Origin of the sequence: Virgibacillus salexigens, assembly GCF_014905415.1 — a bacterium.
GTDB lineage: Bacteria > Bacillota > Bacilli > Bacillales > Amphibacillaceae > Virgibacillus > Virgibacillus salexigens.
Genome location: NZ_BNEO01000001.1, coordinates 1 through 57,671, shown reverse-complemented (window position 1 = coordinate 57,671; position 57,671 = coordinate 1). Strand labels below are relative to the sequence as shown.

At 36.9% G+C, this 57,671-nt stretch carries 58 protein-coding genes, 2 riboswitches and 1 other annotated feature (1 of these 61 running past the window's edge); of the genes, 33 read left to right on the top strand and 25 right to left on the bottom strand.

Annotation, left to right across the window (positions count from 1 at the left end; translation table 11 throughout):
* Window positions 1–317 carry the 3' end of a 5' nucleotidase NucF gene (gene nucF, locus JKP73_RS00290; RefSeq protein WP_021288922.1) on the top strand. 463 nt of this gene lie to the left of the window's left edge, so the window shows 317 of its 780 coding nt (coding positions 464–780); the start codon falls outside the window, past its left edge; its stop codon occupies window positions 315–317.
* Window positions 318–376: 59 nt separating this feature from the next.
* On the opposite strand, the gene JKP73_RS00285 is transcribed toward nucF, so the two are convergent.
* Window positions 377–889, bottom strand: coding sequence for a phosphatidylglycerophosphatase A family protein (locus tag JKP73_RS00285; RefSeq protein ID WP_021288921.1), 513 nt, complete (start codon window positions 887–889; stop codon window positions 377–379).
* Between the two features lie 92 nt (window positions 890–981).
* Between JKP73_RS00285 and JKP73_RS00280 the strand changes: the two genes are divergently transcribed.
* Window positions 982–1,950, top strand: coding sequence for a YutH/CotS family kinase-like spore coat protein (locus JKP73_RS00280; protein ID WP_021288920.1), 969 nt, complete (start codon window positions 982–984; stop codon window positions 1,948–1,950).
* A gap of 24 nt (window positions 1,951–1,974) precedes the next feature.
* On the top strand, window positions 1,975–2,940 hold the full coding sequence (locus tag JKP73_RS00275; protein WP_188943370.1) for a 2-hydroxyacid dehydrogenase: 966 nt from the start codon (window positions 1,975–1,977) through the stop codon (window positions 2,938–2,940).
* Between the two features lie 94 nt (window positions 2,941–3,034).
* On the opposite strand, the gene JKP73_RS00270 is transcribed toward JKP73_RS00275, so the two are convergent.
* A complete protein-coding gene (locus JKP73_RS00270) occupies window positions 3,035–3,262 on the bottom strand; it encodes a NifU family protein (protein WP_021288918.1) in 228 nt (75 codons plus the stop codon).
* A 144-nt stretch (window positions 3,263–3,406) separates the two neighbouring features.
* On the opposite strand from JKP73_RS00270, the gene JKP73_RS00265 reads away from it, so the two are divergent.
* From JKP73_RS00265 to JKP73_RS00255, 3 genes are all read left to right on the top strand, one after another.
* A complete protein-coding gene (locus JKP73_RS00265) occupies window positions 3,407–3,733 on the top strand; it encodes a YuzD family protein (protein ID WP_021288917.1) in 327 nt (108 codons plus the stop codon).
* A 19-nt stretch (window positions 3,734–3,752) separates the two neighbouring features.
* Window positions 3,753–4,610, top strand: a complete 858-nt coding sequence (gene dapF / locus JKP73_RS00260) for a diaminopimelate epimerase (RefSeq protein WP_200410791.1) — start codon at window positions 3,753–3,755, stop codon at window positions 4,608–4,610.
* A 76-nt stretch (window positions 4,611–4,686) separates the two neighbouring features.
* Window positions 4,687–5,043, top strand: coding sequence for a HesB/IscA family protein (locus JKP73_RS00255; RefSeq protein ID WP_200410790.1), 357 nt, complete (start codon window positions 4,687–4,689; stop codon window positions 5,041–5,043).
* A gap of 60 nt (window positions 5,044–5,103) precedes the next feature.
* Here JKP73_RS00255 and JKP73_RS00250 read toward each other — a convergent pair whose 3' ends face one another.
* Window positions 5,104–6,090 (bottom strand): NAD(P)/FAD-dependent oxidoreductase, encoded by a 987-nt coding sequence (locus tag JKP73_RS00250; RefSeq protein WP_200410789.1) that lies wholly within the window; start codon window positions 6,088–6,090, stop codon window positions 5,104–5,106.
* Between the two features lie 385 nt (window positions 6,091–6,475).
* On the opposite strand from JKP73_RS00250, the gene JKP73_RS00245 reads away from it, so the two are divergent.
* From JKP73_RS00245 to spsC, 3 genes are all read left to right on the top strand, one after another.
* A complete protein-coding gene (locus JKP73_RS00245; protein WP_021288913.1) occupies window positions 6,476–7,693 on the top strand; it encodes an NAD(P)/FAD-dependent oxidoreductase in 1,218 nt (405 codons plus the stop codon).
* Window positions 7,694–7,881: 188 nt separating this feature from the next.
* A complete protein-coding gene (locus JKP73_RS00240; RefSeq protein ID WP_200410788.1) occupies window positions 7,882–8,193 on the top strand; it encodes a YuiB family protein in 312 nt (103 codons plus the stop codon).
* Window positions 8,194–8,252: 59 nt separating this feature from the next.
* Window positions 8,253–8,951 carry a stationary phase survival protein SpsC gene (spsC, locus tag JKP73_RS00235; protein WP_021288911.1) on the top strand — a complete coding sequence of 233 codons (699 nt, stop codon included), beginning with the start codon at window positions 8,253–8,255 and terminating at the stop codon, window positions 8,949–8,951.
* Window positions 8,952–8,999: 48 nt separating this feature from the next.
* Here spsC and JKP73_RS00230 read toward each other — a convergent pair whose 3' ends face one another.
* The 3 genes from JKP73_RS00230 to deoD form a co-directional block, all read right to left on the bottom strand.
* On the bottom strand, window positions 9,000–9,476 hold the full coding sequence (locus JKP73_RS00230) for a divergent PAP2 family protein (RefSeq protein ID WP_021288910.1): 477 nt from the start codon (window positions 9,474–9,476) through the stop codon (window positions 9,000–9,002).
* A gap of 131 nt (window positions 9,477–9,607) precedes the next feature.
* Complete coding sequence (locus tag JKP73_RS00225; protein ID WP_021288909.1) at window positions 9,608–10,201, bottom strand: biotin transporter BioY; 594 nt, start codon at window positions 10,199–10,201, stop codon at window positions 9,608–9,610.
* A gap of 434 nt (window positions 10,202–10,635) precedes the next feature.
* Window positions 10,636–11,343: a purine-nucleoside phosphorylase gene (deoD, locus tag JKP73_RS00220; RefSeq protein WP_021288908.1), complete on the bottom strand. Its 708-nt coding sequence runs from the start codon at window positions 11,341–11,343 to the stop codon at window positions 10,636–10,638.
* Between the two features lie 265 nt (window positions 11,344–11,608).
* Here deoD and JKP73_RS00215 point away from each other — a divergent pair, with 265 nt between their 5' ends.
* Complete coding sequence (locus tag JKP73_RS00215; RefSeq protein WP_021288907.1) at window positions 11,609–11,872, top strand: phosphocarrier protein HPr; 264 nt, start codon at window positions 11,609–11,611, stop codon at window positions 11,870–11,872.
* Window positions 11,873–11,979: 107 nt separating this feature from the next.
* Window positions 11,980–12,819: an SDR family oxidoreductase gene (locus JKP73_RS00210; protein ID WP_021288906.1), complete on the top strand. Its 840-nt coding sequence runs from the start codon at window positions 11,980–11,982 to the stop codon at window positions 12,817–12,819.
* A 74-nt stretch (window positions 12,820–12,893) separates the two neighbouring features.
* On the opposite strand, the gene kapB is transcribed toward JKP73_RS00210, so the two are convergent.
* Window positions 12,894–13,274 (bottom strand): kinase-associated lipoprotein KapB, encoded by a 381-nt coding sequence (gene kapB, locus JKP73_RS00205; protein ID WP_021288905.1) that lies wholly within the window; start codon window positions 13,272–13,274, stop codon window positions 12,894–12,896.
* 121 nt (window positions 13,275–13,395) lie between these two features.
* On the opposite strand from kapB, the gene JKP73_RS00200 reads away from it, so the two are divergent.
* Both JKP73_RS00200 and JKP73_RS00195 read left to right on the top strand, forming a co-directional pair.
* Window positions 13,396–13,581, top strand: a complete 186-nt coding sequence (locus tag JKP73_RS00200) for a hypothetical protein (protein WP_021288904.1) — start codon at window positions 13,396–13,398, stop codon at window positions 13,579–13,581.
* A gap of 119 nt (window positions 13,582–13,700) precedes the next feature.
* On the top strand, window positions 13,701–14,285 hold the full coding sequence (locus JKP73_RS00195) for a superoxide dismutase family protein (protein ID WP_021288903.1): 585 nt from the start codon (window positions 13,701–13,703) through the stop codon (window positions 14,283–14,285).
* Window positions 14,286–14,311: 26 nt separating this feature from the next.
* Here JKP73_RS00195 and JKP73_RS00190 read toward each other — a convergent pair whose 3' ends face one another.
* Window positions 14,312–15,481 carry a MalY/PatB family protein gene (locus JKP73_RS00190; protein ID WP_160806572.1) on the bottom strand — a complete coding sequence of 390 codons (1,170 nt, stop codon included), beginning with the start codon at window positions 15,479–15,481 and terminating at the stop codon, window positions 14,312–14,314.
* Between the two features lie 196 nt (window positions 15,482–15,677).
* Window positions 15,678–17,024, bottom strand: coding sequence for a glucose-6-phosphate isomerase (locus JKP73_RS00185; RefSeq protein ID WP_160806571.1), 1,347 nt, complete (start codon window positions 17,022–17,024; stop codon window positions 15,678–15,680).
* 167 nt (window positions 17,025–17,191) lie between these two features.
* Between JKP73_RS00185 and JKP73_RS00180 the strand changes: the two genes are divergently transcribed.
* A complete protein-coding gene (locus JKP73_RS00180) occupies window positions 17,192–17,431 on the top strand; it encodes a DUF378 domain-containing protein (RefSeq protein WP_021288900.1) in 240 nt (79 codons plus the stop codon).
* Window positions 17,432–17,476: 45 nt separating this feature from the next.
* On the opposite strand, the gene yugI is transcribed toward JKP73_RS00180, so the two are convergent.
* Entirely contained in the window at window positions 17,477–17,851 is a 375-nt protein-coding gene (gene yugI, locus JKP73_RS00175) for a S1 domain-containing post-transcriptional regulator GSP13 (RefSeq protein WP_021288899.1), read from the bottom strand.
* Window positions 17,852–17,983: 132 nt separating this feature from the next.
* Here yugI and JKP73_RS00170 point away from each other — a divergent pair, with 132 nt between their 5' ends.
* On the top strand, window positions 17,984–18,394 hold the full coding sequence (locus JKP73_RS00170; RefSeq protein WP_160806570.1) for a YugN family protein: 411 nt from the start codon (window positions 17,984–17,986) through the stop codon (window positions 18,392–18,394).
* Here JKP73_RS00170 and JKP73_RS00165 read toward each other — a convergent pair.
* Window positions 18,374–19,378, bottom strand: coding sequence for a potassium channel family protein (locus tag JKP73_RS00165; protein WP_038243169.1), 1,005 nt, complete (start codon window positions 19,376–19,378; stop codon window positions 18,374–18,376). The two genes, JKP73_RS00170 and JKP73_RS00165, sit on opposite strands and share 21 nt — an antisense overlap.
* A 221-nt stretch (window positions 19,379–19,599) precedes the next feature.
* Window positions 19,600–20,160 carry a thioredoxin family protein gene (locus JKP73_RS00160; protein WP_021288896.1) on the bottom strand — a complete coding sequence of 187 codons (561 nt, stop codon included), beginning with the start codon at window positions 20,158–20,160 and terminating at the stop codon, window positions 19,600–19,602.
* A gap of 133 nt (window positions 20,161–20,293) precedes the next feature.
* On the opposite strand from JKP73_RS00160, the gene JKP73_RS00155 reads away from it, so the two are divergent.
* The 3 genes from JKP73_RS00155 to JKP73_RS00145 all read left to right on the top strand — a co-directional run bounded on the left by JKP73_RS00155 (window position 20,294) and on the right by JKP73_RS00145 (window position 27,262).
* Window positions 20,294–21,352 (top strand): M20/M25/M40 family metallo-hydrolase, encoded by a 1,059-nt coding sequence (locus JKP73_RS00155; protein WP_021288895.1) that lies wholly within the window; start codon window positions 20,294–20,296, stop codon window positions 21,350–21,352.
* 552 nt (window positions 21,353–21,904) lie between these two features.
* A complete protein-coding gene (locus tag JKP73_RS00150) occupies window positions 21,905–26,227 on the top strand; it encodes a S8 family peptidase (protein WP_200410787.1) in 4,323 nt (1,440 codons plus the stop codon).
* A gap of 133 nt (window positions 26,228–26,360) precedes the next feature.
* Window positions 26,361–26,504, top strand: a riboswitch (FMN riboswitch).
* Between the two features lie 164 nt (window positions 26,505–26,668).
* Window positions 26,669–27,262, top strand: a complete 594-nt coding sequence (locus JKP73_RS00145; RefSeq protein ID WP_021288892.1) for an ECF transporter S component — start codon at window positions 26,669–26,671, stop codon at window positions 27,260–27,262.
* A gap of 220 nt (window positions 27,263–27,482) precedes the next feature.
* Here the strand turns inward: JKP73_RS00145 and JKP73_RS00140 are convergent, their stop codons facing one another.
* From JKP73_RS00140 to JKP73_RS00130, 3 genes are read right to left on the bottom strand one after another with little or no spacing between them, the layout of a single operon-like run.
* Window positions 27,483–27,836, bottom strand: a complete 354-nt coding sequence (locus JKP73_RS00140; protein WP_021288891.1) for a TraR/DksA C4-type zinc finger protein — start codon at window positions 27,834–27,836, stop codon at window positions 27,483–27,485.
* Window positions 27,820–28,254 carry a hotdog fold thioesterase gene (locus JKP73_RS00135; RefSeq protein ID WP_021288890.1) on the bottom strand — a complete coding sequence of 145 codons (435 nt, stop codon included), beginning with the start codon at window positions 28,252–28,254 and terminating at the stop codon, window positions 27,820–27,822. Before JKP73_RS00135 ends, JKP73_RS00140 begins: the two co-directional genes overlap by 17 nt.
* Before the next feature lie 15 nt (window positions 28,255–28,269).
* Window positions 28,270–29,205 carry a 1,4-dihydroxy-2-naphthoate polyprenyltransferase gene (locus tag JKP73_RS00130; protein ID WP_021288889.1) on the bottom strand — a complete coding sequence of 312 codons (936 nt, stop codon included), beginning with the start codon at window positions 29,203–29,205 and terminating at the stop codon, window positions 28,270–28,272.
* 156 nt (window positions 29,206–29,361) lie between these two features.
* On the opposite strand from JKP73_RS00130, the gene JKP73_RS00125 reads away from it, so the two are divergent.
* The 5 genes from JKP73_RS00125 to JKP73_RS00105 all read left to right on the top strand — a co-directional run bounded on the left by JKP73_RS00125 (window position 29,362) and on the right by JKP73_RS00105 (window position 35,727).
* Window positions 29,362–30,756, top strand: coding sequence for an isochorismate synthase (locus JKP73_RS00125; RefSeq protein ID WP_160806566.1), 1,395 nt, complete (start codon window positions 29,362–29,364; stop codon window positions 30,754–30,756).
* Window positions 30,753–32,492, top strand: coding sequence for a 2-succinyl-5-enolpyruvyl-6-hydroxy-3-cyclohexene-1-carboxylic-acid synthase (menD, locus tag JKP73_RS00120; RefSeq protein WP_200410786.1), 1,740 nt, complete (start codon window positions 30,753–30,755; stop codon window positions 32,490–32,492). Before JKP73_RS00125 ends, menD begins: the two co-directional genes overlap by 4 nt.
* A 24-nt stretch (window positions 32,493–32,516) precedes the next feature.
* Window positions 32,517–33,302, top strand: a complete 786-nt coding sequence (gene menH / locus JKP73_RS00115) for a 2-succinyl-6-hydroxy-2,4-cyclohexadiene-1-carboxylate synthase (RefSeq protein WP_234447026.1) — start codon at window positions 32,517–32,519, stop codon at window positions 33,300–33,302.
* Between the two features lie 53 nt (window positions 33,303–33,355).
* Entirely contained in the window at window positions 33,356–34,174 is an 819-nt protein-coding gene (gene menB / locus JKP73_RS00110; RefSeq protein WP_021288885.1) for a 1,4-dihydroxy-2-naphthoyl-CoA synthase, read from the top strand.
* A 101-nt stretch (window positions 34,175–34,275) separates the two neighbouring features.
* The gene (locus JKP73_RS00105) at window positions 34,276–35,727 is read left to right on the top strand and encodes an o-succinylbenzoate--CoA ligase (protein WP_200410785.1); all 1,452 of its coding nucleotides are present in this window, start codon (window positions 34,276–34,278) and stop codon (window positions 35,725–35,727) included.
* Window positions 35,728–35,737: 10 nt separating this feature from the next.
* Here JKP73_RS00105 and JKP73_RS00100 read toward each other — a convergent pair whose 3' ends face one another.
* The 3 genes from JKP73_RS00100 to JKP73_RS00090 are packed head-to-tail and all read right to left on the bottom strand — an operon-like array spanning window position 35,738 to window position 38,786.
* Window positions 35,738–36,748 (bottom strand): NAD(P)/FAD-dependent oxidoreductase, encoded by a 1,011-nt coding sequence (locus tag JKP73_RS00100; protein ID WP_021288883.1) that lies wholly within the window; start codon window positions 36,746–36,748, stop codon window positions 35,738–35,740.
* Window positions 36,749–36,765: 17 nt separating this feature from the next.
* A complete protein-coding gene (locus JKP73_RS00095; RefSeq protein WP_200410784.1) occupies window positions 36,766–37,779 on the bottom strand; it encodes a FecCD family ABC transporter permease in 1,014 nt (337 codons plus the stop codon).
* Window positions 37,776–38,786, bottom strand: coding sequence for a FecCD family ABC transporter permease (locus JKP73_RS00090; RefSeq protein ID WP_200410783.1), 1,011 nt, complete (start codon window positions 38,784–38,786; stop codon window positions 37,776–37,778). The genes JKP73_RS00095 and JKP73_RS00090 overlap by 4 nt, the downstream gene beginning before the upstream one ends.
* Window positions 38,787–38,879: 93 nt before the next feature.
* Between JKP73_RS00090 and JKP73_RS00085 the strand changes: the two genes are divergently transcribed.
* The 5 genes from JKP73_RS00085 (at window position 38,880) to ytkD (ending at window position 42,446) form a co-directional block, all read left to right on the top strand.
* Window positions 38,880–39,845 (top strand): iron-hydroxamate ABC transporter substrate-binding protein, encoded by a 966-nt coding sequence (locus tag JKP73_RS00085; protein ID WP_021288880.1) that lies wholly within the window; start codon window positions 38,880–38,882, stop codon window positions 39,843–39,845.
* A gap of 153 nt (window positions 39,846–39,998) precedes the next feature.
* Window positions 39,999–40,826, top strand: coding sequence for an ABC transporter ATP-binding protein (locus JKP73_RS00080; protein WP_021288879.1), 828 nt, complete (start codon window positions 39,999–40,001; stop codon window positions 40,824–40,826).
* Window positions 40,827–40,919: 93 nt separating this feature from the next.
* Window positions 40,920–41,243, top strand: coding sequence for a hydrolase (locus tag JKP73_RS00075; RefSeq protein ID WP_308436469.1), 324 nt, complete (start codon window positions 40,920–40,922; stop codon window positions 41,241–41,243).
* 178 nt (window positions 41,244–41,421) lie between these two features.
* Window positions 41,422–41,952, top strand: coding sequence for a hypothetical protein (locus tag JKP73_RS00070; RefSeq protein WP_021288877.1), 531 nt, complete (start codon window positions 41,422–41,424; stop codon window positions 41,950–41,952).
* Window positions 41,953–41,978: 26 nt separating this feature from the next.
* Window positions 41,979–42,446, top strand: coding sequence for an RNA deprotection pyrophosphohydrolase (gene ytkD, locus JKP73_RS00065; protein WP_021288876.1), 468 nt, complete (start codon window positions 41,979–41,981; stop codon window positions 42,444–42,446).
* Window positions 42,447–42,529: 83 nt separating this feature from the next.
* On the opposite strand, the gene JKP73_RS00060 is transcribed toward ytkD, so the two are convergent.
* The 4 genes from JKP73_RS00060 to pckA all read right to left on the bottom strand — a co-directional run bounded on the left by JKP73_RS00060 (window position 42,530) and on the right by pckA (window position 46,897).
* Complete coding sequence (locus JKP73_RS00060) at window positions 42,530–43,339, bottom strand: ABC transporter permease (protein ID WP_021288875.1); 810 nt, start codon at window positions 43,337–43,339, stop codon at window positions 42,530–42,532.
* On the bottom strand, window positions 43,326–44,135 hold the full coding sequence (locus JKP73_RS00055; RefSeq protein WP_021288874.1) for an ABC transporter ATP-binding protein: 810 nt from the start codon (window positions 44,133–44,135) through the stop codon (window positions 43,326–43,328). The genes JKP73_RS00060 and JKP73_RS00055 overlap by 14 nt, the downstream gene beginning before the upstream one ends.
* 5 nt (window positions 44,136–44,140) lie before the next feature.
* Complete coding sequence (locus tag JKP73_RS00050) at window positions 44,141–45,136, bottom strand: ABC transporter substrate-binding protein (RefSeq protein WP_021288873.1); 996 nt, start codon at window positions 45,134–45,136, stop codon at window positions 44,141–44,143.
* Between the two features lie 174 nt (window positions 45,137–45,310).
* Window positions 45,311–46,897, bottom strand: a complete 1,587-nt coding sequence (gene pckA / locus JKP73_RS00045; protein ID WP_200410782.1) for a phosphoenolpyruvate carboxykinase (ATP) — start codon at window positions 46,895–46,897, stop codon at window positions 45,311–45,313.
* A gap of 265 nt (window positions 46,898–47,162) precedes the next feature.
* Window positions 47,163–47,270, top strand: a riboswitch (SAM riboswitch).
* A 135-nt stretch (window positions 47,271–47,405) separates the two neighbouring features.
* On the opposite strand from pckA, the gene metK reads away from it, so the two are divergent.
* On the top strand, window positions 47,406–48,608 hold the full coding sequence (metK, locus tag JKP73_RS00040) for a methionine adenosyltransferase (RefSeq protein WP_021288871.1): 1,203 nt from the start codon (window positions 47,406–47,408) through the stop codon (window positions 48,606–48,608).
* Window positions 48,609–48,878: 270 nt separating this feature from the next.
* The gene (gene asnB, locus JKP73_RS00035) at window positions 48,879–50,783 is read left to right on the top strand and encodes an asparagine synthase (glutamine-hydrolyzing) (protein WP_200410781.1); all 1,905 of its coding nucleotides are present in this window, start codon (window positions 48,879–48,881) and stop codon (window positions 50,781–50,783) included.
* A gap of 198 nt (window positions 50,784–50,981) precedes the next feature.
* Here the strand turns inward: asnB and JKP73_RS00030 are convergent, their stop codons facing one another.
* Window positions 50,982–51,497 (bottom strand): gamma carbonic anhydrase, encoded by a 516-nt coding sequence (locus JKP73_RS00030; protein ID WP_021288869.1) that lies wholly within the window; start codon window positions 51,495–51,497, stop codon window positions 50,982–50,984.
* Window positions 51,498–51,576: 79 nt separating this feature from the next.
* Here JKP73_RS00030 and JKP73_RS00025 point away from each other — a divergent pair, with 79 nt between their 5' ends.
* Window positions 51,577–52,668: a tetraprenyl-beta-curcumene synthase family protein gene (locus JKP73_RS00025; protein ID WP_308436468.1), complete on the top strand. Its 1,092-nt coding sequence runs from the start codon at window positions 51,577–51,579 to the stop codon at window positions 52,666–52,668.
* Window positions 52,669–52,691: 23 nt separating this feature from the next.
* Here the strand turns inward: JKP73_RS00025 and mnmM are convergent, their stop codons facing one another.
* Complete coding sequence (gene mnmM / locus JKP73_RS00020; RefSeq protein ID WP_021288867.1) at window positions 52,692–53,255, bottom strand: tRNA 5-(aminomethyl)-2-thiouridylate-methyltransferase MnmM; 564 nt, start codon at window positions 53,253–53,255, stop codon at window positions 52,692–52,694.
* Between the two features lie 106 nt (window positions 53,256–53,361).
* Window positions 53,362–53,577, top strand: a binding site (T-box leader).
* Between the two features lie 54 nt (window positions 53,578–53,631).
* Between mnmM and leuS the strand changes: the two genes are divergently transcribed.
* Window positions 53,632–56,043 carry a leucine--tRNA ligase gene (gene leuS / locus JKP73_RS00015; protein WP_021288866.1) on the top strand — a complete coding sequence of 804 codons (2,412 nt, stop codon included), beginning with the start codon at window positions 53,632–53,634 and terminating at the stop codon, window positions 56,041–56,043.
* Between the two features lie 51 nt (window positions 56,044–56,094).
* Here leuS and JKP73_RS00010 read toward each other — a convergent pair whose 3' ends face one another.
* Complete coding sequence (locus JKP73_RS00010) at window positions 56,095–56,853, bottom strand: YybI family spore inner coat protein (RefSeq protein ID WP_234447025.1); 759 nt, start codon at window positions 56,851–56,853, stop codon at window positions 56,095–56,097.
* Window positions 56,854–56,962: 109 nt separating this feature from the next.
* Between JKP73_RS00010 and JKP73_RS00005 the strand changes: the two genes are divergently transcribed.
* Window positions 56,963–57,271 (top strand): rhodanese-like domain-containing protein, encoded by a 309-nt coding sequence (locus JKP73_RS00005; RefSeq protein ID WP_021288864.1) that lies wholly within the window; start codon window positions 56,963–56,965, stop codon window positions 57,269–57,271.
* The last annotated feature ends 400 nt before the right edge of the window (window positions 57,272–57,671 follow it).

Here is a 57,671-nt window from a genome sequence, read left to right as displayed (position 1 = left end):
ATGAACGAGGATTACTTCCTGGGAATGGAGCTCTAACATCCGTTATTGCAAGGAGTACCGGCATAGATCCGATTTTTATCGGAAAACCTGAATCGATTATTATCGAAGAAGCTTTGAACGTCTTAGATTTAGAAAAGGAAGAGGTAGTAATGGTTGGTGACAATTACAATACGGATATACGAGCAGGAATTGATGCTGGTATTGACACATTGATGGTATTTACTGGCGTTACTCCTTTTGAGGCATATGCAAGTTTAGAGAAAGCACCAACTTATTTTGTTCATCAATTAGATGAGTGGATAAAAAATATAGAATAGCAGGAAAGATTTCTTCCTGCTATTTTTATATACCTATATTTATTGTATTTATGTTTATTTTATTCCTCGATTAAAATATCTTCTCCTGTAGAGTGTGCAAGTCTACTTGAAGCAGCTGCAGCTATTGCTCCTACAATATCATCTAGGAAAGTATGACATTCGCCTGTTGATTTATCATTTAGTTTCTTTAAAATTCCAGGTTTCTGTTTATCAATATATCCATAATTCGTAAATCCAATAGAACCATAAACGTTAACGATGGATAAAGCAATAATTTCATCAACGCCATATAAGCTTTCATCCGTATCGATGGTTTTCTGAAGAGGCTGTTCCAATTGTTTCTTTTCTGCTAATACATCTAATTGGATACCGGTTACGATAGCATTTTGTACTTCTCGCTTCGTTAATACACGGTCGACGTTATGTCTACATACATCGAGCGTTAAATGATCATGATACTTTGATTGTAAATAATAAACAAGCTCTGCAATATCATCTAATGTAACTCCACGTTCGGTGAGCCACTGTCTTGCTTTCACTTCTAATTCACTGTGAATGGTTTTTCGTTCCATCTTGTATATCTTCCTCTCTCTTTTTCAATTTAAGTTAAAAATGGATGCTCTCTTACATATAAATATAATATATGCCCAAAGGAGGGATCTTTTTGCCTATTCCAGACTGGCTTTACGAAAACTATAATATTCAGCCAGAAGAAAAAAGGTGGGTCGATGGAAAAGAATGTTTTAAATCTGGAGAATATGTTTATTTTACCATTTCTATTGATAACAATGAAGTTATTCATATGGAACAGGCAGTTGTGGCTTATTATTTAGCTGAAGACTATTATGTGCATATGGCAGTTCCTATACAAAATCACCAAGGGGAGTGGTTCACACCTTTTCAGGACGCCATGTATATGGTGATTCAAGGCAAGCTTACTACACGAGAGTTTGACATATCAGATGGGAAGCTTTTAGCTGAATTTCATCAAATTGGAAATGCTTATCAATATGAGCCTAAAGCAATTTCCAGCTATGGACAGTGGAAAGAGCTTTGGATAGCTAAAGTTAATAGCATGGAAGAGAAATTAGCACAAGAAGCAAGGATAAGCCCCTCTGCATATAATCAGCTTGTCATGGATGTATTACCTTATATTATTGGCATCAGTGAAAATGCCATTCAGTATATTCGTGAAAGTGAACAAGAACAACGGTATTACGAAGTTGATCAAGGTACAGTTGCTTTTCGAAGGTATGCTAACCAATTAATTCAGCCAATTATGTGGCCAATGGAATTAGTGTATGATCATCCTGCTAGAGATATTTCTGAATTTATTCGACAACAACTGCTAGCTAATGTACCGCCAGCTAATATCACTCGATTCTTAAATGATTACCAGGCAATTCGTTCTCTATCTGTATTTAGTTGGCGATTAGTGTATGCAAGGTTGTTGTTTCCAATTCATCTTTTTGACTTTCTAGAAAGGAACTTAATAGAAGCGAATAGTAGTGCTGAGCAATTTAAACAATTATTACAGCTCCAATCCGAATATGAACAGAAATTAGGTGATTTTTATAACAGCGTAGACATTGATTGTGAACTCTTACAGATACCTGTGTTACACTGGCTATAATATGCTAGTAATGGAGGTTATAAGATGAAAAAACCGCTGATCTATATTACACGTAAAATCCCTAATCAATTCATAGCTCCATATGCGGAACAATTTGAATTTAAATGTTGGGAGCACGAGAATGAACCTGTTCCAAGATCCGTTTTATTAGAACAAGTAAAAGAGGCTGATGCCCTATTATGTATGTTAAGTGAAGATGTTAATGAAGATTTAATGAAAGCTGCACCCCATTTGAAAATAATAGCGAATCTAGCAGTAGGGTTTGATAATATTGACATTGCTGCTGCTGAATCCAGAAGAATAGTTGTAACCAATACACCAGACGTATTAACTGAAACAACTGCTGACTTAGGCTTTGCCTTACTTATGGCCACAGCACGTCGGTTAATAGAAGCAAGTGACTTTGTAAGGAGAAATGAATGGGAAAATTGGGCTCCCTACTTATTAGCAGGCACAGACATTCATCAGAAAACGATAGGTATTGTTGGGATGGGGAGAATTGGCCAAGCTATTGCTAGAAGAGCAAAAGGGTTTGGAATGGATATTCTCTATTACAATCGTTCTCGAAAATATCAAGAAGAAGCAGAACTTTCAGCACGTTATGTGGATTTTCATACGTTACTAAAGCAAGCAGATTTTGTGATTTCCGTCGTGCCGTTAACAAAGGAAACAGCTGAATTATTTAATGCGCAGGCTTTTCAACAAATGAAAAATACAGGAATATTTATTAATATATCCAGAGGAGCAGTGGTAAATGAAGAGGCGTTAATACATGCGCTGAAAACAAAACAGATTATGGCTGCAGGATTGGATGTTTTTGCAGAAGAACCAATTCGCTCTGATCACCCCTTAGTCAATTTAGACAATGTTGTTGCACTTCCTCATATTGGGTCTGCGAGTACAGAGACAAGAACAAAAATGTGGAAATTATGTTTAGAAAATGTAATAGCGGTATTAGAGGGAGAAGACCCTAAAACCCCAATAACGTAAACAAAGAAGGCTTATGAATAAGCCTTCTTTGTTTAAGAAAAGCAATGGTTATAACTGTTTGACACTATATCATCAGTGCTTCATGTCTAGTATCTTAAAACACCTGCTCGATTTCCGTTACCCCTGGAACTTCTGCCATTAAGGCACGCTCAATTCCTGCCTTTAATGTTATGGTAGAGCTAGGGCAGTTTCCACACGCACCCATCAGACGAAGAAGTACAATGCCGTTTTCATCTACATCAACTAATTCCACATCGCCACCGTCACGTAGCAAGAATGGACGTAATTTATTTAACACTTCTTGTACCTGTTCTTGCATCATCCATCTTCTCCTTTCTTACTATCTATTATAAAACGAACACTTTAAAAAATCTATGGTCTTATTGAAAACGATAATCATTTTTATTTTATCTTTTGATGATGATTTTGTAAAATAAAAGATATCCATAAAGGGGGAAGTAAGGGTATGAATGAAATTAGGGTTACGGTTTATGGAGCGGAACAAATTTGTGCTAGTTGTGTTGGTGCACCGGGCTCACGTGATACCTTTGAATGGTTGCAAGCAGCCATAAATAGGAAGTATGTCGCGGATACGGTCTGGTTTGAATATATTGATATTGATCAACCTCCAAACGTGGAAAAACATCAATTATTTATTCAACAAATGGTGGAAGAAGAATTACTTTACCCGATTGTTTTAATTAATGATGAAATGGTCGCAGAAGGTATTCCAAGGCTGAAACCAATTTATCAAGCATTGGATAGCCATGGATTGCAACTTCAGAAAAAATAGAAGAAATGAGGAACCGAGGATGAAGTTCTCTTTTACTAAAATGCACGGATTAGGAAATAGTTATGTATATGTTGACTTATTTCAAGAGATAATGGACGAATCCAAGATGTCTGCCATTGCCCGACAGGTATCGAGTATAAATACGGGAATCGGATCGGATGGATTAATCTTAATTCAGCCTAGTGAGCAAGCAGATCTAGGGATGAGAATATTTAACAAGGATGGTTCAGAAGGCCAGAGTTGCGGTAATGGACTGCGATGTGTAGCAAAATATGCTTATGAACAAGGAATTGTACAATCTAAGCAATTTACAATAGAAACAAAAGCGAATATTGTTGATGCTGAGGTAGCTGTAGAAAATTCCTGTGTTGAGCTAGTAACAATTAATATGGGTAAGCCTATTCTCCAACGGAATTTAATCCCCATGGTAGGAGCGTTAACAGAGCAGGTTATTGCTGAACCATTTACTGTTAATGGCATACAGTTGAATGTGACGGCTGTTTCAATGGGTAATCCACACGCAATATTTTTCGTCGACAAATTAAAAGAGACGGACGTATTGGAGATAGGACCATTGATTGAGAAGGATGATCGTTTTCCAGATGGTGTAAATGTTGAATTTATTGAAGTTGTTTCCCCTACAGAAATAAATTTTAGTGTTTGGGAACGAGGTTCTGGAGTAACACAAGCTTGTGGGACTGGTGCTTGCGCATCAGTGGTAGCCGCAATATTAACTAATCAAGTAAGCAAAAATGAAGAAATTACCGTACATTTACCTGGAGGAGATTTATATATTAAGTGGGATAATCATGATTATGTATGGATGAAAGGAGATGCAGAAACAATCGCTACTGGTGTATATTATGCAAGTATCTAAAAATCAAAAAGTTGAATCAACTCTATTTACTTTGTATACTTAAGATTAATCAGTTTAGGAAAAGGGGGTCCATGATATGTCTATTACAATAACCGATCATGCAAGTCAGCAGATTCAAGTCATGATGAAGGAAGAGTCCGAAGGGGCGTATTTACGCTTCGGTGTAAAAGGCGGAGGATGCAGTGGATTATCCTATTCACTTGGATTTGAATACGATATTAATCAAGAATTGGACACAACAGAAGTGATTAATGGTATACCTGTTGTATTAAATAACCAAGATATTCCAATTATTGAAGGAACAACCATTGATTTTAAACAGAATATGATGGGCGGGGGATTTAGTATTGATAATCCAAATGCCATTATTTCTTGTGGCTGTGGTTCCTCATTTAGAACAAAGGATAAAGCAGGCGTTCCAGGTGATTGCTAGATAGTAATAAATAAAGCTGAAGCAGATAGTAGCTTCAGCTTTTTTCAATATATACTTCATTTAAAACATGCTTGTAGAGTGTTTGGGTTGAATTCTAGCTTTTGGATCAATATATTGTTTCGCATTATTTATCGCTGTTGGCCCTTCTCCAAAACCAGTTGCTATTAAGTTAACTTTGCCGTCATACGTACATATATCTCCAGCTGCATAGATACCAGGAATGTTCGTTTCCATTTTTGAATTAACTACAATACTATTTCTCTCAATTTCTAGACCCCAATCCTTAATTGGACCAAGAGTAGAAACGAATCCATAATTACATAGCACGGCATCGACGTCTAATTCTATTTTGCGATCTCCGTTCACTTCCTCTAAGATAACTTGTTCAATTTTATCGCCAGCATTTATTTCAGAAGGAACAAATGGAGTAAGAATTTCGACATTCGATGCATGCAACTTCTCAACACTATGTTCATGTGCTCTGAATTTATCTCTACGGTGAACAAGCGTGACACTCTCAGCAATTGGTTCTAGCATTAGTGCCCAGTCAACAGCTGAATCTCCTCCACCTAATAAGACTACATTTTGGTCTTTGTATTGATTCATATCTTTCACATGATAATGAAGGTTTATATTTTCAAACTTTTCGCAATCTCCAATGTTCAATCGGCGTGGTTGAAATGCGCCATTTCCAGCAGTAATAATCATAGTCTTTGTATAATGTACTTCATTTTTATTAGAAGTTAATTTCAGCGTTCCATCTTCAAGACGTTCAACTTGTTCAATGGCCTGTTCTAAAACGGTTTCCGGATCAAATATATTAGCTTGTTCCTCTAAATTATCAATTAGCTCTTGTGCTCTAACTTTGGGAAATCCGGCAACATCATATATATATTTCTCTGGATATAAAGCAGTTAACTGCCCTCCAGTATGTGGTAAACTTTCAATGACTTTTACACTTGCCTGGCGCATGCCTCCATAAAAAGCCGTGAATAATCCTACTGGCCCTGCACCTATGATTGTCACATCATATACCTCATTCGACACAATGATCCCCTCCACTTCTATATAGTTTATCTACGCCACTTTTTATACTATCATATCTAGACCACAATAGAATATTAATGTACTCGCTTCATATGAAATTTATAATTAGGAATAATTTAATAATTCGGTAAACTGTGGATTGGGTTGAAATATAATTGAAAAAAGGCTACTATATTCAAGGAAGATATTACGATTATGTGACAAATTATTGAATCATGATATGGTTCGGCTAAATCGGTTGGAACGTGGAAAAATACTGGATTTTTGTATTCTTTCATCTAACGCTTGACCATAAAAGCTTGGCATTTAGCCAAGTTTTTCTTATGACTAGTTCGTGAAATATGTCACAAGCACACAAAATAGTAAATTATTGGAAGTGATGACGTTGAATAAACCAAATATTGTGATCTTAGGTGCTGGTTATGGCGGAATGATGACAACGGTTAAATTGCAAAAGTCACTAGGTAGCAATGAAGCGAATATAACATTAGTTAATATGAATGATTATCATTACCAAACAACATGGTTACACGAAAATGCAGCTGGGACACTGCACCATGACCGAACGCGAATTCAAATTAATTCTGTCATTGATATTAATAAAGTAAACTTTATTAAGGACAAGGTTATTTCTGTAAAACCAGAAGAAAAACTAGTTAAAATGGAAAATAATCAATTACATTATGATATTCTAGTTATTGGACTAGGCTTTGAAGCAGCGACATTTGGTATTCCAGGTCTTGCAGAAAATGCTTTCACCATTGGAGACATTAATCGTGCCCGCCTTATACGTGAACATATCGATTATAATTTTGCTTTATATCATAACGAAAACACAAAAAAACAAGCCCGACTTAATATTGTCGTGGGTGGTGGAGGATTTACTGGTGTTGAATTTTTAGGGGAACTTGCGGATCGTATCCCAGAACTATGTAAAGAATACGATATTGATAAGAATTTAGTTCGCATTATTAATATTGAAGGATCGCCAACTATATTACCAGGATTTGACCCACAGCTTGTTGAATATGCAATGAATTCGCTTGAATCACGTGGAGTAGAATTTATTACGGGTGCTTTATTGAAAGAATGTACAGCTACAAGTGTCGTATATGAAAAAAATGGAAAAGAAGTAGAAATTCCAACCTTAACAACAGTATGGGCCGCAGGCGTAAGAGCGAACTCTATCATTGAAAAATCAGGATTTCAAAATAATCGAGGAAAAATAGAAGTTCAAGCTGACATGCGGACGCCTGAGTATAGTGACGTTTTTGTTATTGGCGATTGTGCACTGATTATGAATGAGGAAAGCGGCAAACCATATCCGCCCACTGCACAAATTGCAATTCAACAATCGGATATTGTTGCACATAATGTTAAAGCACTCATTCATAATACAAAGATGGAAACGTTTGAACCGAACATTTTAGGTACAGTTGCTTCTTTGGGAAGTAATGACGCAATTGGTGTTATATTAAATAACCAAAAATTACTGGGATGGAAAGCTACTGTAATGAAAAAGATCATTGATAATCGCTATCTTTGGAAATTAGGTGGCTTCGGTTTATTAATGAAAAAGGGGAAATTTAATATTTTTTATTAAATCACCATATTATCAACGTTTTAGCTATGGTGTGACAATTTTTTGACTATTCATGTAAAAGAATGAAGAAGCAAAGGCATGTACTGTCTTTGCTTTTTATATAAATTCCTTTAAAATGGAGAAGGATATGATGGCAAGGAAACTGGAAAAAATTAGATAACTAGAGTACCTGAAGGGAGACACCCAATTTGATTCAATTAGTCGTATCTATTTTATTATATTTTGTAATCTTTTTTGGTATCGCATTTATATTGAATATGCTATTAAGAAGGACATGGTTAATGGCTTTCTTATATCCAATTGTAGTGTTAATCATTGTTGATAATATTTCTACGTGGGAGTACTTTAAAGCGCCGGTAGAAGCGTTTTCGGAAGCGTTTTCTAGATTAATGCAAATTACACCAGTAGACATCGGGATATTAGCAGCAGGGTTTGCAGGAACGATTGTATCGGGCTTCGTTATAAAACTACTTCGAAAAAGTGGATATCAAATGTTTTAATAGAATGATGAATAAAATTTTGTAGATTGGAAATGATGACATCCAGAGAGGTGTTATACATGAAAATTAAAAATTTTATTCGTAGGACAAGTTTATTTCTCTTAGCAATCTTTGCGTTTCTTACAACAATTACATCGATAAGCAATGTATCCTTTGCAGACATGAAAGTTTGGTCAAATGGGCAAACACCTGCAATTGAAGCAGTAACTAATGGTTCAAATCAAGGTAATCCAATGCGTCAGACGAAGTTGGAAAACAAGGGATTAAATGTGAAGAAAGAAGAGAAGCGTTATATTTCTAGTGAACAGATTAAGGCACCCGAGTCATTGGCTGAAGCAGTAAATTATCAGCAATACCCAAGTGCTAATGTGATAGCTACTGGTTATACTGCAGGTGTGGAATCAACTGGAAAATCACCAAATCATCCAGAATACGGAATTACATTTTCTGGTGTTAAAGTAACACGAGACTTGTATTCTACTATTGCTGCTGATTTAAGTGTTTATCCTATCGGAACGATTTTATTTATTCCCGATTATGGATTTGGAGTTGTTGCTGATAAAGGTAGTGCAATTACTGGTAATAAGATTGATCTTTATTATGACACTGTTGAGGATGTTTATCAGCAATGGGGAAAGAAGGAACTGGAAGTTTATATTGTTGAGAAAGGGAACGGTAATTTAACAGAGGAAAACTTAAAGCAATTGAATGAGAATAAAGCATTACAAGTATTTAGACAAGAAATTACAGATAGCTAATGAAATAAAACGGGAGACGATTTGATGTAGATCGTATCCCGTTTTTATTTAATATATAAATTCATGTAGAATAAATGCAATTGCTATACCTACCAAGCCACCAAAAAAAACTTCAATGGGTTGATGCCCTAATAATTCCTTTAATTCTTTTCTTTTTTCATTGCCTTCTTTATTCGGCCACTCTTTGGCTCCGTCGACAAATACTTGAAAATCTCTAATTAATTTATTAAGTACAATGGCTTGCTCTCCAGCTTGACGTCGAACGCCGGTTGCATCGAACATAATGATAATACTGAAAACACAAGAGATGGCAAAAAAACTTGAAGTTACACCTTCTACAATACCTAGCCCTGTTGTTAAGGCTGCTACAGCTGCAGAATGACTACTAGGCATTCCTCCTGTACTGAAGGCCAAGTTCGGTTTGAATTCTCTTGTTACAATAAGGGAAATAGGGATTTTTACTACTTGCGCAAAAATAATTGCAATAAATGCTGCCCATAATGGGTAATTTTGAAATAATTCCATCTGTGTCGATCATCCTTTCTAAGGAAAGTGTATCCTTTGCAACAAGACAATATGCATCATTTATCCTTAATGCTATATTATCATATGGATGGAAGACACATAGGCGGAACCTGCAAGTAGAGTTACTGCACTTAACCTGCTTTTGCTTGCTTGAACTGTGGGATACGGGTGGCAATACGGACCATGAATATCGCTGCTAAACCAGCAAAAGCAATATCTTTAATAAGAAACGGAATCATCCCTCCCCAAGCTAGGTAATAGGAAATGGGAACTCCCATCCATGTATTCAATGCGATGTACATATAAGTAACACCAATTCCATAGTTAATTAAGGTACCAATAATTGCAGCTACTAAATAATATGGAAAAATTCTTCTTTGAGGCTTATCAATGATCATTCCTGTAAAATATGCAATAAATACAAAGGAAATGATAAACCCACCTGTTGGAGTTAGAAATGCCATTGGTCCAGCAGAAAGACCGGAAAATACAGGGACACCAGCTAACCCGATTAGAATATATGCAATCATGGAAATACTTCCTAATCTTTTACCCAACATTAGACCAGCTAAAACAGCAAAAAATGTTTGTAAAGATAGGGGGACACTTGTCCCGCCAATAGGGATGGCAAGCATAGGAAACCATACAGTGATATTTGCACCTATCGCCATTAAAACAACAAAAATAGCTCCATATGTAAGATCGATTGTTCGTAATTCTTTCATGTTTAACATCCTCCTCTATTAAATTGATCATAATTTGATAAGTTCATTTTGTCAACCGATAAAATATTATGGTTGACAAATAAATTCCAGAAATATGAAAATAGATAATAGAAATAAATTGTATTAGTGTCGAAGGACGAGAGTATGGGGGGTTGATTTTGAAATAAGTTTACCAATATACAAGATGTATTCAGACTTAACATTCGTTTTAAGTAGTAAATTACTACGGAAAGGAACTGGAGACTATGTATTCATAATCATAGCAATATAAAATAGGCATGCCTTCTGCGGCGGATCTAGCATGTGTCCGAAAATTCATTCGAGTATAGCAGAGGTCGTACCGCCGAAAAACATGTCCTATTTCATGTTGCGTTAATTATCTGGCTGCAACGTTATTCGTTTTCAATATAACTCGGTCACCTTTTATAACTCTTCTATTTAATGGCTGCTTCTAAAGCGATCTCCATCATATCATTAAACGTCGTTTGCCTTTCTTCAGCGGTTGTTTCTTCACCGGTTAATATGTGGTCAGAAACCGTAAGTACAGAAAGAGCTTGGCGATCAAATTTTGCGGCAAGTGTATAAAGAGCCGTTGTTTCCATTTCAATTGCAAGTACTTTATAAGCAGCTAATTTTTCATTTACTTCTCTGGCATTATCTCTATAGAAAGTATCACTCGTAAAGACATTTCCAACACGTAAATGGAGCCCTTTATCTAATCCAGCATCATAAGCATTCTTTAATAAGTCGAAGTCAGCAAGTGGAGCATAATCGATGCCGCCAAAGACCATTCGATTTATCTGCGAATCGGTTGTAGAACCTTGGGCTAAGATAACGTCTCGAACATTTACGTCTTTTTGGATAGCCCCACATGTACCTACGCGAATAAGTTTTTTTACATCATAACTTTGAATCAATTCATTAACATAAATGGAGATAGATGGGACGCCCATCCCTGTTCCTTGAACAGATACACGTTCTCCTTTATATGTACCTGTATACCCATACATCCCACGAACATGATTATACTGGATAGGGTTTTCTAAAAAAGTTTCTGCAATAAATTGTGCCCGAAGTGGGTCTCCTGGTAATAATATTTTATCAGCAATTGCGCCTTGTTCTGCACCTATATGTACACTCATAAAAATTCCTCCTTATAGATCAATACAATGTACAGCATAACGTTATCATAAGCAAAATGGAAAGACAAATTGTTATCTTTAAACGCTATTTGTCGAACCAGTTCTATTAGAAATAATTTCTCATATAAAAAATATGCCTTTTTTGTTTCAAAAAAGCGTATTATTGTATATAATATTAATAGTTCAGTTTTTCACTAAACAATTCTAGAAACATTGTACGTGTAATATGTACATAGGATAATATCTTTTGGAAGGATGAATTAGGATGAAAGAACAAACGTTTACAATTACAGCAGATACCGGAGTCCATGCACGTCCGGCAACACTTCTGGTAAATAAAGCAGGGCAATTTGAGTCAGAAGTAGAAATAGCTTACAATGATAAAACAGTAAACTTAAAATCAATTATGGGTGTTATGTCTCTTGGCATTCCAAAGGGTGCTGAAATTAAAATTACGACAAACGGTCCAGATGAAGAAGAAGCACTTAATGGAGTGGAAGAAGTAATTAAAGAACATCTCGGAGAGTAATAGAGATCCTTTAGAAACTGTCAGTATTTATGCTGACGGTTTTTTATTTATATTTTTAAGGATGGATCGTTCATGTTATGGTGAATTCAGAGGAAGGAGAGGTGGTCATGAGAACAAAAACGGCGATGGTTACAGGAGCAAATTCGGGAATGGGGTTAGCCACAGCTATTGAGCTTGCGAAGCAAGGGGCGCATGTTATTATGGTTTGCAGAAACCAACATAGAGGAGAAGAGGCTCTGTATCAAGTAAGCAAGAAAAGTGGATCAAAGTCTATATCTTTAATGCTATGCGATCTAGGCAGTTTTTCAAGTATACAACGCTTCGCAAAATCGTTTGAGGGTCAATTTAATCAGTTAGATGTGTTAATTAATAATGCTGGTGTTGTTACGATTAAACGGCAAACGACCATAAATGGGTATGAAATGATGCTAGGGGTTAATTATTTGGGGCATTTCTTATTAACTATTCTGCTCCTTGATTCTATAAAAAAATCTTCTGATGGAAGAATCATTAATATATCGTCAGGTGCTCATAAAATAGGGAAGATTGATATTCGTTATCCAAATTTAAGTAAGTCGTATAATCCAGCAACGGCTTATGGACGATCAAAGCTATTAAATATTTTGTTTACGAAAGAATTACAAAGGCGTGAACCAGAGCTAGCTGTGTTTGCACTTCACCCTGGAGCGGTTGCAACAAATCTTGGAGTAGATCGTAACTCAGGATTTGGCGAAAAGGTATATTCGTATCTACACCCCTTCTTTCTAAGCCCAAGTCAAGGGTCGGAAACGGCAGTTTTTTTAGCTACCAATGAAACAATACCTTCAAAAAAAGGGAATTATTTCTATCGGAAACAAGTTGCTCCAACAGCAAAAACAGCAAAAGATGAGGTTTTAGCCAAACAGGTATGGGAATGGGGAATGAATCAAGTAAAACTGTATATTTGATAATCCATTTCAAACATAAACTTAAAGCCACATTTCATCATAATAGGTGAAATGTGGCTTTAACCTAAGGGCTTCTATTTAAAATATGTTTGTTCTAGCTGCTGTAAGCATTTCATTGCAGCTTGATTATAAGTAGTTTCTTCTTTGGTTAACTTTTCTTTATAGTCATTAACCGCTTGCCTCAAGGATTGTTTATAATCAGGAATCAACTCAGAATGAGGATGAACCGCAGGTTTTTTTACATTCATTTTTTCATGGTAAGCCAGCGCTTTCCGTTCGTGAAAGAAAACGCCTTCTGTTTGATGTGGGTTATGCAAATCACCTTGCATGGGATGTTTCTTAACTGCTAATACTTCGATAACATAGCGGTCTCCTTTGTCAGCGATTGCTTTTCCTATATATGTCCCTGATTTATAATGAGCTTTAACGGTATCTCCTAACTGTACTTCTGGCATGTCAATCGTCCCTCCTTATTATTATTGTGCCAAAAATGTAACAGTTTGGCGAATATTTTTTATTAGCCGTTTCGATATCCTAACGAGTTTGATATACTGATCGTGAAGGAAGTGAATGCGAATGATGCCTTTTCTCTATTTTCCAGAGGACAAGACAGAATACATACCGGCTGTAATAACCTTAATTATCTTTATGATTGCCGCCAGTATTGTCATGTATTTATTTTATAAAAAATCAAAAAAAGATGAGAAAAAATTTGATGAGCAATATAACAAAAAGATTAAAGAATCGAAAGAGAATAGTTAACGCCCGAAGTCTCCTGAACAAGGAGACTTTTTATGTTTGACTTTGAAAAAGAAGGAATCCACGAATCGTTTCGCACTTCTCGGAGAACATAAGGGAAAAGAGCTAAAAGGAGTAGTCGTATGCGTTGGGTAATTGTATCTATTGTTCTTATTTTGATGACAGCTTGTCAGCAGGAGGATCCGAAGAGTCGGAAAGTGGAAATGTATAATGCATCAGGAGATATGGTTGGGACAGCTAGCTTCAATGAACAATCAGATGGGGTAAATGTAAAATTAAAGTTAGAAGGTTTAGAACCAGGTTTTCATGGAATCCACATACATGAATACGCTAAGTGTGAAGGTCCTGATTTTAAATCCGCAGGAAATCATTTTAATCCAACCGGAGCTGAGCACGGCTTAATGCATCCAGAAGGCTCCCATCTTGGCGATTTACCAAATATTGAAGCAGATGCCGGAGGACTAGTGGATGCTGACCTTATGCTACCACAGACAACATTATTGGATGGAAAGAACTCTTTGATAAAAGGGGATGGTACTTCCATAATCGTTACACAAGACGAAGATGATGGGATGAGTCAACCTGGAGGGAACTCAGGACAACGAATTCTTTGTGGCAAATTGACTAAATCTGAAGCTGAAGATGAGGATAGAGAAGGGGAGTCGCCAACAGACCCTACTCAGTATAATGACAAACAAGAAGAGTAAGGAGGCGAAAGCAGCCTCCTTCATTTTTATCTGTTTTGAACAGCTGATAGAATTCGTTTGACACCTTCTTCTAAAGTTGGTCTTGGACAAGCAATGTTAATTCGCATAAACGTGGCACCTTCTTGTCCATAATCTACACCTGTGTTCAATCCGACTCTTGCTTGATTTATCATAAATTCTTTCAATTCACGATGATCCATATTTAAGGCACTACAATCAATCCAAAGCAAATAAGTTCCTTCTGAATCAATTACTTTTAATTCAGAAGTATGCGTTTCAAACGTTTCTTTGACATAATCTTTATGGCTTTTTAAAACATGACGTAATTCATCTAGCCATGCTTCCCCATAAGTGTATGCAGCTTCTAGTGCAGTGTTACCCATAGTATTTAAGCCGTTTACACCTTGTTTTGATAGTTGTGTTTCTAATTGGTCACGCTTTAATTTATCGGGCGTAACAATATAAGATGCTTGTAGTCCAGCTAAATTAAACGTTTTAGATGGAGACATACATGTTACCGTCTGCTGAGCAATTTGGTCAGATAATGACGCAATTGGAACATGCACTTCTTCGGGAAATGTTAGATCCCCATGAATTTCATCCGAGATGATGATGGTGTTATATTTTAAGCATAAATGTGCTAACTCAGCTAATTCAGTCTTTTTCCAAACTCGACCAACCGGATTATGCGGTGAACATAGGATGAATGCTTTTACACCTTGCTTTAGCTTCTCTTCAAAGTCTTCAAAGTCAATTTCGTAATAGTTATCCTTATAAACAAGCGGACTTTTGACGACATTTCTTTCATGACTCTCTATCACTTTATAAAACGGGGTATAAACTGGAGTTTGAATTAAGATATTATCTCCAGGGTTAGTAAAAGCTTGAACTGCCATATGTAGACTTGTTACAACACCAGGACTAAAAGAAAGCCAGTTTGCTTTAATATCCCACCCATGCCGGCGGCTAATCCAATCAACAATCGTTTTTTTTACGGTATCATCGACGATGGTATATCCATAAATCCCGTGTTTTGCTCGTTCAATTAATGCATTATTCACTCCTTCTGGAGCTTGAAAATCCATATCTGCTACCCACATTGGCAGCACATCCTCTGTTTGAAAAACAGGTTTTAGCATATCCCATTTCACAGATTTTGTATTTTTTCTATCATGTTGCAAATCAAAAATTCCCATTAGTGCCCTCCTAATTAGTTATTTGTTATAGTATAACATTTCTTGCCTCTATCCTCTTGCAATAAATTCGAGAAAAAAAGCAATAAAAAAAGCAAAGCGATTATCGCTTTGCCTACAGGGGGAATACGAGAAAGTCTTACATTTTATAGCATACCCCAAATATAGAAATATAAACCTTAATTGGAAACTATTTTAATTATAATCGATTTTCAAGTTGCTTTTTCTCATCTTCATAACCTGGTTTTCCAAGTAATGCAAACATATTTTTCTTATATGCTTCTACTCCAGGTTGATCGAAAGGGTTAACCCCAAGTAAGTATCCACTTATTGCACAAGCTTTTTCAAAGAAGTATACCAAATAACCAAATGTATATGCATCCAGCTTTGGAATTTCGACTACTAGATTAGGAACATCTCCATCCGTATGGGCTAATAGTGTACCTTGAAAAGCTTTATCATTTATTTCATGAAGTGTTTTTCCGGCAAGGTAATTAAGGCCATCTGCATTTTCACCATCTTCTTCTATTGTAATATTGTATTTTGATTGGTTAACATGCAGAATGGTCTCAAATATATTTCGGCGTCCTTCTTGGACATATTGCCCCAGTGAATGTAAATCAGTTGAAAAATTAGCAGAAGATGGATAAATTCCTTTATTATCTTTGCCTTCACTTTCACCAAATAACTGTTTCCACCATTCAGCAAAGTATTGCAAGCTTGGCTCATAATTAATGAGCATCTCGGTTGTTTTTCCTTTATTGTATAAAATATTACGTACTGCTGCATATTGATAACTCGGATTGTGCTGTAAAGAGGGTTCGTCTAAATCTTGCATCGCTTGATGAGCACCTGACATCATTTCATCAATTGAAATACCACTTACTGCAATAGGCAATAAGCCAACAGCAGTTAATACAGAATATCTTCCACCAACAGCATCAGGAATTACGAATGTCTCATATCCAGCCTGATCAGCAGTATTTTTCAAAGCGCCTTTTTCTTTATCAGTAGTTGCGAAGATTCGTTCTTTAGCTTGTTCTTCACCATATTTTTCTTCCAACATTTTTTTGAAGATACGAAAAGCGATGGCTGGTTCCGTAGTTGTTCCGCTTTTTGAAATAACATTAATAGAAAAGTCTTTATCTTGTAAGATATCTTGCAATTCGCGTATATATGTAGAACTCATATGATGTCCCACAAAGATAATATGGGGGCTATTTAATTCGTCTGCAGATAGATAACTTTGAAAAGAATGATTTAACATTTCTAATGCTGCCCGTGCACCTAAATAAGAGCCACCAATACCTATTACTAATAGGATATCTGAGTTATTTCGGATTTTTTCTGCACTTTCCTTTACTCGATTAAATTCTTCCTTGTTATACGTTTCTGGTAAATCAATCCATCCTAAGTAATCATTGCCTACTCCTGTTTTCTCATGAAGGGATTGATGTGCAGCTTCTACCGCACTTTGTAGATTATTAATTTCCTGTTCATGAAGAAACGGAAGTGCTTTTTTATAATTAAACGATACATGACTCATAAGCTTATCCTCCTATATAAAAATGGAAACATTTCTATCTCTAGTAATAAATACTACACTATTCACTTTACCCAAGACATGTTGGGAAATCAAGAAAGACAACTACATATTTTGCTGATAATGGTAAAAGCTATAGTAGAAATGAATGATAAAAGGAGGATAAACTCATGAATGGATTACAGCGAACAGCTTTGGCTATAACGATTATTGGCGCAGTGAATTGGGGCTTAATTGGTTTATTTCAATTTGATTTAGTGGCAGCCATTTTTGGAGGATCACAAAGTGCAGCTATTGCTCGAGTAGTTTATACATTAGTTGGAATTAGTGGCCTTTGTTTACTGCCATTGTTATTTAAAACGGACGAAGCGTTTGCGGATCAACGGGATCCTAAACGTGTGGATAGTTAATCACTAAAAAAGGCAAACTCGATGAATAAGGAGTTTGCCTTTACTTTAATTTTTAGCGTTACCTTCAGATTGTTTAATCCACTCTTCAAGCTTGTCTTTAAGTGTATTAAATCCAGTTGATTCGTTGCTCTGTTGTTTCGTTGGTGCTTGTTTTGGTTTCTCCTGTTTTTGGGAAGCCTCTTCCGTTGCACGAATAGATAAAGAAATCTTGTTATTTTCTTCATCAATCTGAAGAATTTTTACCTTTACGTTATCACCAATAGATAAATGATCGTTAATATCTTTTACATATCCATGTGTCACTTCAGAAATATGCACAAGTCCTTGGATTTCTTCATTTAGGGCAACAAAGGCACCGTATGGCTGAATTCCAGTTACTTTTCCTTCTAAAATTTGACCGTTCTCAAAATTGCTTGTCATGCTGAACAACTCCTATATCATTATTCGGTTCATTTTACACAATAAAATATTTTAGCATAATAATTAGGATGTAGCAAAACATATTAGTAAATCATTTGATTACTACTATCGAAAGAGAAGGAGAAGAAAAAAATGGTACCTCTTGAATCCAGATTAGAAAATAAGATTTATTCCTTGTATGTCTTAGAAGAGATTTTGAAACCAGAAGGATTTGTTATCGGATCGAATTGGGATTATGACAAAGGCTATTTTGATTTAAAAATGGATGATCAAGGAACTTATTACTTTCTACGTATTCCTTTTTATGCAGTACAAGGATCTTTAGATTTCCCTGGTGTTACGGTTCGGTTGGAAAAGCCATTTTTATTAGGGCATCAATATCAATCAGGATATGATAGTAAGGGATCTGCTGGGCTAGTACAAGATACGTTCAATCAATTTCAAGCTCCAACAGACCCAGATACGGAGATTCCAGAGGAAAATATTGATTCAGGCAAAGCGTTAATGAAAAAAGTAGAGGATTTAGTAATTCCAAGGGATTAACCCAATCAAAATATCATCTTTTTTAACTACAAATTCAAACGTTGGATTCATCATGTATTGATTATTTCTTATAACGCCAATTAATATTTGCTGATTTTTACGTTGAATATTGGCAATGTCACCAAATGACATGTTCTCAAATTCTTCGGGCAATGAGGCATGGTGAAATTGTTGTGATGTAAGCATGAAAAAAATGTCTTCAAATGGTCTGGCTTTTGTATCACGGGATAATTCATGATAAAATAGTGCGCTTGTAAAGTCGTTCGAACGTAATATGGTTGTTGCTCCAGCACGATGAGCATTCTCAATCTGACTTGCAGCTAGAATTTCAATAATAATTGGAATCGATGCGTTGTTCCCTCGAATGGCTACTGCAGTGAGAATCGAGAAATTATCTGCTTCTCGTTCTCTTTTTGTAATATCCGCTGTTATTAATACGCGATCAGCTAACTTAATATTGGCTTTTTCAAGAATGGCATCTTCCGTAGGATCTCCTTGAATAAAGTGGACAGGATAATCGGAAAAGGCAACATGTTCAAGGGTTGTATCAATAAGAACCATGCGAATATGGGAACTCGATTGAGCAATGAATTCAATTAATTGTCTGGTCCGCTCATTCCATCCAATGAGGATGAGGTGGTTGCTCCCTTTAAATGCTACCTTTCCATGTTCTAGATCTTGTTCATGTTGCACTGTAGCAGCAGATATGGTGGAAATATAAAAAGCAATCAATCCACCGCCAGTTAATATTAAAGAAATTGCAACGATCCTCCCGGTGATTGTTAAGGGAACATAATCGCCATACCCCACTGTAGCACCCGTTACAAATGCCCACCAAATACCATCAAAAATACTAGGAAATTGGTTCGGTTCTACCAAGTGGATTAATGTTCCAAAAAAACACATCAGTATAAATATAACTAATAGTAGTCTTACAAATATAGGAAGTTTGAAATATATTTGTTTAAAAAGTCGGACACTCACGCTATTCACCTGTTTCTACTTACTTATATACAAATTTCAACTTAAGATATTGAGTAATGATTTACAGAAGGCTAGGCCTGGCTTCCTATTTACAATTATGAGGAAGCACGGTGCAGATATTGTTTATCAAGTTAAGATGTTTCTTACCTAGTATAGACATGGACGTTCAATTATAACCTATAAAAAAAAGGCGGAATGCATACATTCGGCCTTTACTCCACTTATTTTGTTGCTGCTTGGATCGTTTCTTTTAAACTAAGATAAACGTCATTCCAGAACGGGGTATGGTCGCGATAAGACTTCGTCATAAAGAAAATCATCTCCTTCCATTTATCTTTATAGTCTTTTGCATCTTTAGGAGGAAGTTTAGCTTGAGATTGATCAACAAATGATTGAAGGGTACTTGATCTTGGCCCCCATTTGGCGATTTCTTCACCTTGTTCATCAATGAAAATAAAAATTGGAATAGAACGTGATTTGCCGTTTGTTAAATAGTTATCCATTAATTCCAAATTATTGTCACGAAGCAGCATACGGACCTCCATGTCTGTTGTATCTGCTATACGTAATAATATCGGTATGTTTAACATGGCATCTCCACACCAATCTTCAGTAAGTATGATGATACGTAGCTTCTTTTTCACAACGCTAGAAAAAAATGTTTGATCATTAGGTAATTCGAAATGATCGTAGATGTATAGCAAGTTTTCTTTATGCTTTTCCATAGATTCAATGTATGTATCTGGGTTTATTCCTTTTTCAAACCATTGATTTAAGTTCATCGTATACTCTCCTTCTATTTCATTTACTTTAAAGTGTACCCATCCTACATTCATGCGTAAACAAAAATGATCTCTAGAGAAATTTTTGCTATCATATAAATGGTAAGTGTGCCACTAAAGGAGGAAGTAAAACATGAGTTTAGCAAATCAAGATTTTTTGTTGGAATTATTAAAAACTCCATCGCCATCCAGTAATGAAATGGAAATACAGAAGAAGTGGATTCAATATGTAAAAGTCTTTGCAGATGAAATACGTACGGATCATGCTGGAAATGCAATTGGAGTGTTAAATCCTCAAGCACCGTTTAAAGTGTTGTTAGCAGGTCATTGTGATGAAATAGCATTAGTAATTAATCGAATGGATGAAAATGGTTTTTTGCATTTTGATAAAATGGGGGGCATTAATCCAAAAGCAGCTGTAGGTATGAAAGTAACCGTATTGGGATTTCAGAGTACCGTTACCGGAGTAATTGGTGTGAATGCGCAGCATCATGGCGGATTGAAGAATGATTTTGAGTTAGAGGACTTGTTCATTGACTGTGGATTTCGTTCCAAAGCGGAAGCAGAAGAGAAAATCCAAATAGGTGATTTAGCTGTTTATCAAACTGTACCAGAGATATTGGCTGATCGTTATATTGCTGGGCGTGGTCTCGATAATCGTACAGGTGCTTTTATTGTTGCGGAAGTCTTAAAACGCTTAAAAGAAAAAGGCTGTCAAGTTGGCGTATATGCTGCAAGCACCGTGAATGAAGAGACTAATATGGGGGGAGCATACTTTGCTGCAGCAGGTTTAGCACCAGATATGGCTATCGCTTGTGATGTAACATTTGCTACCGATTATCCTGGCGTTAATACAAATAAATATGGAGATGTGCGCCTAGAGAATGGGCCAGTATTGGCAAAAGGAGCACCAATTAATCGAAAAATAAACCAACTATTAGAAAGGGCAGCTAATGCGTTAAACATGCCTTTACAGTATGAACTTACACCAAGAATGACTGGTACAGATGCAGATAAGATGCGGTTAACTGGCAAAGGTGTGCCAGTTTCATTGGTATCCTTACCATTACGTTATATGCACTCTCCTGTGGAAACGTCCAGTTTACAAGATATCGAACAGGAAATTGATCTATTGGTAGAGGTGATTGCTTCCTTATCCGGAACAGAAAGCTTAAACCCGTTAGATGATTGAGTTTTTAACAAAAAGATAACAACATTTCAATTTATGAGTCAAATTTATTATAAAAATTACAAATCATAATTAATTTGTATTGTGTATTGTTACAAAATAAAGTGATTTAGTCTTAGTTTTTCTATTTAGACGAAAATGAATAAGTAATCATTTGTAATAGGCTAGGCCATTTTATTTATTTTTATCTTGAAATCAATGTAAATAACCTAGGTAGTTTGATTAATAAAGTAGCGCTATTTCTTTAGTAATAAGGAGTAGGGCTATTTTATTATAAATAGGAATTTGAGCCACCCGTAAATATACCTATGTAAAAATCAGAGAAAAACTACTACTATTCTATCAATTTAGAAAATTCGGCATTCTTTCGACTTGATTCGACACTATTCTGACTTCTCCATCGACTATACTTGCTGTAACAACCTAGATATTTCAGATAGGCACCGCTGTCAGCTAAGAACCAAAATTGGTAAGGGAGGGAGACAGAAGGTGTTTTTTTATTATAGGTTCTTATCTGCATCAGATTGTGTCAAAAAAGAAGGGGAGGAATAGCTGTTGAAAGCTAAGAGAAGACGTCAATCTAAAGCACTAAGTGTCGCAGCAACAGTTTTAATGACATTTTCTTTAATTACACCAGGTCTAGCTAATGCAGAATCAAGTGGGAAGTTACATCAAGCCGCTAAGGATTCTAATAAAACAGTAGAGGAAAAAGTCAGTGATCGATTAGTAAAAGAATTTAAAGACGACGAAAAGGTAACCTTCCTGGTGAAATTCAGTGAAAAAGCAGATGTTACGAAGGTCGCTGAGAATGCAAAGTCTGATGCAGCAAAGGCAAGTTTGTCAGCACAAAAAGCTGAACATGTACAACGCTCTGCAGTAATATCCGAATTAAAAACGACTGCACTAGAGTCTCAAGAAAACGTAAAAGCTTTCCTAGAAGAACAAGAATCTAAAGGTAATGTGGAGAAATTTAAATCTTACCATATCGTAAATGGTATGGCAGTTACTGCTACAAAAAAAGTAGCAGAAAAAATAGCTTCGTTTGCAGAGGTTGAAAAAATCTTACCAAACGAAGAGCGTGAACTATATGATGTAACAATAGATAAAGAGGCAGGTGAAGTTGCATCTGAGCTTGCCAATATTGAATGGAATGTAGAACGTGTAGGTGCCCCATCCGTATGGGAGATGGGCTTTGATGGAACAGGTACTGTTGTTGCTAGTATTGACAGTGGAGCACAATGGGATCATCCTGCACTCCAAGAAAAATATCGAGGATATAATGCTGAAACGGGTGAAGTGGATCATACCTATAGCTTTTTCGATGCAACAGCAGACGAAGAAGAGGCTTATGATGATCATGGCCACGGAACGCATGTTACTGGAACAATGGTTGGAAGCGAGCCAGATGGTTCAAACCAAATTGGAGTTGCTCCTGGTGCAAAATGGATTTCGGCTAAAGGGTTAAATGCTGCAGGATCTGGCTATGACACGTGGTTGTTAGCAGCTGCGGAATGGATGCTTGCTCCTGGTGGTGACGCTTCCATGGCTCCTGATGTAGTTAATAATTCATGGGGCGGTGGTCCTGGCTTGGATGAGTGGTATCGTGACGTGGTTACTGCTTGGAGAGCAGCGGAAATATTCCCGGAATTTTCTGCTGGTAATACAACATTAACGAATCCTGGTGGTCCTGGGTCAGTTGCTGTACCAGCTAACTATCCGGAATCGTTTGCAACTGGTGCCACAGATTCAGAAGATTTACTAGCAAGTTTTTCATTACAAGGACCTTCTCCTTACGATGAAATTAAACCTGAAATTTCTGCACCCGGTGTAAATATACGTTCAAGTGTACCAGGTGGTGGTTATGAAGGTGGATGGAATGGAACCTCGATGGCTGGACCAGCGGTTTCTGCAGTTGTAGCTTTAATGAAGCAAGCAGATGCTAGTCTCACTGTCGATGAACTTGAAGAAATTTTAATGACAACAGCAAATCCATTGACGGATGATGAATTTCCTGAGTCACCAAATAATGGGTACGGAGCTGGTCTAGTAAATGCCTATGATGCTGTTTCCTCACTTGTTACTGGCTTAGGAACAATAGAAGGACAGGTTACCAAAGCTGGTGAAGATGCAGAAGCACCTACCTTTGAGCATGAAGGAATTACAGAATCCTATATTGGTATGGATCTAGATTTAACGATCGAAGTAACAGATAACATTAGTGTTAATAATGTAACATTAGAATATACAAATCAAGATGGAGAAACGCAATCCGTTGAGGCAGAACGAATTTCTGGTGATTACAAACAAGGTGAATATCAAGCGACAATCCCAGGAGAACAGCTTACTGGTGAATCTTTATCCTACAACTGGGTTATCAATGATTTTGGAGACAATGAAGTAACTAGCGATAGTTATGAGGTTGCTTTATTACCAGGGGTCTCTGTTGGTTTCTCTGATGATTTTGAATCCCCATCAGCTGGGTGGTCCGTTATTGGAGAAGGAAATAGTTGGGAGCGTGGTGTACCAACTTCAGGTCCTGAGAGTGCTGCTTCCGGTGAAAATGTATATGCAACTAATTTGGCAGATGAATATGATAATAATGCTAATACAACATTGGTCATGCCACCTATTGATTTACCTGAGGGAGAAGCCTATTTACAATTTAATCAGTGGTATAATATTGAAAATAATTGGGATTACGGTCATGTATTTATCTCGACAGATCAGGAAGAATGGACACAGCTATTACGGGTAACGGATACAACTGATGGCTGGGAAAATGCAGAAGTTGATTTATCAGAATATAGTGGTCAACGTGTTTATATTGGTTTCAATCTTGATAGCGATGGAAGTGTGTCGAGAGAAGGCTGGTATATTGATGATGTAACTTTAGCTGAAACATCAAATAGTGAAAGTGCTTCTGTATCAAAAGATAAAGGGTATGTAGGAGTTGTTGGTTTTGATAATGCGCTAAGTATTGTTAAAAATGATAAAAAAGCTTCTTTAAAAGAAGAAGTGAATCCTGCAAAAATCCAGCCTGTAAATCCAAAGAAAGAATTGGATCCAGAAAAGGATACAATTAGCCCTGCGTTATTACCAATGAGTGCTCAAGTTAGTGTGTTGGAAAGTGGACGTTCAGTCGCTACCGATCCAGCTACAGGGGGCTATACGCTTCTGCATGCTGCCGGTGACTTCACAGTAAAAGCTGAAGCTTATGGCTTTGAATCTCAAGAGCAGGCAGTTACAGTGGAAGCAGATGGAACAACGGAAGCTGATTTTACCCTGGAAGAAATGGATCAATTCACCGTTAGCGGAACAGTCACAGATCAACAAACGGGAGAGCCTGTATCAGGAGCTACCTTATTATTGGAAGAAGATGCAAATGTGGAACCAGTAACTACAGATGAAGAAGGTAACTATTCTTTAACCGCATATAAAGGAAGTTATACCTTAAAAGTAGTTGCAAGTGGATACCACGGAACAGAAGTCGAAGTATCTCTAGAAGATGGAGATGTCACGGAAAATGTGGAATTGGAACCATTCTATACTGTTCCTGGTGGAGAAATTGCTTATGATGACGGCACAGCAGAAAATGCACGTGCTTTCTACGATGCATTTAATGGATGGGGAGTAAAAATGACACTTCCTGAAGGTGAAGAATCTGGCGTCGTTGATGCAGCTGTATTTAAGTTCTGGGATGAAGAGTTCCCGAATCCAGGAGGTACGGAATTCCAAGTTGAAGTTTGGGATGCTACTGGTACAGATGGAGCTCCAGGTGAAAAACTAGCTGGACCGTTCGATGCAGAGGCAATCCGTGATTCGAACGAATGGACAGTTATCGATCTATCGGAACATGGTATTGTTGTAGATAAAGAATTCTATGTTGTTTATGTTCAGACAGCAACGAATACAGAAGCTCCTGGACTAGCAACAGATGAAAGCAGTCAAAATGCAGAGCGTAGCTATCAATTAGTTGGTGGTACATGGTCGAAGTCTCCTTCTGCTGAAGGAAATTATATGATTCGTGCTCGTGTTAATTACGAAGTAGAAGAACCAGTAATTACAGCTCCTGCTAATGATACCATCACGAATGAGACAGAGGTTACAGTAGAAGGTACAGCCTCACCGACAACAACAATTCAATTGTTAAATAATGGTGAAGAAGTAGGTACAGCAGAGATCGGTGAGGATGGTGCATTTGCAATTCCAACAACATTATCTGAAGGAGCAAATGAGTTAACAGCCGTATCTCTTCTGGATGGTACACCTACTGGAGAATCGGAACCTGTAAATGTAACGTTAGATAAGGAATCACCTGAATTAACGATTGACAATCCTGAAGATGGTGAAAAATCAAATCGTGAGACGGTTACAGTAGAAGGCACAGTTTCCGATACAAATCTTGATGTTGTTGAAGTTAATGGTCAAGAAGCTGATGTGGAAGAAGGAAGCTATTCTAAGCGAATCCTGTTAGACGAGGGTGAGAACCAAATTGAAGTTGTAGCTCATGACCTAGCAGGTAATACTGCAACGGAATCCGTCACACTTGATGTTGACTTCACAGCTCCAGAAATCGAAAATTTAACTCCTGAAGAAGATGTTAATCTTGAAGCTGGACAAACCGTTAAGTTTGAGTTTGATAGTGAGCCAGGATTAAAAGCAAGCTACTTTATTCATATGCCATTAACAAATACGGTCACCAATGCAACCGAACTTCCAATGATGGAAACTTCAGAAGGACATTATGTTGGGTATTGGACAGCGACTAGTAATGTTGTCGCAGAAGGGGCTGTTATTGAAGTGAAAGTCGAAGATGATTATGGCAATGAAACACGTGAACAAGCAGAGGGAAAATTATATATTAATGTAGCGGAATAAGTAGTAATTAGCATTTAAAACATCCTGTATCAGTTCGCTGTGATACAGGATGTTTTTTGTATGTATAAGCAAAGCTTCTTTGTTGCCAAATTTGTAAAGTTAGGGTAAAATGAATTTACAATATAATAATCGATTCCATCTTCGGGGCAGGGTGAAATTCCCGACCGACGGTAAGAAGCTATTTTAGCTTCAAGTCCGTGACCCACAATCAATGATTGTGGTTGATCTGGTGTGAGTCCAGAGCCGACAGTTACAGTCTGGATGGGAGAAGATGTCGAGCCTGATAATGTGCGTGAAGACGCACTGCTTTTTCCTATGAATATGCATGATAACCCTAAAGCCCCGGTTAGGAGCTTTAGGGTTTTTTGAATGGGAAAGTTATCGGCTTTGGTCCTTCATCACGAGATAGGGATCGATAGGAGATGAAGGAGGAGTATGGTAATGCATATTGCCAATAAGCAATCATCAAAACTAATTAAATTAATTATTCTATCGTTACTTGGAACAGTATCCATTTTATTGTTTTTTCTGAATTTCCCATTGCCGTTTTTACCAGCTTATTTAAAAATTGATTTTAGTGATGTACCGGCGATGATGGCTTCACTAATATTCTCCCCAATTGCTGGGGTTATTGTAGTGGCTATTAAAAACTTGTTGTATATAGCTGTTACCGGTGCTGCAGATCCAATCGGTGCGGTGGCGAATTTTCTTGCTGGAATAATGCTGGTTTTACCTGTTTCCATCTTATATCATCGGTTTAAAGGTGTTAAAAGTGTTATTTCAGGATTGGCTGCTGGTACAATTATAATGGCCTTAGGTATGAGTTTACTAAACTATGTTATTATATTGCCGGCTTATGGTTGGCTAATGGGTTGGGAAGGAATGTCTAGCAGTACAGTGAAGTGGGCTGCTATTTATGCTGGTATCCTGCCATTCAATATTATTAAAGGAATCGTAATTGGAATGTTATTTGTTCCATTATTTATAAAAATGCGTCACTGGATTGAACAAAAGCAGATAAGATTAGCTCCCTAAAACGATTATTAACAGAGGGAGGTTAGCTTGTAGCGAACAAGGGGTTCGCTACAAGCTTTTTTTCATATCCTTTCTCTTTTTTGCGATATATTCCTAGAATGAAAGCTTGCACTAATATCTCTGGTTATCCATTTCTGTGATGCTAATCTCATTTCACGTTGCTTCTTTGAAAAATAAAAAAGACCATCGAGAAAAGTCTCGATGGCCTTTAGCTGTTTTCTTATTTTTCTTCTACTAAATAACGAGCAGTTGGTTGAGCTTCTAAACGTTCGATAGGAATTGGCTTACCTGAGATTTCACTTACTCCGTAATTTCCCTTTTCTATCTTTGCTAATGCTTCTTTGATATCCTGTAATTGATCTTCTTTTATCTGTTGTACCCCTGCATCTCTTTCCTGCTCAAATTGTTCAGTACCCATATCTGCTGGGTGGTTATCATAATCAGCCAATTCTTCCACAGCTTCATTTGGGCTTGTTGGATCGTTTGCAGCTAAATCGTTTTCGATCTCCTTTTTCATATAAAGTAACCGGCTTTTAAGTTCAGCTATTTTTTCTTGACTAAGATGTTTGCTCATTAGAGCTCTCCTTTCTGAAGGATTCGGTTGTTTCCTTTCTTTTTGAAACGATACCAATTGTACATCTAGACACACTTATGAGATTAGCTTGTTCATCCGTGATTCTTATATCCCACACCATGGATGTCTTCCCAGTATGAAGGGGCGTAGCTGTAGCAGTTACCATGCCGCTGCGTTTACTTCGTATATGATTCGCATTAATTTCCATTCCGAATACACTTTTTGTTTGGGGGTCAGCATGTAATGAGGCTCCAATGCTAGCAGCTGTTTCAGCTAGAGCTACAGATGCTCCCCCATGCAAATAGCCATAAGGCTGGTGTGTTCGCTTATCTACTGGCATTGACAAAATTACTTTGTCCTTTGTTAAAGAGATTTGTTGAATACCAAGCACTTCCATTAACGTATCGTTGAATGTCATTGAGAAACCCCCTCTTTATATGAACATGCTAATAAATAATGATACCCCAAGTAATAAACCATAAATCGAATTTGTCTTACCGGTTGCAGCCATTGCAGGCATCATTTCAATCGGCTGTGTTTTGCCTTTAAATTTATTAATGACGTCAACAGCTTTAACTGCTCCTATAAATGTAATGATCGACCATATCGGTAGAATATCTGCTATAATGAGAATTGCTGTAATCATAAAGGCTATAATGAACATGGAAGCAAGAAAACGAACAGCATTTCTACGTCCAAGCAGGATAGCTAATGTCTTTCTTCCGTTTTCTTTATCATTATCTAAATCGCGAATGTTATTTGATAGCATGATGGCTCCAATAAAAAGCGCTATTGGTATCGATGCAAAGATAACTTCAGGCGTAATGACTTCAGCTTGAATAAAATAACTAATTCCAATAATGACGGTTCCCATTAAAAATCCAGAAAATAATTCACCTAGCGGAGTGTAAGCAATTGGTAACGGTCCTCCCGTATACAAATAACCGAAAACCATACAACCTAAACCAATAACTGCAATCCACCAGCTGGATTCTAAGCAAATATAAATACCAAGTAAAATAGCTATTCCATAAAATCCAAGAGCTAACTGTAAAACCGTTTTTGGTTTTATTCCGTCTCGTACAATGGTACCACCAATACCAACGGAGTCTTCTGAGTCTAAACCTTTAACAAAATCGTAGTATTCATTAAACATATTGGTGGCAGCCTGAATAAGCACAGCTGCTATGAGCATAGCTATAAAAAGCGGTAAATTCACATACCCCTCTCGAAAAGCAAGCATCGACCCAACAAATACTGGTATAAAGGATGCAGTTAGTGTATGAGGTCGTAATAATCGCCACCAGACCTGAAATCCATCTCTTTCATTCAGTGCTTCTTTTATATTAACTTTATCAGATGATTGCATCGCATGTTCCTCCTGTTAATACCTATATCATATTAATTTTATGGAATTTGTAATAAGGTGTCAACGTTCGGGTTTGATTTCCTTGAGAATCCGCAAAAAAGAGAATAAAATAAAGATGGAAGTTTGTCATTGTTAGTTTAACGGAGGTTAATGCAAATGATTGAAGTACAAGAACAACAAGTTGAGGATATTTTACAAGATGCAATTCAACGAATAACAACATCAGGTAAAGATTTTCAACTTGTAAGCATTACAAAAAAAATTCAAACAACTAATCCGGTTCACTTCTTTGAAGCGGCTTTACGTTTAAATAAAGAGCGGGTATTTTGGACGAGCGCAAAAGAATCGTTCACCATGACTGGAGTAGGAAATGCGTTTGAGATGGATGCGAACGAAAACCGATTTTCGTTTATTGAATCAGCTTGGGAGCAATTGCGTGGACAAGCAGTGATCTATAATCCATATGAAGTTCCAGGAACAGGTCTCGTTTCCTTGGGGGGGATGGATTTTGACCCTGAAAAGAAACGAACAGAATTGTGGGGAGATTTTCCGTCTATTTATTTTACTGTTCCGGAGTATTTACTTACCAAATTTGAGAATGAATGTTATTTAACAGTTAATATAAAAATAACGAAAGAAGATCATGTTATTCAATTATCTAATCAAATTAGAAACGATGAACGTATCTTGTTATCACTTAAGGAATTGGAGAAACAACCATTGGAGATTGTTCAACAACATGATATTGCTCCTGATCAATGGAAACAAATTGTACAGAAAGCTACCGAAGAAATTAGCCATGATCAAGTGGATAAGGTTGTTTTGGCGAGGGAAGTACGATTAAAATTAAATCGCGATGTAAATAGAGCAGCAGTAATTGAAAAATTAATAGCTACACAATCCAATAGCTATGTCTTTGCTTTTGAACAAAAAAACAGCTGTTTTATTGGAGCAAGTCCTGAAAGGTTAGTAAAAATAAAGAATAAAGAGCTGTTGTCAACCTGTTTAGCAGGGACGGCACCGAGAGGAAAGACAAACGAACAGGATAAAAAGATAGCCAACGCTTTAATGCAAGATATGAAGAACAGAGAAGAGCATGATTTTGTTGTACAGATGATTAAACAAGGTGTGGCAAAATATTGCGAGCAAGTCTATGTGCCAGAAGAACCGATTATTTATCCTTTGAAAAACTTACAACATTTATATACACCGGTTACAGGTGTATTAAAACAAGGCCATAGTATATTTGATATTGTATCGCAATTACATCCAACACCTGCGCTTGGCGGACTTCCAAGAACTGCTTCCATGCTTTTTATTCGTGAAAATGAATTGCTTGATAGAGGCTGGTATGGTGCTCCTGTTGGTTGGTTTGATTACAACGAAAATGGTGAATTTGCTGTGGCTATCCGGTCTGGACTTATACAAAAGGATGAAGCTTCATTGTTTGCAGGGTGTGGGGTAGTGAAGGATTCTCAGCCAGAGGAAGAATTCGAAGAGACCAGAATAAAATTTGCACCAATGCTTTCTGTTTTAGGAGGAGAATCATGAATCACACTGAAGTATTAACACGCTATACAGCAAACTTTGTTGATGAATTAGCGATGAACGGATTAACGGATGCTGTCATTTCACCTGGGTCAAGATCTACGCCACTAGCATTAACAATTGCTGAGCATGAGAGCATTAAAGAATGGGTTATCATTGATGAACGCTCTGCTGCATTTTTTGCACTAGGAATGGCTAAAAAAACAAAAAGGCCGGTTGCATTGATATGTACTTCTGGAACAGCAGCTGCTAATTATTACCCAGCAATCGTAGAGGCTTATTATAGCAGAGTACCTTTAATTGTATTGACAGCGGATAGACCGCATGAATTACGAGATGTTGGGGCACCACAAGCAATTGAGCAGATAAAACTATATGGGGATTATGTGAAGTGGTTTCAAGAAATGGCCCTTCCGGAGGCAGCGCCAGATATGCTAAAGTATGCTCGTAGTAAAGCTGCAAGGGCTTTTTTTATGGCGAAAGAAGGGAACCCAGGTGCTGTACATTTGAACTTCCCATTTAGAGAACCACTAGTTGTGGATTTTGAATTGGACCATTTATGGGGGAAGGTAAGTCAAACTTCTTATCTTCCAACTTTTGAAGGTGAAAAGCATCTTACAAGTAATCAATTAACCGAATTATCTCAGCTTCTTCAAAATAAAGCAAAAGGTCTTATAGTTTGTGGTCCACAAACAGATCGGTATTTAGCAAAGGCAGTGACAAAGCTAGCTAGTAAATGGGAACTTCCTATCATTGCCGACCCCCTTTCACAGTTACGTTCTGGGGAGCATAAAAAGCAGCATATCATTGATGGTTACGATGCATTTTTACGTAATGAAACGATTCGTGAAGAGTTAAAACCGGATTTTATTATTCGTATTGGAGCCATGCCTGTTTCAAAAGCTTATTTATTTTTTGTGAAACAACATATGGATGCTTTACAAATAGTTATAGAAAACGAACGAGGGTTTAGAGAACCAACCGGCAATAAAACGGAATTTATCTTTGCGAATGCACGTACTGTTTGTGAAGCACTTACAGAGGTGGATAATCATACCCAGTATAGGAAGGAATGGCTTCGCAAATGGCAGCAGATGAATGCTATTTCAAAAAAACATTTTTCACGTCATACAGAAAATCCCATCACAGAAGGAGAAGCCATGCGTGGGCTAATTCATGCAATTCCAAATCATAGTAGCATTTTCGTTGGTAACAGTATGGCAGTACGTGATTTGGATACTTTCTTTTTAACAACTGAAAAACATATTGAAGTTCTAGCTAATCGAGGGGCTAATGGGATAGATGGCATGATTTCAAGTGGTATGGGAGCTGCAGTCCACGGAAGTCGATTAACCTTAGTTCTCGGAGATCTATCTTTTTTTCATGATATGAATGGTTTACATGCAGCAATGCATTATGGTATATCTGCTACTGTACTGCTAATGAATAATAATGGCGGAGGAATTTTCTCGTTTCTTCCTCAAGCGAATGATAAAAGACACTTCGAAGCTTTATTTGGAACACCGTTAAATATCGATTTTCAGCATGTAATAGCGATGTATGGCGGACACTACGATCGACCTCAATCTGAAGAGGAAGTAAAAATGGCCGTACAAGCAAGTTATCAGCGCAATGGTTTGTCAGTGATTGAAGTCAAAACAGACAGAGAGGCTAATGCAATCTGGCATCGTGATAAATGGAAGGCGATTGAAGAAGAAATCGTAAGTGGGGAGGAATAATACATGTATTTCTGCATAAATCAAATGAAATATTGGTACGAAGTCCAAGGGGATGGCGATCCGCTTGTATTATTACATGGTTTTACAGGGAGCAGAAATACATGGAAACCGTTTATACAATCATGGAAAAATAACTGGACATGTATTACGATTGATCTTCCAGGTCATGGTAAAACAACTGGATCTGTTTCATCCATGGAAGCCTGTTGTGTAGATTTGCATGCATTGTTTAACTACCTAAAACTAAATAAGTTTCATTTATTAGGGTATTCAATGGGAGGTAGAACGGCAATTACCTATGCGATGTTATATCCTGAAATGATATCATCATTACTATTAGAAAGCACATCGCCAGGGTTAAAAACAGCAGAAGAACGTCGACAACGAAAAGAAAAAGATAATTATTTAGCGGTGCAAATTGAAGAGAAAGGGATCGATTGGTTTGTTAATTATTGGGAAAAAATCCCACTTTTTCAAAGCCAGCAAAAGTTACCTAATTCGCAGCAACAAATCATACGAGAAGAACGTTTGTCTCAACATGCTTCAGGATTAGCTGATTCATTACGGACAATGGGGACAGGCGTTCAACGTTCTTGGTGGGAGGAACTCTCCTCTTTCTCTAAGCCTGTATTATTAATTGCTGGGGAAAATGATCAGAAATATTGTAAACTAATGAAGGTAATGGATAAACATTTTGAGTATGCTTGTTTACAGATCATATCAGAAGCTGGACATGCAATTCATGTGGAGAAACCAAAGATTTTTGGTAAAATAGTAAATGAGTATATCACAGGTACTAAACTAGCCTAATATGTACCACACGATTACTTCATTATTACATACTATCTAAAGGAGGAAATAACATGACAGTAAATTGGGAACAGGTAAGAGATTATCAAGAAATTATTTATGAAAAATATAATGGAATCGCTAAAGTAACAATTAACCGACCAGAAAAACGAAACGCATTTACACCATTAACAGTGAATGAGATGATTGATGCATTTGCGGATGCACGAGATGACTCAAATATTGGTGTAATTCTATTAGCTGGTGAAGGCGAAAAAGCATTTTGCTCGGGTGGTGACCAATCTGTTCGAGGACATGGAGGATATGTCGGGGATGATCAAGTTCCTAGACTAAACGTGTTAGATTTACAACGGCTTATTCGAACAATTCCTAAGCCAGTTATTGCTATGGTGTCTGGCTATGCAATTGGTGGGGGACATGTGCTACATGTTGTCTGTGATTTAACGATTGCTGCAGATAATGCCATTTTTGGACAAACAGGACCGAAGGTTGGAAGTTTTGACGCTGGATACGGTGCTGGTTTGTTAGCAAGAATGGTAGGCCATAAACGCGCGCGTGAAATATGGTACCTATGCCGACAATATAATGCAGAAGAAGCTTATGAAATGGGATTAGTAAATACAGTCGTGCCCGTTGATAAGTTAGAAGAAGAAACCATTCAGTGGTGTGAAGAAATTCTGGAAAAATCTCCAACCGCATTACGCTTCTTGAAAGCATCATTCAATGCAGATACAGATGGTTTAGCAGGATTACAACAAATGGGCGGAGACGCTACGCTTCTTTACTACACAACGGATGAAGCAAAAGAAGGAAGAGACGCATTTAAAGAGAAAAGAAAACCAGATTTCAAGAAGTTCCCTCGTTTTCCTTAAGTTGCAAAAGATTTTAAAATGTATCACCTTTGCTTTTAGCAAAGGTGTTTTCTATAACAATTTACATAAGTTAACAAAACATTATTGTAAGGAGCTTTATAATGCAAGATACGACCATTCCACATTGGCTATCGAAACAGGCTGATATTTCACCTCATTGTTCTGCTATTGAATTGGTAAACGGACAAAGGCTAACATTCGAAGAGTTAAAGAATCAAAGTCAAACTTATGCTAAGAAATTAGCAGATTGGGGTGTGAAGGAAGGCTTTCATGTTGCCATCCTATCAACGAATAAACAGGAAATGATTGTTGCTATTCATGCACTAAGTTATTTAAAGGCAGTCGCAGTGTTGTTAAATATACGACTAACAAAAGATGAACTCATGTATCAATTAAACGATGCGGATGTTTGTTTTTTGATCTATCCTGAAGAGTTAAAGGACAAAGCATCAAGCTTATCCATAAAACATCAAGCAAGTTATACAGAAATTCATCAACGACATCCAAAAAAAATCGCATTAGCAAAAGAAATTAGATTAAATGATCCTTTTACAATTATGTATACTTCTGGTACAACTGGATTTCCTAAAGGTGTTATTCACACCTATGGGAACCACTGGTGGAGTGCAATTGGCAGCGCATTGAATTTAGGAATTCATGACCAAGATAAATGGTTAGCTGCGTTACCGTTATTTCATGTTAGTGGTTTATCCATTTTAATTCGGAGTGTAATTTATGGGATGCCGGTATATTTATTAGAGAAATTTAATAAAAAAGCTGTTCATCAAGCCATTATGAATGACGGTGTAACAATTGTTTCTGTTGTTACTGTTATGTTGCAGCAATTAGTAGAAGAACTTGGAACAAATCAATATCCTACTACATTGCGCTGTTTTCTGTTAGGTGGAGGGCCTGCACCACTTCCTCTTTTGAAGCAAGCAAAAAAATTAAATGTACCAGTATTTCAGTCGTTTGGAATGACGGAGACCGCTTCACAAATTGTCACTCTCAATGCAAACGACGCCCTTAAGAAAGTGGGGTCAGCCGGAAAAGCATTATTTCCAGCACAAGTAAAGGTTGAATCGTCTGATCAGACAATAGGCGAAATATATGTCAAAGGACCCATGGTAACATCAGGCTATTATAAGAAACCAGAAGTGACAAATAAGATATTGAAAGATGGCTGGCTAGCAACGGGAGATTTAGGTTATTTAGATGATGAAGGCTTTTTATATGTGGTAGACCGGAGAAATGACTTAATCATTTCTGGCGGTGAAAATATTTACCCATCCGAAATTGAAAGTGTACTTTCTGGTCATCCTGCTATTAAAGAAGCGGGCGTTACAGGTATATCTGATGATAAATGGGGAGAAGTACCGATTGCATTTGTTGTAACTAACACCCAAATCGCATTTGATGAAGTGATGAACTATTTACGCGAACATATAGCTAATTATAAACTTCCAAAAGAAATTCATGAAGTAGCCGCTTTACCGCGTAATGCATCAAACAAACTAGTAAGAAGCCAGTTAAGACATATAAGGAAAGAATAAGGGTGCATCCTTATTCTTTCCTAAAAGGCTCGTAATTCGTTGAAAATAAATGAGATAACGTGTGTTCCGGATCAATAAACTGTTTCGCTGCGTTAACAGCGATCGGCCCTTCGTTAAATCCCCCTGCGATTAAATGAAGTTTATTCGGATAGTTTGCAATATCTCCTACGGCAAATATCCCAGGAATGCTTGTTGACATAGTAGAATCAACTTTTATAGAGCCATTCTCCATTTCCATTCCCCAGTCATTAATTGATCCTAAATCAATCTGAAAGCCGTGACTAATGATTAGATTGTCAATATGAAGTGTTTCTATTTCTTTCGTATCTGCATGTTGAAGGGTAATATGAGAAAGTTTACTTCTCTCACCATGTAAGGATTTAATGTGATAAGGCTGCTTAATTTTCACAGAAGAATTTTTCATTTTCGAAATATTGCTTTCCATCCCTCTAAATGTAGGTTTTCGGTGGATTAGTGTGACTTGTTTTGCTATCGGTTCAAGTTCATTAGCCCAGTCGATAGCAGAATTTCCTCCACCTGAGATAAACACGTGTTTCCCTTGATAGCTAGCCATTCGTTGAATGGTATAATGTAGCGTGTCATTTTCATAAGTAGGTGCTTCTGGAAGTTCTAGTTTGGTTGACTTTAGTATCCCATACCCTGTGGCAAGGATAACCGTTTTTGTATTATGTACTTGTCCATCACGACTCGTAAGTTGAAAGTGACCATTTTTTAAACGAGTAATTCCAACGACTTGTTCTTTTAAGACAATCGTAGGGTTAAAGGTTTTTGCTTGTTTTATTAGGTCTTCAGTAAATAATTCTCCGCTTTTTTGAGGGATGCCGCCAACGTCCCGAATGATCTTCTCAGGGTAGAAATACGGAACTTTCCCCCCAAGAAAAGGTAAATATTCAATAATTTTGGTTTTCATTTCCCGCATTCCGCTATAAAAGGCGGTAAATAATCCAACGGGTCCACCACCAATAATCGTTACATCATATAAATCATGTTGTTCTGCCATTTCGAATCTCTCCTAAACTATTTTGTCTTCATAAGTAAGTATATAAAATAAGGCGCACTTAAAATGGATACAATAATTCCAACTGGCATTTGTGTCGGCTGCAAAAGATTTTTAGCAATCATATCAGCAATGATTAATAATAAGCCACCAATTAGTGTGGAGATAGGTATAATATATTGGTGTAAGGGACCAATGATCTTTCTTGTAATATGTGGCACAATGAGTCCTAAAAAGGCAATTGCCCCACCAGCTGCAACAGATGCACCGGCTAATGCGACGGCAAGAAATAATAAAGTAACTCGTTCCTTTTCAATTTTGGATCCTAATCCTGCCGCTACTTCATCTCCTAAGGTTAGCACATCCAGAGTTTTTGCTTTTGATATCGTAACCGGGATTAAGGTAATGATCCATGGAAGGATAGATAACACAAACATCCAATTAGTGTTCCAAATATCACCAGATAACCAAACCGTTGCCTGGCGGAAATTCTGTGGATCCATTTTTAATTGAAATATAACAAGAAATGCGCTAAATGCGGCATTAATGCCGATACCAACAAGGACAAGTCTAATTGGGTCGATTCCCTTTTTCCATGCAAGAAGATAAATGAATCCCGCTGCTACTAAAGCACCAATAAATGCAAAGATAGGTAGTAAAAAGATAGAAGATGTATTGGTAGGTTCTAGATCCCCTTGAAAAAAGAATAAAAACAACACTACTGCCAACCCAGCCCCTGTATTAATACCAAGGATCCCTGGGTCCGCTAGTTCATTTTGAGTTACTCCTTGCAAGATAGAACCTGAAACAGCTAAGCCAGCCCCAATGAATAATGCGAGAATAATACCAGGTAATCGAAAGTCAAAAAGTACCATTTCTTGTCGTGCTGTACCATCATGCAGGATGGTTTGGACAACTTCAACTGGAGAAATTGCAATGATTCCTGTGCTCAAACTTAGAAAAAATGAAATAATGACTCCAATAACTAAAATGAATACGGTCCATCTAAATTTGCTTTTATGTATTTTCTTCATTTTGTTCCACCTCCACGTGCTAAGTAAAGAAAGAACGGAACACCTATTAATGATGTAATAGCTCCCACTGGTGTTTCATATGGCGCATTTACTAGTCGAGAAACGACATCAGCCAGTACAAGCAATAATCCTCCAAAAATGGCGGAGGAGGGAATAATCCACCGATAATCCGTGCCCATAATAAACCTTGTAATATGAGGAACAATTAGCCCAATAAAACCTACAGGACCAGCAATAGATACAGCGGCACCGGTTAATAATAATACACTGAAAATTCCAAGTATCTTAATTAACATATTATTCTGCCCTAAACCACTAGCTATATCGTCGCCTAAACTTAATATTGTAATAGATTTTGACATACTAATGGCTAAAGTCAAACCAATCGCACCACAAACCAGTAATAGTTGAATAGAGTTCCAATTGGTGTCAGCCAAGCCTCCTGCCATCCAAAATCCCATCTGTCTTTCTAATTGGAAATGTAAGGATATTAATGACGATATGGAGCTTAGCATGGTACTAATTGCTACACCTCCAAGTGCAAGTTTTACTTGCGTTAAGCCCCCCTTGGAAAAAGAACCAATCATAAACACCATTGTAACAGCAAGTCCAGCGCCAATAAATGATGCTATAATTAATCCACTATTTGAAGCTGCTGGAAAAAAAGCAAGCATGATAACTAAAGCGAGAGCGGATCCTTCTGTCACTCCCATAATGGAGGGAGACGCTAGCGGATTTCTAGTCATACCTTGCATAATTGCACCTGAAATGGCGAGAAACGCTCCTACTAATACAGCCGCAAATGCACGTGGAAGGCGTAACTCTTGAATGATTTGATGGGAGGTTACTTCTGAATCGAAATGAAATAAAGCATTCCAAACGGTGTTTAAATGAATATCAACAGCACCTAAAGCGATTGAAAAACCAATGGATAATAGCAATGCAATAAAAGAGAAGATATTTATAAGTAATCGTAGAAAGGTCGAATGATTAATTGTATGTAGCATGTTTTCCCCCTGAATAATAGGAAAAATTGACTTCCTAATTGAAAATGATTATCATTGATACGGAGAATATTATATCATAAAGGAGACCTACATATGAAATCCAAAACATTATCAAATATAATTTTGCTTGTATCATTCATTGGGGTATTATTCCTAGCTGCTTGTGGAAGTAATGAATCTTCAGAGAATAACGAAGGTAATCAGGAGGAAAAGGAAACATCAAATAATACAGAAGTAACCATGCAGTCAGAAATGGGGGAAGTGACCATCCCTGCTAATCCGGAAAATATAATCGCCCCCTATCATGAAGATGCATTACTGGCTTTGGGTGTAACTCCTGTAGCTAAATGGGCAATTGGAAACAGCATTCAACAGTATTTGGAAGAAGATTTAAAAGATGTTCCAAAAATAGAATGGAACCTTCCTATAGAACAGGTATTGAGTCAAGAACCCGACCTGCTCATACTAGAGAATGCCATTCAAAATTATGAAGGTAGTTATGAAGAATATAGTAAGATAGCACCAACGTATGTGATGTCTGAAGAGACAACAAAAGACTGGCGTAAACAAATTGAAGTTTTTGGAGAAATGCTTGGGATGCAGGATAAAGCTGATCAGGTACTGAACGACTACGATCAAAAAGTAGAAGATGCAAGTAAAGAATTGTCAAATACAATTGGTGATGAAAGTGCAGCAATTATCTGGGTTATGGGAGATAAATTCTATTTGTTTGAACATAATCGTCATAGTGCAGGCGTGCTCTATAATGAACTTGGAATTAAGCAACCAGCATTAATTGAAGAATTAGGAGATGCAACAGAAGAATGGAATCCTATTTCTATCGAAAAGCTATCGGAATTGGATGCTGATCATGTCTTTCTATTAGCAGAAGAAGGTCAACAAGGGGTAGAAACCTTGAAAAATAGTTCTGTTTGGCAAGCTACAAAAGCAGCGAAAAACAATCATGTTTATCAGATAAATGATCCAAGTAATTGGACGAATAAAGGCTTGATTGCTTCTGAAAAAACAATTGATGACGTATTACAAGCATTGGAATAATTGTAAAAAGCCTGCCCTTGTTTTTTGAATTTTAAGTGAAAATGATTATCAAAGTCATTGACGAATTGTGAAAAAGCAAATAAACTAAGGGTAGTGCTTTGTATCGATCCTCTATAAATAATGAAATAATTAGAGGGAAAGGGAGAGATTCCAATGCAAACCTTAACAGCAAATGACCTGACGCTTAGTTACGGGGAAAATGTAATTATAGATGATTTAGATGTAGAGATTCCCAAAGGCGAAATTACTGTATTTATCGGTGGAAATGGTTGTGGGAAGTCAACATTGCTACGGTCGTTAGCACGATTATTAAAACCGAAAAAGGGTAATGTTGTGTTAGACGGTGAAGCCATTGCTAAAATGGGTACTAAAGATGTTGCCAAAAAGATGGCTATTCTACCACAAAGCCCTATCAGCCCTGAAGGTTTAACGGTTCATGAGCTTGTTAAACAAGGTAGACATCCCTATCGAGGTTTTTTAAAGCAATGGTCGGATGAGGATGAAAACGCTGTAAACCATGCTTTAGAATCAACGAATATGATAGCTCTGAAGGATCGTCCCGTTGACTCCTTATCAGGTGGTCAACGACAACGAGCATGGATTGCAATGACACTTGCTCAAGATACTGATCTTATTCTGCTAGATGAACCGACGACATACTTAGATATGACGCATCAGATTGAGGTACTTGATCTTTTGTTTGACTTAAATGAAAAAGAAGGGCGAACCATTGTAATGGTTCTTCACGATTTAAACTTAGCTTGTAGATATGCACATCATATTATTGCAATTAAGGATAAGCAAATTTTTGCACAAGGAAAGCCTGAAGAAATTATTACCTGTAATTTAGTACATCATGTATTTGAAATGATGTGTGATGTGACGTTTGATCCGAGGTTTGGTACACCAATGTGCATACCTCATGGAAAAGGTCGTTGTATTTTTGCTAATGGCAGAAATACTGTTAACGCTGCAAATTAATATTATTAAAGATACTCGTCAGTTATGGCGAGTTTTTCTTTTTGAGTACATCATTCCCTCGTTTTTAAGGAACATTAGTAGTAGGAGGTGTGAATGATGGAGAAAAAGAAATACTATGTTAATATGGGAACAGGTGAGATTTCGAAACTAAAATACGACAATAATGAGGATTTTGTTATACACGCAACCGATGATGAGATCGTTTTATTGAGGGAAAAATTTAATGAGGCTGATGCTTCTGGTATTCGGACATTTTTTCGTGCACATATCCCAGTTGTTCCGTATCATAATGATCCATCAAATGATGAATTTGATAATGAATTGATGGAAGCTTATCGTATGGTGTATCAACTAGGTGATGAACAAGCAAAATCCCATATTGAAAGTATGGGGATCTTAAGAGATAGACCACTATAAGAAAGAAAGGGATAACATGCTCTCGCATCTTATCCCTTATCTGTTTTTATAAAGGAAAGAGTTACAGTTTAGCCCCGAATATGCAGTCTAATATCAAAAATAGGTTTATATTTGGAATGGAACAGGAATAGAATTGTAATTGGTAGATTATACATATTCATATAAGGAGGGCTTTACTGTGAAAAGAGTTCAACTATTAAAACATGCTGGTGTATTCGTAATGAGCATCATGACCATTTTCTTCATTAGTTTTATTATAGACGAGCATGTTTCTGCTAATGCCAATATAAATGAAACACCGGACAAGAATGAAGAAAAATCGAAAGAAACGTTAAGTCATGATACAATAATTAAACGTACGAATCAATTCATGGACTTGCTTGTCCAAGAAACTGATTCCGAGTACCAGGTAGAAGCATTTGGGACGAAAGAAGAACTCTTACGTGCATTTCATAATATAGCTACTAGGGATGCTGCTAAACCTTATGTAGACTATTATTACAAAGAAGGCCAAAAAGGTCTATTTATGATGCCAACAAGTACTCCGCCATGGTTTTCGGATGAAGAGGAATATCGTATGATTCAAAAAAATGATCAGCAAGTAACCGTCGTACAAGAAAATAAGAACAACCTATACGGTAATTATATCATTGAAATTGAATTTACTTTTCAGGGAAGCTGGAAAATAACTAATATCAAACATAGCTAATATATGAAGTAAAAGGCGTTGAACATATGTACACATTCAAAGATTACTACAATAATGAAATTAAATTATCCTTCGACTATTTACCTTTTTCAGTAAATCCGATGCACGTATGGGTCGTTTGCAAATATCAAGATAATTGGTTGTTAACGAAGCATAAAGACAGAGGGTTGGAATTTCCAGGAGGTAAAGTGGAAAAGGGGGAAACCCCAGAACAAGCTGCCATACGAGAAGTTAAAGAAGAAACAGGAGGGCTAATCGATACCTTAACGTATATTGGACAATATTTTGTTGCAGGCAAAAGAGAAAACGTAATTAAAAATGTCTACTTTGCTTCCATACATGCATTAGAACCTCAGGATTCGTATTTTGAAACAGATGGTCCGGTTATCGTAGATAATATTCCGTTAAATGTAAAACATCAAAATGGTTATAGTTTTATTATGAAAGATGATGTATTAGAACACTGTATTCAATATATTTACAAACATTTTTAAAATCGCCTTATTGTGTGAAACTTCAATGTACGAGTGATCACTGAAGTACTTTCACCGATAAGGCGATTTTTTTCGCGAATTAATTAGGAGGTGGAGTGCTTAATAAGCCAGACTTCGATGCGTTCTACGATTTTATACATGATGGCAGCAAAAATGGCGATTAATACTAAACTAGCCATAACTAATGAAAAATCAAATACTTGAAATCCATAAATAATTAAATAACCAAGCCCTTGTTTTGATACAAGAAATTCACCGACAACTACGCCAACCCAAGATAATCCAACATTTACTTTTAATGTTGATATCATTGCCGGTAAGGTAGCTGGGAAAATAGCATTTTTAAAAATTTGCCCTTTGCTCGCTCCTAAACTCTTTAATACTTTTTCATAATTTGGATCAACTTCATTGAACGCTGAATATACAACCAATGCTGTAATGATCACTGAAATAATAGCTCCCATTGTGATGATGGAGATATACCCAGGCCCCATAGCTACAATGATTATCGGCCCTAAAGCAACTTTTGGCATTGCATTCATAATAACTAAATACGGATCCATTACGCTTGAAAAGCGTTTAGAAGTCCATAAGGAAATAGCTAATACAATCCCAAAAATTGTACCAAGGAGAAAACCGGCGATGGTTTCGAGTAGGGTTACTTGGAGATGATTTAACATGGATCCATCACTTAATTTGTTTATAACTACTTGAAAGATGGTTGTTGGCGAACTAAATAATAATGGATCAATCCAATAGAAGCGACTGGCAACCTCCCATAGAAGAATAAACGTAATAAGTATACTAATTTGCCATATATATACAATTCTATTCTCGCGTTTTACATGTTGTAAATAAGCTTGGAAGAGCTGCTGATCATTATTTCGCTTCATGATTCGTAGACACCACCTCTTCGTTTGGTAATTGCTCTTTTTTATCTAATTCTTCCCATACTTTATCAAACAAAATTTGATATTTTGGGTGTTTACGCACAAGTAAAGGGGCTTCATTTCTTATTTCAATCGGAACCTCAAAGATTTTTGAAATAACTCCTGGATTAGCATCCATAACAAAAATTCGATCACTCATCGCTATTGCTTCACCAATATCATGCGTTACAAGCACAGCGGTTTTATGATAGGTTGCCAATAAGTTTGCTACCAATTGTTCTAATTTTAGCTTTGTTTGATAATCCAATGCTGAGAATGGCTCATCAAGAAGTAACAGTTTTGGATCATTAATTAATGTTCTTACTAATGCTACACGTTGCCGCATCCCTCCAGAAAGAGAGCTTGGGTAAGCGGATGCTATATTAGGTAAACCTACTTCATTTAATAAGGCTGTTGCTTTTTCTTTCGTGTTTTCTGTAACATTGTTTGCGATTTTAGGGCCAAGTAAAACATTGTCAATGATGGTTTTCCATGGAAATAAGTAGTCTTGTTGCAACATGTAGCCGATATTGGCTGTTGTCAAATCAATGGGTTTCTCTTGTAAGCGTATTTTGCCTTGTGTTTGTTTTATAATTCCTGCAATAATTGATAAGATCGTCGATTTACCACAACCACTAGGACCCAATAATGCGACAAATTCACCTTCTTGAATAGAGAAAGATATATCGTCTAATGCTTTGGTGAAGTTTGCTTTTGAAAAATAATGATGGGAGACATTTTCTAAGGTTAGAAATGACATATTGCTCACTCCTTATTACCAATAACTTCTTCAGCGATCTTTGTATTCACAAGATCTGTATAAGGTACATCTGCAGGCAGTTCACCAGCTTCTTGCATAATATCTTTTAGGTTACTCCATTCTGACTCATCTAATATCGGGTCTGTAGCAAATGATCCTTGACTTTTATAACGATCAATAGAAGCAGCAAGCATTTCTACATCCGTGTCTTCGAAGTAAGGCTGTATAACTTGAGCAATCTCTTTAGCGCTATGTGCTTCAACCCACTGTTGCGCTTTATAAACTGCTTTCGTAAATTTCTCAATTTCTGCATCATTTTCTTTTAAAAAGCTCTGTTTTGCCATAAAAACAGTGTATGGGACATGCCCTGATTCTTCTCCAAATGAAGCCACGATATGTCCTTTTCCTTCTTTTTCGAATGTACTTGCAGTAGGTTCAAATAATTGCACATATTCTGCATCTCCAGATACGAATGCACCAGGTATATTAGCAAATTCTATATTCTGTTGTAGATCGAGGTCAGTTTGAGGATTAATATCATGTTGCTTTAAAACGAATTCACCAACCATTTGGGGCATTCCGCCTTTGCGTTGACCGAGAAAAGTGGTTCCTTTAATATCCTCCCAAGTGAAATTGGGTTTTGGTTCTTTGGCTACTAAAAAGGTTCCGTCAGTTTGTGTTAATTGGGCAAAATTAACAGCATAGTCCTTCGAATCTTGAGCATAAACATAGATGGAAGTTTCAGAGCCTACTAAAGCTACATCTGCTCCATCAGATAATAATGCCGTCATTGTTTTATCTCCACCCCAAGTTGTTTGTAATTCCACATTAAGACCTGCCTCTTTAAAGAACCCTTTCTCTAAAGCTACATATTGCGGAGCATAAAATAGCGAACGTGTTACTTCGGCTAATTTTATTGTAGTTTCCTCCTGGTTATTACATGCTGTTAGAAAAAGTAGGAACCCACAGGAAAGGAGCATTATACGTTTTATCTTCTTCATGTTGCACGACTCCTTCTAAATATTTGTATGTCAACACAGTTTATGAGGAGTTGTGAAAATGTGTGAATGCCTATATAAAAAAACCGATCTCATTTCAGAGATCGGTCATCAGCAATCTATAGCTGAACACTTTTCACTCATATATAATAAATCCTTTTTGGGATGAGGAAACAATTACTTCCCTTGATACATTGGACCTGCTTGCACAATATCGCTACTTGCTTCCGTGAACTTCTCAAAATTTTTATGGAATTTCATAGCCAAAGATTGCGCAGCCTCTTTGTAGGCCGCTTTGTCTTTCCACGTATTTATTGGAATTAATACTTCATCGGGTACTCCCGGTACTTGCATGGGAATTTCCAAACCAAAAATACTGTCTTTGGTTGTCTCAACAGAATTTAATTCGCCTTCTAACGCAGCATGTATCATTGCTCGTGTATAGGACAGTTTCATTCGTTTTCCAACACCATACGATCCTCCAGTCCAACCAGTATTCACTAGGAAGACATTTGATTGATATGCATCTATTTTTTCTCCTAACATTCTTGCATACGTAGATGGAGCTAATGGTAAAAATGGAGAACCAAAACAAGCTGAAAACGTTGCTTGCGGCTCAGTAACGCCTCTTTCAGTACCAGCAAGTTTGCTTGTGTAACCGCTAAGAAAATGATACATTGCTTGTTCTTTTGTTAGCTTACTGATTGGCGGCAAGGTACCAGATGCATCAGCAGTTAGAAAGATAATCGTATTCGGATGGCCAGCCATGCTAGGGATGGCAATGTTATCAATATTCTCAATTGGGTATGCTGCTCTTGTGTTTTCAGTTAATGATGTGTCATTGTAATTCGGAATTCGGGCTTTATCAACAATGACATTTTCTAAAACGGAACCAAAACGAATGGCATCAAATATTTGCGGTTCTTTTTCTTTAGATAAATTGATACATTTCGCATAACAGCCACCCTCAATATTGAATACACCGTTTGGACCCCAGCCATGTTCATCATCACCAATTAAACGACGATATGGATCAGCTGATAACGTTGTTTTTCCTGTGCCAGATAATCCAAAGAATAAAGCAACGTCTCCTTCTTTACCTACATTGGCAGAACAATGCATAGATAACACATTTTGTTGGGGAAGCAGATAATTCATGACGGAGAAAATGGATTTCTTAATTTCTCCTGCGTATTCGGTTCCACCAATTAGAATAACCCTTTTTTTAAAAGAAACGAAAATAAAAGCTTCTGAATTTGTTCCGTCTTGCTCAGGGTTTGCTTTAAAAGTAGGAGCTGAAACTACTGTAAACGCAGGTTGATGATCTAATAATTCTTCAGCTGTCGGGGTTATAAAAAGTTGTCGGGCGAATAAATTATGCCATGCATATTCATTGATTACTTGTATTGGAAGCCGATAATCATGATCTGCACCGGCAAATCCTTTGAACTGAAAAAGCTCTTTTTTGTCTTGTAAATAATTAATTACTTTGCGATACAATTTGTCAAAAACTTGTTCTTCGATAGACTGATTAACTGTACCCCAATCAACATTCTTTTCACTCACTTCATCACTTACAATAAATTTATCCCTAGGAGAGCGTCCTGTATACTTACCTGTTGTAGCTTGAACAGCACCAGTTGCTGTAAGCATCCCTTCTTCTCTATCTAAAATACGTTCAATAAGTTGTGGTACTGTTAAGTTGGTTTGTAAATGATTATGGGTATATAATTCATTAACCAAAGGTTTTTCCACCATTTTCATATTAACTACCTGCCTTTTAGTAAGATTGTATCAACGTCGAAACCTAAACGACCTTATCATGTTGAATATGTTTATTAGTATAACACATTAATAAAAATAGTCCATACTAAATATATAATAATTTTATTCAATTATCCTATAATGTTGAATCATGACAGCAAATTACTTCTTTTCCTTTTATTATAAGTAAAAATCGATAGACAATACGACGAAAGTAGTTGACACAAACGTTTTCTTTCGATAAGCTAAACTTCGAACGGATACTCTCTTATTCAGAGTTGGTGGAGGGACAGACCCGATGAAACCCAGCAACCATCACAATGGTGAAAAGGTGCTAATCTGATGCAAGGAACATCTCCTTGAACAATAAGAGCGAAAGGCGGGACAATCCTTTCCTCATGTATAGTAGGAAGGGTTTTTTTTGTTTTCTTTAGAACCTTTAATACTGAATGAGCATAATTGATAAATAGAGTTCCGTAACTGATATGTAAAAGGAGGATTTAGCAACATGGCTGCTAATCGTCGTTTATTTACTTCTGAATCTGTAACAGAAGGCCATCCTGATAAAATATCTGACCAAATTTCAGATGCAATATTAGACGAAATATTAAAAACAGATCCTTATGCACGTGTTGCATGTGAAACGACCGTGACGACTGGGCTAGTACTTGTAGCTGGAGAAATCACGACAACAACATATGTTGATATTCCTGCAATAGTAAGGAAAACCATTAAAGAAATAGGGTATACTCGAGCAAAATTTGGATTTGATGCCGATACCTGTGCTGTGTTAACTGCAATTGATGAACAATCGCCAGATATTGCAGGAGGTGTAGATACTGCTTTAGAGGCGCGTCAAGGAACGATGAGTGATGAAGAAATTGCAGCTATTGGCGCCGGAGATCAAGGATTGATGTTTGGTTTTGCTTGTGATGAAACCGAAGAGTTAATGCCTTTACCGATTTCGTTAGCACATAAGTTAGCTAAGCGCTTAGCTGATGTTAGAAAAGATAAAACATTAGATTATTTACGACCGGATGGGAAAACTCAGGTGACCATTGAATATGATGAGGCGGATGAGCCGGTAAGAATTGATACAATTGTAATCTCTACACAACATCACCAAGATCTGACAACAGAACAAATTGAAAAAGATTTAATTGAACATGTCATTCGGCCTGTTGTACCAAAGAAACTGCTTGATGATAAGACAAAGTACTTTATTAATCCTACTGGTCGTTTTGTGATTGGTGGACCACAAGGAGATGCAGGTTTAACAGGGCGTAAAATTATTGTAGATACGTATGGGGGATATGCACGGCACGGTGGAGGAGCATTTAGTGGTAAAGATTCCACCAAAGTAGACCGATCTGCCGCTTATGCAGCTAGGTATGTTGCTAAGAATATTGTTGCAGCGGGTTTAGCGAAATCATGTGAAGTACAATTAGCATATGCGATTGGTGTGGCAGAGCCTGTCTCAATTTCGATTAATACATTTGGATCAGGAGTAGTCGATGAAGAAAAACTAGTAAAAGCTGTAAGAAAACTATTTGATTTACGTCCAGCTGGTATAATTCGTATGCTTGATCTACAAAAACCAATCTTTAAGAATACTGCAGCATATGGTCATTTCGGCAGAACCGATATCCAATTCCCGTGGGAAAAAACCGACAAAGTTGATGAATTAAACGCGCTTTTAAAACAATTTTAAAAAATGATAGAAGAATGACAAAAGAGTTTTCTCATTTCAAGCTGGGGAAGCTCTTTTTTTGATATCGTGTGTGTTAAAACCTAAGGTATATCACCTATTTACAGTGAATATCTTACCAGACAAGTTGGGATTATATAGAAAAAAAGGGTGAAAAATGATAGAAGTTTACCTACCTCCGTGTTAGAATATTACTGTATCATTTCTGTTTTGTTACAAATGGGTTACAGCTCAGGGTGATACGTTTATAATTGACGAGAGAAGGTTTATGTTATGTGTGGTTTTATCGGAATGCTATTTGATGAACCAATGGAAAGGTCAGCTCAAGAAATAGCTAACTTTAAAGAACAAAATAATATAATAACGCATCGCGGACCAGATGACGAAGGATACTATTTTGATTCCTATATGTCGTTTGGGTTTCGGAGACTAAGTATTATTGATATCGAAAGTGGTACACAACCATTAAGTTATCATGATGAACAAATATGGATGGTTTTTAATGGTGAAATATATAATTACTTAGAGTTAAGGCAGGAACTAGTAAATGAAGGTTATCATTTCGAGACGAATTCCGACACTGAAGTAATTGCAGCTTTATTTACTAAATATAAAGAAGAGGCATTTCAATTACTAAGAGGAATGTTTGCGATTTTAATTTGGGATAAACAAAATGAAGAATTGTATGGTGCCAGAGATCCATTTGGAATTAAACCCCTTTTCTATTATGAAAATGATAGAGGGATGAGTTTTGCTTCGGAGAAGAAAAGTATCGCATTAATGTTGGAAAAAGAAGAAGTAGATCAAGATGCTTTACAGCATTATTTAAGTTTTCAATATGTTCCAGAACCAATGACAATGTCTAAGGGTATACACAAGGTGGAACCTGGTCATTATTTTAAGAAAATACCAGCACAACCGATCATGTTTACAAGATATTGGCATGCCTCTTTTCAGCCAATGAATAGATCGAAACAAGATTGGATTGAACAGATTCAAGATGTTATGTACGATTCAGTAGATGTCCATATGCGTAGTGATGTGCCAGTAGGGTCGTTTTTATCTGGTGGAATTGACTCAACGTTAATTGTTTCTATAGCAAAAACGATAAACCCAAGAATAAAGACGTTTTCCGTCGGTTTCGAACGAGAGGGATATTCTGAAATTGACGTTGCGAAAGAAACTGCGGATAAATTAAATGTGGAGAATATATCCACAACCATTACACCGGAAGCATATATTAAAAATCTTCCACTTATTATGTGGCACATGGATGATCCATTAGCTGATCCTTCTTGTGTACCTCTTTATTTTGTTTCTGAAGAGGCACGGAAACATGTGAAAGTAGTTCTATCTGGAGAGGGGTCCGATGAATTATTTGGAGGATATAATATCTATCGCGAACCAGAATCCTTAAAGGTATTTGAAGCCATTCCAACTCCAGTAAAAGAATTGCTTGCAAAAGTTTCAACGGTGTTACCCGAAGGGGTGAAAGGCAAGAGTTTTCTCGATCGAGGTACAACCCCTTTACGTGAACGCTATATTGGAAATGCCAAGATGTTTGAAGCAGAGGAGAAAGAAAAGCTACTCAAAAGTTATAATGAGCAGTTAGGGTATCAACAAATTACTAGGAAATTATTTGATCACGTTAGGGACTATCCATCTGTTAACCAAATGCAATATGTCGATATTCATACATGGATGCGTGGAGATATTTTATTAAAAGCAGACCGAGTTACAATGGCAAACTCTCTAGAGTTACGCGTCCCTTTCTTGGATAAGGAAGTCTTCCAAGTTGCTAGGCAACTTCCTGTTGATATGAAAATTGCTAATGGAACAACGAAACAAATACTAAGAGAAGCATCCAGAGGGATTATTCCTGACCATGTATTAGACCGGAAAAAATTAGGGTTTCCAGTTCCGATACGTCACTGGTTGAAAAATGAATTAAATGGTTGGGCAAAACAACTTATTCGAGAGAGCGAAACGGACCATTTGCTGCATAAGGGTTATATTTTAGAATTATTACATGCACACTGCCAGGGAAAGGCAGACTATAGTAGAAAGATATGGACAGTTCTAATGTTTATGGTATGGCATCAAAACTTTTTGGAAGGTAAATTGGATATGCATGAAATTAAAAAGAGAGAACAAGAGAAAGAGTTGGTACGATCTTAGAGAAAAAGATTAGGAATGAAGATGGTGAGAAATCGGTTTTAATTTCATCATAAATTGGGTTTCTATCCAATTTTAGTCTTTTGAATTAGACAGGCAATCTCCAGACAACAATGGTGATTGCCTGTTCTCTTATTTTGTTTCCATTACTATTTCAGTGAATAAATTCGTTGCGCCTCATTTAAATACAGTAAAAAAATTTTACTGATCAAATACCTGTTTGTATCTTTTTCCTTTTTCCACGTAGGACGTTCTAACACGTTCCATTTCCTTGTAATCTGCTTCGGTTAGTTCTCGTATTACTTTAGCGGGACGACCGAGTGCCAGTACATTTTCTGGTATTTTCTTACCAGGGGAGACTAAACTTCCTGCACCAATAAAAGCATTCTCACCTATTTCTGCTCCGTCTAAGATGATAGAACCCATGCCGATTAATGCTTTGTTTCGAATAATAGCAGAATGGAGCGTTACCTGATGTCCTACAGTTACGTCGTCCTCAATAATTAGTGGTTGGTTTGGACTTTGATGAAGCATAGATAGGTCTTGAATACTTATGCGTTTTCCAATTCTTACCGGAGCTACGTCCCCTCGAATGACCGTCTTAAACCAAATACTTGATTCTTCACCAATTGTAACATCGCCTATTATCATAGCATCGGGTGCTACAAACACAGATTCATGAATAATTGGATAAAAGTCTTTATATGGATGTATCATTTGAATCCTCCTGGAAAATATGATGATATAAATAGTATACCAAATATAACATGTAGTATCGTAGATCGGAGGCAGCGAGTTGATTAAGCATCATGTTCTTCACTCCCCCAGTAAATTAATGTTCACTGTATATACAAAAATTTTTCCGCAGGTAAATAAGGAATTGAGCTATTGGCAAACACGAGCAGCTGCCATTCCGGATGATGAATTAAGAACACAAGCATTAGCAAGTATAACTTCAAAACGATTTCACTGTCAGGGAGGATCTGTTTTTGCTTTACTTGCTGAAGAAAAGTGGGAGAGTGCAGTTCGATTTGTTGTAGCATATCAAACAATAAGTGATTACCTTGATAACTTATGTGATCGAAGTACGTCTATGGATTCTGCAGGTTTTCGGATGTTACATACATCAATGAGAGATGCATTGACACTCACAGATTACTCAACTAATTATTACAGCCTAATCCAATATAAAGATGATTATGGATACTTGCAGGAGCTCGTACAAACTTGTAGAGAGGTTATAGCTAGCTTGGATAACCTAGCTGTATTTCAAGATAATTTATTATGGTTGGAAGGACTTTATGAAGATTTACAAGTACATAAACATGTGGTTCCGAATGAAAGAGAAATACGGTTGAAAAGATGGTCAGATATCAAGAATGACTACTCATTACAATGGTATGAATTTTCGGCAGCTACTGGATCAACACTTGGGATATACAGTTTAGTATGTTATGCGTTAGCAGGTAGAATAAATGACGAGATGACCGGCGCTATTACTAATGGTTACTTTCCATACATACAAGGGTTGCATATATTGTTGGATTACTATATTGATCAGCATGAGGATGTGACAGAGAAAGATTTGAACTTTTGTAGTTATTATGCTAATCAAAGGATCATGCTTGATCGTTTTGAGTATTTTGTAAATCAAGCGCTTAAGCAAACGACAGTTTTACCAGACGCTTCATTCCATAAAATGGTCGTAAAAGGCTTAATTGGACTATATTTAGGCGACGAAAAGGTAAAAGAATTGGAAAATGGAAGTATGGTCAAAAAGAGAATGCTAAAAGCTAGTGGAGGAGCTTCTTTGTTTTTTTATTTGAATACAAAACTTTATTATATGTATAAAAAAATTCGTAATTCTGGTCTATATCAAAATAGATAGTCTACGGAAACAAATACCTAATCTTAGCGCTTTTGGATTGCTATAATAAATGGAGGGTTGTTTCTTTGGTTTATAAAGCCGTATCGTAACACATGATATTTACGTTGGTTTAGCTTCATTACATGCTTTAAAACAATTTGTTTTTCTTCTTCGCCGCCTTCATGTCCATGATAGACGACTAAAACAATTAAACCACTCGTTTTCAAATATTGTAAGATCGTATTAATGGCATTTATGGTAGATTGGCCTTTTGTGACAATGCTTTTATCGCTTTTAGGAAGATATCCAAGATTAAATACTGCTCCGCCTATTAAAAATTCATTCGTCGGGATATACGCTTGTAGATTTGCATGGCTATCTTGTATTACTGATACATTTGTTCGATTATTTTCTTCGAGTTTCTGTTTCGTAGCGATTATGGCATCATCCTGAATATCAAATGCAAGCACATGCCCGTTTTTACCAACAACGTTACTCAAAAATAACGTGTCGTTTCCATTACCGCATGTAGCATCTATTACTGTTTCATTTTTATCAATGGAGCCCTCCAGTAAATAATGGGCATAATGTAATATTCCTTGTAACATCGTATACTCCTTTTGGATAGTGGTTAGACTTATTTTACCAGAAGATATCGTTATTGTCTTGACAAAGCGATTACAATTCATTAAAATTCGATATACATCATATAGGATAACGACAATGCAGAGGAATAGTAATAATTCCCTACAGGTAAAGAGAGACAGTGGTTGGTGAAAACTGTACCTGAATAATTATGAACTCGCCTTGAACGTTGCAGAAGTGATATGTAGTTTCTGCCGATTTATCCACGTTATGGATTAGGAGAGAATGCATGTAGTTGCATTAAGCTGGGTGGTACCGCGGGAATAATAGCTTCTCGTCCCTTTATGGGATGGGTGGCTTTTTTTTATAAATTTTTGTTTGTGATAAGGAGGAACTGATATGAGTTTTCATCATCAGCAAATTGAAAAGAAATGGCAGGAGTACTGGTTAGAAAATAAAACGTTTAAGACTGATACCTTTTCAGAGAAAGAAAAAGTGTATGCACTTGACATGTTTCCATATCCTTCTGGATCAGGCTTGCATGTAGGTCACCCAGAGGGTTATACTGCTACAGATATAATTTCAAGAATGAAACGGATGCAAGGATACGAAGTGCTTCACCCAATGGGGTGGGATGCTTTTGGCCTGCCAGCAGAACAATATGCAATTGATACTGGGAACAGTCCAGAAGAATTCACAAAGAAAAATATTGAAATCTTTAAAAGGCAGATTCAGGCACTCGGATTCTCCTATGATTGGGATCGTGAAATTAGTACGATGGATCCGAATTATTATAAGTGGACACAGTGGATTTTCACAAAGCTTTATGAAGAGGGTCTAGCCTACATGGATGAAGTTGCGGTTAACTGGTGCCCTGCATTAGGAACGGTGCTTGCTAATGAGGAAGTTATTGATGGAAAAAGTGAGCGGGGTGGCCACCCGGTTATTCGTAAACCTATGAAACAGTGGATGTTAAAAATTACTGCTTATGCAGACCGCTTACTTGAAGACTTAGATGAACTGGATTGGCCGGAAAGTTTGAAAGATATGCAACGCAATTGGATTGGGAGATCAGAAGGCGCTGAAGTACAGTTTACAGTTGATAATACGGATGAAATGTTTACGGTATTTACGACAAGACCAGATACGCTTTTCGGTGCAACGTATGCAGTACTAGCTCCTGAACATCCGTTAGTGGAAAAAATCGTAACGGCAGAACAGAAAATAGCTGTAGAAAGTTATATGAATGAGATTCAGACCAAGTCAGATTTAGAAAGAACTGATTTAGCGAAAGAAAAAACAGGCGTTTTTACTGGGGCTTATGCGATTAATCCAGTTAATCAAGAAAAAATGCCAATTTGGATTGCTGACTATGTATTAATGAGTTATGGATCTGGAGCAATCATGGCGGTTCCTGCACATGATGAACGAGATTATGAGTTTGCTGTTAAATTTGAACTCCCCATCATTGAAGTAGTTGCTGGTGGCGATATTTCCAATGAAGCGTATATTGGAGACGGCGAACATGTTAATTCAGATTTCCTTAATGGCATGGATAAAAAGGCGGCCATCATAAAAATGATTGATTGGCTAGAGGAAACAGAGAATGGGACAAAGAAAGTTACCTATCGTCTTCGTGATTGGCTATTTGCACGTCAAAGATATTGGGGTGAACCCATCCCAATTATTCACTGGGAAGATGATACAATGACTGCAGTTCCTGAAGAGGAATTACCCCTTGAATTGCCAGAGATGGATAATATTAAACCATCAGGAAATGGAGAATCACCATTGGCAAATAGTGATTGGATTCATGTGGTTGATCCTAAAACAGGAATGAAGGGAAGAAGAGAAACAAATACAATGCCACAGTGGGCAGGAAGCTGCTGGTACTTCTTGCGTTATATTGATCCAACTAACCCAGACCAAATTGCAGATCCCAAGGCATTAAAAGAGTGGTTGCCAGTTGACATTTATATCGGTGGTGCCGAACATGCGGTGCTCCATTTATTGTATGCTCGTTTCTGGCATAAATTCTTGTATGATATTGGTGTTGTGCCTACTAAAGAACCGTTTATGAAATTATTTAATCAAGGAATGATTCTTGGTGAAGGTAATGAAAAAATGAGCAAATCAAAAGGGAATGTCGTTAACCCAGATGATATTATTGAGTCCCATGGTGCTGACACTTTACGATTATATGAGATGTTTATGGGTCCACTTGATGCATCTGTTGCATGGTCTGAAAACGGACTAGACGGAGCGAGGCGATTCTTGGACCGTGTGTGGCGATTAATTGTATCAGATGATGGGCAACAATCTGATAAAATTGTGGATGAGGAAATTAATGGGTTAGATAAGATTTACCATGAAACGGTGAAAAAAGTTACCGATGATTTTAATCATTTACATTTTAATACGGCGATCTCACAAATGATGGTATTTATTAATGAAGGTTACAAAGCAGAAAAATTACCAAAAGATTATATAGAAGGTTTTGTTAAGATGCTTTCACCGATAGCACCTCACGTAACAGAAGAGCTGTGGAGAATACTTGGTCATTCGGAAACAATCAGTTTCGAAGCTTGGCCAACATATGATGAAAGTAAACTTGTTGAAGATGAAGTGGAAGTAGTTATACAAATTATGGGGAAAGTAAGGGCAAAGGTGAGTATTGCGAAAGATACCACCAAAGAAGAGTTGGAAAAAATAGCACTAGAAAATGAAAAGATTCAAGAATTAATAGAAGGAAAAACGGTACGAAAAGTAATTGTAATTCCTGGGAAATTAGTTAATATTGTAGCGAATTAATAAAAAGATCTCTTCGGATACGAAGAGATCTTTTTATAGCACATTCGATTTTTAGGTAGATGGTATCCATTTCGTTTGTAAAATAATCCATTCTCCATTCTCATAATACCAGGTGGTTTCAACTGTACCTAACCTATCTGCATGGTAAGCTCCACTAATTTGTTGATAACTTTTTAATCCGTATCCTTTACTTTTACTAATTAATACTGGTTCAAAAAAGGCAATTGGGTCAATCATGACAGATTTATGAGATTCAAGTAAATTACCGTTTTTATCGTATATGCCAAGTCTGATATAATCTTCAGCACGATTCTGAACATCAATCGTAATCGGTTTATCTGTTGGGGTTAGTTTAATGATAACGTTAAAATTATCTTCAAAAGTCCCACTCAAATAGGCTTGCTCCGGAAGTGGATTTTCTTTAAGCTGACCTTGAGAAATTGTATTTAACTGATAATTGTAAAGTCCTCCACTCCCCCCAGTTGCACTTTGATAAAAGATATCTTTTTTGTTGTCGTGATTCAAGTCAATCATTTGTAAAGTTGGATCATAACCTCCACCAGCATAATTTATTTTCCAGACTTCCTTTTGTTTATTTGTGATTTCTGTCCAAATTTCCCGATAAAAATTGGAGTCGGGAGAAAATAAGATGCCCTTTAGTTGGATTTTTTCATTTTGACCATCCCCATTAACGTCTGCATGGTATGTTTTAATCTGTATTGGTTTTTGTTCTGCTGCTTGTGAAACCAATGGATTTAATGCACAAATGATCCATAGCGAACATATACTTACTATTATTTTTTTCATCATGTACCTCTCCATTATCGTTTATTATTATTAGTGTGTGTAGGAAAGTTGCATGTTATCCTTCTACAGCTTATTATTAAAATTGAATGTACTAGTTAAGGAGTGGTTCTAGATGAATACAATTCAAGAATTAAGCCCCCAAGAAGTGGAAGAAAAACTGGAAAACGATAAAAATATAGAAGTTATAGATGTTAGGGAAGATGAAGAAGTAGCTCAAGGAAAGATTGAACAGGCAAAACATATTCCGCTACAAGAGATTCCTGAAGCTGTAAATAAATTAGATAAATCCAAAGATTACGTAATGGTATGCCGTTCTGGAAGAAGAAGTATGAAAGCTGCTTCATTTCTACAAGATAATGGATATAGGGTTTATAATATGGCTGGTGGAATGCTTGAATGGAAAGGTGACGTTAGCAGCTGAAAAATGTAACAGAAAAAAGGATTGACTTTTTTCTGTTACAAATATATAATATTTTTTGCTGTCAAAAAAAGTGTTATTGTTTTTTGGCAAAAAAAATAGACTATTGACGATTAATGGGATACATGCTATAATATTTATTCCAGTGATGAAGTTGTTGGTTATAAGCTAATTTGACAGAGTTCATCTCTCAAATTTTACGCAATGAAATCATTGACAAGTTTTAATGCAAGTGATACAATGTAAAAGTTGCGCTAAAAAAAGAAATTTGCTCTTTGAAAACTGAACAAAACAACCAGTATGTCAAGAAAAACAGGTAACCTGTTATTTCTATAAAACAACCAGAAGGCAACTTCTGGAGAAGCTAAGAAGAATGATTAACGGTGTTTAATCATAAACAAAC

Coding starts and splice junctions, on each gene's coding strand:
- JKP73_RS00285 (WP_021288921.1), bottom strand. CDS start 889: ATGGAACGAAAAACCATTCACAGTGAATTAGAAGTGAAAGCAAGACAG.
- JKP73_RS00275 (WP_188943370.1), top strand. CDS start 1,975: ATGAAAAAACCGCTGATCTATATTACACGTAAAATCCCTAATCAATTC.
- JKP73_RS00270 (WP_021288918.1), bottom strand. CDS start 3,262: ATGATGCAAGAACAGGTACAAGAAGTGTTAAATAAATTACGTCCATTC.
- JKP73_RS00265 (WP_021288917.1), top strand. CDS start 3,407: ATGAATGAAATTAGGGTTACGGTTTATGGAGCGGAACAAATTTGTGCT.
- dapF (WP_200410791.1), top strand. CDS start 3,753: ATGAAGTTCTCTTTTACTAAAATGCACGGATTAGGAAATAGTTATGTA.
- JKP73_RS00255 (WP_200410790.1), top strand. CDS start 4,687: ATGTCTATTACAATAACCGATCATGCAAGTCAGCAGATTCAAGTCATG.
- spsC (WP_021288911.1), top strand. CDS start 8,253: ATGAAAATTAAAAATTTTATTCGTAGGACAAGTTTATTTCTCTTAGCA.
- JKP73_RS00230 (WP_021288910.1), bottom strand. CDS start 9,476: ATGGAATTATTTCAAAATTACCCATTATGGGCAGCATTTATTGCAATT.
- JKP73_RS00225 (WP_021288909.1), bottom strand. CDS start 10,201: ATGAAAGAATTACGAACAATCGATCTTACATATGGAGCTATTTTTGTT.
- deoD (WP_021288908.1), bottom strand. CDS start 11,343: ATGAGTGTACATATAGGTGCAGAACAAGGCGCAATTGCTGATAAAATA.
- JKP73_RS00215 (WP_021288907.1), top strand. CDS start 11,609: ATGAAAGAACAAACGTTTACAATTACAGCAGATACCGGAGTCCATGCA.
- JKP73_RS00210 (WP_021288906.1), top strand. CDS start 11,980: ATGAGAACAAAAACGGCGATGGTTACAGGAGCAAATTCGGGAATGGGG.
- kapB (WP_021288905.1), bottom strand. CDS start 13,274: ATGCCAGAAGTACAGTTAGGAGATACCGTTAAAGCTCATTATAAATCA.
- JKP73_RS00200 (WP_021288904.1), top strand. CDS start 13,396: ATGATGCCTTTTCTCTATTTTCCAGAGGACAAGACAGAATACATACCG.
- JKP73_RS00195 (WP_021288903.1), top strand. CDS start 13,701: ATGCGTTGGGTAATTGTATCTATTGTTCTTATTTTGATGACAGCTTGT.
- JKP73_RS00190 (WP_160806572.1), bottom strand. CDS start 15,481: ATGGGAATTTTTGATTTGCAACATGATAGAAAAAATACAAAATCTGTG.
- JKP73_RS00185 (WP_160806571.1), bottom strand. CDS start 17,024: ATGAGTCATGTATCGTTTAATTATAAAAAAGCACTTCCGTTTCTTCAT.
- JKP73_RS00180 (WP_021288900.1), top strand. CDS start 17,192: ATGAATGGATTACAGCGAACAGCTTTGGCTATAACGATTATTGGCGCA.
- yugI (WP_021288899.1), bottom strand. CDS start 17,851: ATGACAAGCAATTTTGAGAACGGTCAAATTTTAGAAGGAAAAGTAACT.
- JKP73_RS00170 (WP_160806570.1), top strand. CDS start 17,984: ATGGTACCTCTTGAATCCAGATTAGAAAATAAGATTTATTCCTTGTAT.
- JKP73_RS00160 (WP_021288896.1), bottom strand. CDS start 20,160: ATGAACTTAAATCAATGGTTTGAAAAAGGAATAAACCCAGATACATAC.
- JKP73_RS00155 (WP_021288895.1), top strand. CDS start 20,294: ATGAGTTTAGCAAATCAAGATTTTTTGTTGGAATTATTAAAAACTCCA.
- JKP73_RS00145 (WP_021288892.1), top strand. CDS start 26,669: ATGCATATTGCCAATAAGCAATCATCAAAACTAATTAAATTAATTATT.
- JKP73_RS00140 (WP_021288891.1), bottom strand. CDS start 27,836: ATGAGCAAACATCTTAGTCAAGAAAAAATAGCTGAACTTAAAAGCCGG.
- JKP73_RS00135 (WP_021288890.1), bottom strand. CDS start 28,254: ATGACATTCAACGATACGTTAATGGAAGTGCTTGGTATTCAACAAATC.
- JKP73_RS00130 (WP_021288889.1), bottom strand. CDS start 29,205: ATGCAATCATCTGATAAAGTTAATATAAAAGAAGCACTGAATGAAAGA.
- JKP73_RS00125 (WP_160806566.1), top strand. CDS start 29,362: ATGATTGAAGTACAAGAACAACAAGTTGAGGATATTTTACAAGATGCA.
- menD (WP_200410786.1), top strand. CDS start 30,753: ATGAATCACACTGAAGTATTAACACGCTATACAGCAAACTTTGTTGAT.
- menH (WP_234447026.1), top strand. CDS start 32,517: ATGAAATATTGGTACGAAGTCCAAGGGGATGGCGATCCGCTTGTATTA.
- menB (WP_021288885.1), top strand. CDS start 33,356: ATGACAGTAAATTGGGAACAGGTAAGAGATTATCAAGAAATTATTTAT.
- JKP73_RS00105 (WP_200410785.1), top strand. CDS start 34,276: ATGCAAGATACGACCATTCCACATTGGCTATCGAAACAGGCTGATATT.
- JKP73_RS00100 (WP_021288883.1), bottom strand. CDS start 36,748: ATGGCAGAACAACATGATTTATATGATGTAACGATTATTGGTGGTGGA.
- JKP73_RS00095 (WP_200410784.1), bottom strand. CDS start 37,779: ATGAAGAAAATACATAAAAGCAAATTTAGATGGACCGTATTCATTTTA.
- JKP73_RS00090 (WP_200410783.1), bottom strand. CDS start 38,786: ATGCTACATACAATTAATCATTCGACCTTTCTACGATTACTTATAAAT.
- JKP73_RS00085 (WP_021288880.1), top strand. CDS start 38,880: ATGAAATCCAAAACATTATCAAATATAATTTTGCTTGTATCATTCATT.
- JKP73_RS00080 (WP_021288879.1), top strand. CDS start 39,999: ATGCAAACCTTAACAGCAAATGACCTGACGCTTAGTTACGGGGAAAAT.
- JKP73_RS00075 (WP_308436469.1), top strand. CDS start 40,920: ATGATGGAGAAAAAGAAATACTATGTTAATATGGGAACAGGTGAGATT.
- ytkD (WP_021288876.1), top strand. CDS start 41,979: ATGTACACATTCAAAGATTACTACAATAATGAAATTAAATTATCCTTC.
- JKP73_RS00060 (WP_021288875.1), bottom strand. CDS start 43,339: ATGAAGCGAAATAATGATCAGCAGCTCTTCCAAGCTTATTTACAACAT.
- JKP73_RS00055 (WP_021288874.1), bottom strand. CDS start 44,135: ATGTCATTTCTAACCTTAGAAAATGTCTCCCATCATTATTTTTCAAAA.
- JKP73_RS00050 (WP_021288873.1), bottom strand. CDS start 45,136: ATGAAGAAGATAAAACGTATAATGCTCCTTTCCTGTGGGTTCCTACTT.
- pckA (WP_200410782.1), bottom strand. CDS start 46,897: ATGAAAATGGTGGAAAAACCTTTGGTTAATGAATTATATACCCATAAT.
- metK (WP_021288871.1), top strand. CDS start 47,406: ATGGCTGCTAATCGTCGTTTATTTACTTCTGAATCTGTAACAGAAGGC.
- asnB (WP_200410781.1), top strand. CDS start 48,879: ATGTGTGGTTTTATCGGAATGCTATTTGATGAACCAATGGAAAGGTCA.
- JKP73_RS00030 (WP_021288869.1), bottom strand. CDS start 51,497: ATGATACATCCATATAAAGACTTTTATCCAATTATTCATGAATCTGTG.
- mnmM (WP_021288867.1), bottom strand. CDS start 53,255: ATGTTACAAGGAATATTACATTATGCCCATTATTTACTGGAGGGCTCC.
- leuS (WP_021288866.1), top strand. CDS start 53,632: ATGAGTTTTCATCATCAGCAAATTGAAAAGAAATGGCAGGAGTACTGG.
- JKP73_RS00010 (WP_234447025.1), bottom strand. CDS start 56,853: ATGATGAAAAAAATAATAGTAAGTATATGTTCGCTATGGATCATTTGT.
- JKP73_RS00005 (WP_021288864.1), top strand. CDS start 56,963: ATGAATACAATTCAAGAATTAAGCCCCCAAGAAGTGGAAGAAAAACTG.